The organism is Pseudomonadota bacterium (assembly GCA_018823135.1).
Taxonomy (GTDB): Bacteria; Desulfobacterota; Desulfobulbia; order Desulfobulbales; family CALZHT01; genus JAHJJF01.
Genome location: JAHJJF010000061.1, coordinates 1 through 45424, shown reverse-complemented (window position 1 = coordinate 45424; position 45424 = coordinate 1). Strand labels below are relative to the sequence as shown.

Annotated in this window: 31 protein-coding genes and 1 pseudogene; 12 read left to right on the top strand and 20 right to left on the bottom strand. The window is 45.0% G+C overall.

Annotated features, from left to right (window positions below; translation table 11 throughout):
* From KKE17_05920 to KKE17_05895, 6 genes and pseudogenes are all read left to right on the top strand, one after another.
* The coding region (locus KKE17_05920) for a nitrous oxide reductase accessory protein NosL (GenBank protein ID MBU1709524.1) at positions 1-520 on the top strand (520 nt) is incomplete at its 5' end.
* 276 nt (positions 521-796) lie between these two features.
* Positions 797-985, top strand: a pseudogene (locus KKE17_05915) (hypothetical protein).
* Positions 986-1000: 15 nt separating this feature from the next.
* On the top strand, positions 1001-2191 hold the full coding sequence (locus KKE17_05910) for an ABC transporter permease (GenBank protein MBU1709523.1): 1191 nt from the start codon (positions 1001-1003) through the stop codon (positions 2189-2191).
* Between the two features lie 4 nt (positions 2192-2195).
* Positions 2196-2873 carry an ABC transporter ATP-binding protein gene (locus KKE17_05905; protein ID MBU1709522.1) on the top strand — a complete coding sequence of 226 codons (678 nt, stop codon included), beginning with the start codon at positions 2196-2198 and terminating at the stop codon, positions 2871-2873.
* Positions 2863-3870 (top strand): hypothetical protein, encoded by a 1008-nt coding sequence (locus KKE17_05900; protein ID MBU1709521.1) that lies wholly within the window; start codon positions 2863-2865, stop codon positions 3868-3870. The genes KKE17_05905 and KKE17_05900 overlap by 11 nt, the downstream gene beginning before the upstream one ends.
* Before the next feature lie 206 nt (positions 3871-4076).
* Positions 4077-6281 carry a PAS domain S-box protein gene (locus KKE17_05895; GenBank protein ID MBU1709520.1) on the top strand — a complete coding sequence of 735 codons (2205 nt, stop codon included), beginning with the start codon at positions 4077-4079 and terminating at the stop codon, positions 6279-6281.
* Between the two features lie 170 nt (positions 6282-6451).
* Here KKE17_05895 and KKE17_05890 read toward each other — a convergent pair whose 3' ends face one another.
* Together KKE17_05890 and KKE17_05885 are read right to left on the bottom strand one after the other, a co-directional pair.
* The gene (locus tag KKE17_05890; GenBank protein ID MBU1709519.1) at positions 6452-6985 is read right to left on the bottom strand and encodes a response regulator; all 534 of its coding nucleotides are present in this window, start codon (positions 6983-6985) and stop codon (positions 6452-6454) included.
* Positions 6986-7177: 192 nt separating this feature from the next.
* The gene (locus KKE17_05885; GenBank protein ID MBU1709518.1) at positions 7178-8503 is read right to left on the bottom strand and encodes an ATP-binding protein; all 1326 of its coding nucleotides are present in this window, start codon (positions 8501-8503) and stop codon (positions 7178-7180) included.
* 565 nt (positions 8504-9068) lie between these two features.
* Here KKE17_05885 and KKE17_05880 point away from each other — a divergent pair.
* Positions 9069-9818: a C-GCAxxG-C-C family protein gene (locus KKE17_05880; GenBank protein ID MBU1709517.1), complete on the top strand. Its 750-nt coding sequence runs from the start codon at positions 9069-9071 to the stop codon at positions 9816-9818.
* A gap of 122 nt (positions 9819-9940) precedes the next feature.
* Here KKE17_05880 and KKE17_05875 read toward each other — a convergent pair whose 3' ends face one another.
* Positions 9941-11167, bottom strand: a complete 1227-nt coding sequence (locus tag KKE17_05875) for an HD-GYP domain-containing protein (GenBank protein MBU1709516.1) — start codon at positions 11165-11167, stop codon at positions 9941-9943.
* 184 nt (positions 11168-11351) lie between these two features.
* Here KKE17_05875 and KKE17_05870 point away from each other — a divergent pair, with 184 nt between their 5' ends.
* Both KKE17_05870 and KKE17_05865 read left to right on the top strand, forming a co-directional pair.
* Positions 11352-12296: a hypothetical protein gene (locus tag KKE17_05870; protein ID MBU1709515.1), complete on the top strand. Its 945-nt coding sequence runs from the start codon at positions 11352-11354 to the stop codon at positions 12294-12296.
* A gap of 192 nt (positions 12297-12488) precedes the next feature.
* Positions 12489-13136: an MBL fold metallo-hydrolase gene (locus KKE17_05865; protein ID MBU1709514.1), complete on the top strand. Its 648-nt coding sequence runs from the start codon at positions 12489-12491 to the stop codon at positions 13134-13136.
* A gap of 203 nt (positions 13137-13339) precedes the next feature.
* Here the strand turns inward: KKE17_05865 and KKE17_05860 are convergent, their stop codons facing one another.
* The 7 genes from KKE17_05860 to miaA all read right to left on the bottom strand — a co-directional run bounded on the left by KKE17_05860 (position 13340) and on the right by miaA (position 21022).
* Complete coding sequence (locus tag KKE17_05860) at positions 13340-13864, bottom strand: PilZ domain-containing protein (GenBank protein ID MBU1709513.1); 525 nt, start codon at positions 13862-13864, stop codon at positions 13340-13342.
* A gap of 364 nt (positions 13865-14228) precedes the next feature.
* Positions 14229-14873: a histidinol phosphate phosphatase domain-containing protein gene (locus KKE17_05855; protein ID MBU1709512.1), complete on the bottom strand. Its 645-nt coding sequence runs from the start codon at positions 14871-14873 to the stop codon at positions 14229-14231.
* Positions 14874-14977: 104 nt separating this feature from the next.
* Complete coding sequence (gene miaB, locus KKE17_05850) at positions 14978-16321, bottom strand: tRNA (N6-isopentenyl adenosine(37)-C2)-methylthiotransferase MiaB (GenBank protein MBU1709511.1); 1344 nt, start codon at positions 16319-16321, stop codon at positions 14978-14980.
* Positions 16322-16330: 9 nt separating this feature from the next.
* Positions 16331-16537 (bottom strand): DUF4911 domain-containing protein, encoded by a 207-nt coding sequence (locus KKE17_05845; GenBank protein MBU1709510.1) that lies wholly within the window; start codon positions 16535-16537, stop codon positions 16331-16333.
* A gap of 93 nt (positions 16538-16630) precedes the next feature.
* Positions 16631-18076: an adenylosuccinate lyase gene (locus KKE17_05840; protein ID MBU1709509.1), complete on the bottom strand. Its 1446-nt coding sequence runs from the start codon at positions 18074-18076 to the stop codon at positions 16631-16633.
* A gap of 219 nt (positions 18077-18295) precedes the next feature.
* Positions 18296-20062, bottom strand: coding sequence for a single-stranded-DNA-specific exonuclease RecJ (gene recJ, locus KKE17_05835; GenBank protein ID MBU1709508.1), 1767 nt, complete (start codon positions 20060-20062; stop codon positions 18296-18298).
* Positions 20063-20107: 45 nt separating this feature from the next.
* Complete coding sequence (gene miaA / locus KKE17_05830) at positions 20108-21022, bottom strand: tRNA (adenosine(37)-N6)-dimethylallyltransferase MiaA (protein ID MBU1709507.1); 915 nt, start codon at positions 21020-21022, stop codon at positions 20108-20110.
* Positions 21023-21324: 302 nt separating this feature from the next.
* On the opposite strand from miaA, the gene serC reads away from it, so the two are divergent.
* The 3 genes from serC to rlmN all read left to right on the top strand — a co-directional run bounded on the left by serC (position 21325) and on the right by rlmN (position 24560).
* Positions 21325-22404 carry a 3-phosphoserine/phosphohydroxythreonine transaminase gene (gene serC / locus KKE17_05825; protein ID MBU1709506.1) on the top strand — a complete coding sequence of 360 codons (1080 nt, stop codon included), beginning with the start codon at positions 21325-21327 and terminating at the stop codon, positions 22402-22404.
* Between the two features lie 219 nt (positions 22405-22623).
* Positions 22624-23493: a radical SAM protein gene (locus tag KKE17_05820; GenBank protein MBU1709505.1), complete on the top strand. Its 870-nt coding sequence runs from the start codon at positions 22624-22626 to the stop codon at positions 23491-23493.
* 11 nt (positions 23494-23504) lie between these two features.
* Positions 23505-24560 carry a 23S rRNA (adenine(2503)-C(2))-methyltransferase RlmN gene (gene rlmN / locus KKE17_05815; protein ID MBU1709504.1) on the top strand — a complete coding sequence of 352 codons (1056 nt, stop codon included), beginning with the start codon at positions 23505-23507 and terminating at the stop codon, positions 24558-24560.
* A 141-nt stretch (positions 24561-24701) separates the two neighbouring features.
* On the opposite strand, the gene KKE17_05810 is transcribed toward rlmN, so the two are convergent.
* The 10 genes from KKE17_05810 to pilB form a co-directional block, all read right to left on the bottom strand.
* Positions 24702-25067 (bottom strand): response regulator, encoded by a 366-nt coding sequence (locus KKE17_05810; protein ID MBU1709503.1) that lies wholly within the window; start codon positions 25065-25067, stop codon positions 24702-24704.
* Between the two features lie 87 nt (positions 25068-25154).
* Positions 25155-25925: a hydrogenase iron-sulfur subunit gene (locus tag KKE17_05805; GenBank protein ID MBU1709502.1), complete on the bottom strand. Its 771-nt coding sequence runs from the start codon at positions 25923-25925 to the stop codon at positions 25155-25157.
* Positions 25926-25928: 3 nt separating this feature from the next.
* Positions 25929-28994 carry an FAD-dependent oxidoreductase gene (locus KKE17_05800; GenBank protein MBU1709501.1) on the bottom strand — a complete coding sequence of 1022 codons (3066 nt, stop codon included), beginning with the start codon at positions 28992-28994 and terminating at the stop codon, positions 25929-25931.
* A 79-nt stretch (positions 28995-29073) separates the two neighbouring features.
* The gene (gene fdhF / locus KKE17_05795) at positions 29074-33174 is read right to left on the bottom strand and encodes a formate dehydrogenase subunit alpha (GenBank protein MBU1709500.1); all 4101 of its coding nucleotides are present in this window, start codon (positions 33172-33174) and stop codon (positions 29074-29076) included.
* A 98-nt stretch (positions 33175-33272) separates the two neighbouring features.
* Positions 33273-34628 carry an acetyl-CoA decarbonylase/synthase complex subunit gamma gene (locus KKE17_05790; protein MBU1709499.1) on the bottom strand — a complete coding sequence of 452 codons (1356 nt, stop codon included), beginning with the start codon at positions 34626-34628 and terminating at the stop codon, positions 33273-33275.
* A gap of 62 nt (positions 34629-34690) precedes the next feature.
* Positions 34691-36895, bottom strand: coding sequence for a CO dehydrogenase/CO-methylating acetyl-CoA synthase complex subunit beta (gene cdhC, locus KKE17_05785; GenBank protein MBU1709498.1), 2205 nt, complete (start codon positions 36893-36895; stop codon positions 34691-34693).
* A gap of 36 nt (positions 36896-36931) precedes the next feature.
* Positions 36932-39490: an acetyl-CoA decarbonylase/synthase complex subunit delta gene (locus KKE17_05780; GenBank protein ID MBU1709497.1), complete on the bottom strand. Its 2559-nt coding sequence runs from the start codon at positions 39488-39490 to the stop codon at positions 36932-36934.
* Positions 39491-39572: 82 nt separating this feature from the next.
* Positions 39573-41570, bottom strand: coding sequence for an anaerobic carbon-monoxide dehydrogenase catalytic subunit (gene cooS / locus KKE17_05775; GenBank protein MBU1709496.1), 1998 nt, complete (start codon positions 41568-41570; stop codon positions 39573-39575).
* A 78-nt stretch (positions 41571-41648) separates the two neighbouring features.
* Positions 41649-42536: a bifunctional 5,10-methylene-tetrahydrofolate dehydrogenase/5,10-methylene-tetrahydrofolate cyclohydrolase gene (locus KKE17_05770; GenBank protein ID MBU1709495.1), complete on the bottom strand. Its 888-nt coding sequence runs from the start codon at positions 42534-42536 to the stop codon at positions 41649-41651.
* A gap of 279 nt (positions 42537-42815) precedes the next feature.
* Positions 42816-45038: a type IV-A pilus assembly ATPase PilB gene (pilB, locus tag KKE17_05765; protein MBU1709494.1), complete on the bottom strand. Its 2223-nt coding sequence runs from the start codon at positions 45036-45038 to the stop codon at positions 42816-42818.
* Positions 45039-45424 lie beyond the last annotated feature (386 nt).

Here is a 45424-nt window from a genome sequence, read left to right as displayed (position 1 = left end):
GGTTGTGCTCATGAAGTCTTACACCAGAATACTCTTTCGAGTGATTGTATCTTCTCTACTAATCCTTACTTCCGTTGCAACCGGTTTGTATGCTGAGCCGGTTGACAAGATGAATATGCGGGAGCGTTGCCCTGTGTGTGGTATGTTTGTTGCTAAATTTGATAATTTTATTTCGCAGATTCACACGCAACAGGGGGTTGTTTTATTTTTTGACGGGGTCAAAGATCTGTTGGCCTATTATTTCCAGCCAGAGGCTTATGGGGGGCAGGCAAAAGATTCTTTTCCTGAAATCTGGGTCAAGGATTATTATTCATTGCACTGGCACAACGCCCGAGAGGCATTTTATGTGATTGGCAGTGATGTTTACGGGCCCATGGGGCATGAACTTATACCTTTTTCAACTCGCATGGCCGCAGAGTCTTTTCTTAAAGATCACAAAGGGGAACAAGTTTTTGCCTTTGATGAAATTACCCCCGATGTCGTTGAGACTCTTCGTTCAGGGCAGAAAATGAAACATTAAATGTTTGTCAGAATCGAACAACACTAATAATGGCCAATCACGCGAGTACTCCAAAACAAGAAGTTACCAGTGAATAGTGAATAGTGAATAGTGAAAACAACTCGTCACTATTTACTCATTACTTGTCACTTTTCTGCAAAGGAATAAGGCATGAGGCCTTCATTTATATTTTTATTTTGTCTTTTATCTCTTGCAGTGGTCGATCTCGGCCTGTATGCGCATTTCACCCATAGCCGCAAAAACCATACCCGGCAATTGGAATTTTCGACAACTGCCACATCCGCCTTGGGGCTCACCGATCTTTGTGTTTCAACAGAAGCCCGATACACCCGTCATCCTGCCGTCAGCGATCCCATGGCGCCATTCATGGACCATCCCGGCGCCATTGAACATTTTCCCACCGGGTCATACTGGGTGCCGGTCACAAGAACTATCAATAATCCGCCTATTCATCCTGTTGATTGAGAAAAGCCGTCAATGCTGAAAAAAATAATCGAAAAACAAATCAATCTGCTTGATTACTCACTGGCATCCCTGTGGCGGCGAAAATTGAAAAACATCAGTGTACTATTGGTTTTTGCCGCAGTTATATTTCTTCTTGGATCGTTGCAACTGGTCAATACCGGCCTTACCCGAGCTGCTGCGGAAAATCTTAAATATGCGCCAGAAATCACCATTCAACGAATGTCTGCCGGTCGTCAGGAAGCTATTCCCCTTTCATATATAGATGCGCTTTCAACAATTTTTGGGATCAGGACAATTGTTCCCAGGATCTGGGGCTATTATTTTGACGAATCAAAATTGGCAAACTATACGGTTATCGGCCTAGATGCTTCAAAGATGCCAATGGGTGACAAACTCGGTTTCACCCTGAAAAACGGTCGCTTTCCCGGTGCTGATGAAAGGGGAGGGGTGGTGGTCGGCAATTCGGCTCTGGATATAATGGCCCTCAAGGACAGAAAGGTGATCTCATTTTTCAGACCCGATCTGACCATAAAATCTTTGGCGATTGTCGGTGTTTTTAAAGATGAAACCGACATGCTCACCGCGGATCTCCTGGCGATGAACATTGAAGACGCCGCAGATCTGTTCAAAGTTCCTGGAGGAATGGTGACCGATTTATGCATCTATGTCTCGAATCCCAGAGAAATTAATACAATTGCCCAAAAAATTGCATCCCTGCTGCCGGATACCAGGGTAATCACCAAACCGCAGATCATGAAAACCTATCAGGTTGTTTTTGGCTGGCGGAGCGGTTTTGCGTCGGTGTGTCTGCTCACCGCCCTTGCCGCCTTTATTATTCTTGCCTGGGATAAAGCTTCAGGCCTTTCCCCGGAAGAACGGCGGGAAATCGGCATTTTGAAAATCCTTGGTTGGGAAACAAACGATATCCTGATTATCCGTTTCTGGGAAAGTTTCCTGGTTTCGATTCTCGCTTTTATTCTCGGCTGCACCATGGCATATGCCCATGTTGCTTTTTTCGATGCCGCCCTCTTCAGGCCGGTTCTTTTCGGCTGGTCGGTGATTTATCCTTCATTGAAAATACTCCCCAATGTAACTTTCAGTGATTTATTGTTGATTTTCAGCATATCCGTGCTGCCGTATCTGGCGGCAACGGTTATACCTGCCTGGCGGTGCGCGATTGTCCCCGCTGATTCAGCCATACGTTGATACGATGCTTATAGAACTTGATTCGGTAACAAAAATTTATAATCAGGGCCTGCTCAACGAGGTGAAGGCCTTAGAGAATGTCAGCCTTCGCATTGAGCCCAATACCATGACCTGTCTGCAAGGTGCGAGTGGTTCCGGCAAAAGCACCTTGCTTGCCATTATCGGCTGTGTTTTTCCGCCAACCAGCGGTAAGGCGGAAATTGCCGGCCAGGCGCTGTCCAGATTGCCGGACCGTTTCCTCACCATCCATCGTCGTCAGACCATCGGTTTCATATTTCAACAATTTAATATACTCCCCCAATTGACCGTTCTTGATAATATTACCCTGCCGCTTTTGCCTCTAGGAATATCACCTTCCGAAAGGAAAGCTCGCGCCCGAAGATTAATAGAACAGCTTTCTATTACGCATAGAGAGAATTTCCCGGCAGGCCAGATATCCGGCGGCGAACTCCAGCGAGTTGCCATTGCCCGTGCCCTTATTAATGATCCGCCGATAATTCTCGCTGATGAACCCACGGCTCATCTTGATACGAAATTGAGTGTGGAATTCATGGAAATCATGTCCGCACTGCGCGCTGCAGGCAAAACGATCATAATTGCCTCCCATGATTCTCTTATTACCGATCACCCTGATTTGAACCAAATAATTAAAATCAAGGACGGTCGTATCGATGTTTCTTAATTCCTGGAGCCTTACTCTTACATTTTGCAGTTTGATTGTTGTGTTTCTGCTGGTAATCGCCGCTGGAACCGCCATCCGGGTGATCAGATTCTGGGACCCGTCAAGTGATACTAATCGCCAGATTCGACTTGAGAGCGAAATCTGGCTGTCGTCAACCCTGGTCGCCTATGCCCTTGGTTTTCAGATTATCAGCCTGATGTTGTTTGTGCTGGCTGCCGATCATTTCTGCCAGGTGATTGTCGGCGCCATGTGTGCAACCGGTGCCTTGCTCGCCAATCCGTTCGGCATGCCTGCATTGCTGATCAAGTTGGCCGGGGTTTTTCTCTATGGATTCTGGATTGTCATCCACAAGCTCGATATTACCTCTGAAAAATATCCCCTGGTAAAGTTCAAGTATGTGTATCTTTTACTGCTCGTTCCATTTTTGTTTACCGACATCATTTTTCAAACACTGTATATCGCGGGGTTGAAGCCTGATATCATTACCTCCTGTTGCGCCGTCGTATTCAGTACTGCTGCCGATGCCGGCCCAAATCTTATGGAAAGTCTGCCCGTTGGAACGATGCTGGCGATTTTTTACGGCACTGCGGGAGTTCTGCTGGTTACCGGGGTGATGCTCAGGCGCGGTTGGCGGTTGGCGGCAGGAATATTTTACGCCGCAGGCTGGGTGTGGTTTTTCGGTTTTGCCCTGGTGATGATCATCACGGTATTTTCTTCCTACATTTATGCAATGCCATTTCATAACTGCCCATTCTGTATATTGAAGCCTGAGTTTCATTATATCGGATTTTTTATCTATGCATCGCTGATGACCGCAACATTTTTCGGCATTGTCCCGGCAATAGTGCAGATATTTTCCGGACAGCAGAGCCTGCATGATGCAATCAGTATTTTTAGAAAATATTCAATCGCAATTTCATTAGTATTCATGGCTGTTTTTTTAGTATTATCATCCTATCACTCCCTCATGTATATGATTGTCGGCGGAGAATTCTAGCCGGTATTTCTCATGAACTCTTCACAATCAATGAATAATGGCTTTAAAATGCACAAGTTTCAGATAGACTTGTCTGAGATTTGTAAAATTGGAGTGTAAAAATACAACAGCCGGCGCCTTTGGCTAATTGTTCGCCAAAGGCAAACAGATACAGCCGAATCAGTCATGACATTTGAGAATTATTTACGGATGAAAATCGAAACGGAATGAACAAGGAAGATTATATTACAAACCAGATGAATGCCTTGTTCCATATCTGGTGCAGCAGGGCCTGCTACATCGGGGCATTAATTTTCATGTCTCTGGCAATTCTTGATTATTTCAGCACGCCTGAAAATTTCACGATCTTTTTTTTCTATCGCACTGTTGTGGCTGTTTCTTTGATATCAATCGCATATGTAAATCGTACAAGCAAAAAAACGTTGGTCCATAAAATATCCGGTTTTGCCGCAATGCTGCTTGCCGCAATTGTTATCGAAATGATGATCCTTCGGTTCGGAGGTCATGTCTCACCATATTATGTCGGTCACATAATTTTATCCATGATTGTCATAGGTTTTTTCCCGGCGAGGTTATACTTCCATCTTTTGGCGCTCTTTTTGATCTATGTGATTTATCTGACGCCCCTGCTCCTGTTCGACCGCATAAATGATTATCAGACATTTGGTATTTCAAATGCCTTCATGCTGTCAACATTCATGACTTTATTGATTCTCAAATATTTTACCCAACAATCTCTCATGAGTGAGCTGAGCATGAGATTTGAGATGGAACAGTACAACGACCAGCTTGAACATCAGGTAAAAGACCGAACTGTAGAATATTCCGATATGATTCAGCTTCTGGAAGGAAACATCTCTAATCGAATCAAATCGGAACAGGCACTTAAAGAAAGCGAGATTCGCTTCAGGCGCCTTTTTGAGGACTCACTTGATTCGATAATTCTCTATGATTTTGATGGGAATATTCTTGACGCAAATCATGCGGCCCAGGAGTTGATCGGTCATCCCCATGAAACTTTGATCACCTTGAATATCAGAGACATTCTCCCGCAGCAGGCAATCTTAAAACGAATCACCGAAGTCCGGAAAAGTGTCGAAGATGGCAAGGTCCATATGGAAACAGTGGTTACGCAAGCTAACGGTGTCTTATTGACCGTAGACCTCCGAAGCAAAATAATTGAAGCAGAAAAAGGAATAATTCAGGCGATTATCCGGGATATTACCCAGAAAAAGCAAACCGAAGCCCAACTCCGACAAGTTCAGAAAATGGAGGCCATCGGGACTCTAGCCGGAGGAATTGCTCATGATTTCAATAACATTCTCGGGGCTATTCTGGGGTTTGGAGATCTTATTTGTGAAGATGTAGATGAAGACAGTCAGGTATACTCTGATGTCAATCAGATTATCGCAGCCGGCAACAGGGCCAAGGATCTCGTAAAACAAATTCTCACCTTCAGCAGACATGGAGATCAGAAAAAGCTCTCCGTTGAAGTCCATTTGATTATCGAAGAAGCGATTAAAATGCTTCGCGCAACTCTTCCCTCAACAATTTCCATAAAGCATGATATTGATCCTGCCTGTGGTAATATTTATGCCGATCCCACCCAAATTCACCAGATAATCATCAACCTGAGCACCAATGCATATCATGCGATGCGCGAGCACGGCGGCAAATTGTCGATCAAATTGTCCATTGTTGACAAAGTTGAGGAGGCAGGCGGAGTTGCACCCATATCAGATAGCGGTTTTGTTCTGCTTACGGTTCAGGATAATGGCGCCGGCATAGATCCTGTGATTCTGCCTCGTATTTTCGAGCCGTATTTCACCACCAAGGCACCGGGTTTGGGAACCGGCATGGGGCTTGCTGTTGTACATGGTATCGTGAAAAAACATGAAGGGGTTATCCACGTTGAAAGCAAATTTGGGCGAGGGACGTTAGTCAAGGTGTATCTGCCGCGCCTTCTTGATAAAGTTGATGAATCACTTGAGATTGACATTGAACCAATTAAAGGCAACGGCGAGCGAATACTCCTGGTGGATGATGAAATACCGCTTCTCGAGATGCGGAAAAGAGGGCTTGAAAGTCTGGGGTATGAAGTCAATATTTTTAATAACCCATTGGAAGCTTTGAATGAATTCAAACAGCGATCATTTTTTTATGATCTGGTAATTACCGACCAGACCATGCCGATTATTACCGGGGTTGAAATGGCTAACGCCATCAAGACGATGAGGCCGGGTCTGCCCGTCCTGCTTATTACCGGGAACGCGGAAATCCTGGATACTATTGTTCCCGAAGATTTCGGCATCAAGGAGGTTTTGATCAAACCCATTGATCTGAAGGACTTATCAATGGTAATCCGAAATATCCTTAATAACGGCAGGCGCACCCTGTCTTCTGTTTCCTAGCCTCCCGCATTGTATATGGCCATCTCAGTGTTTGAGCATCATTTGTTCCGCAGATTTATGTCGTTTTTCTGAAGTCGAATATCGGAGCTGGAAAGTTGGCAAAGATAAAACATATTCAGGTTGTTATTAAGTGGGAAAAGGGAAATAATTTGTTGCGGAGATTTTACAAATCAATCATTCGGCGCGTATTTATATAATTTGCGTTGAAGAGTTCTCCTGTGGAGTCCGAGTTTTTTGGCGGCGGCTGAGATATTACCATCACAGTCAGCCAGCACTCTGTTTATGTGTTCCCATTCGACACGGGCAAGGGAAGGGGGGGGAAAATCAGTGTTGCTTACATCCGGTGCAAGATCTGGGTCCTTGGTGAAAGCATGAAGGATATCATCAACATCAGCAGGTTTTGAAAGATAGTTGACAGCGCCAAGTTTAACGGCATCGGTTGCCGTTGAAATGCTGCCATATCCGGTGAGAACGACAATTTTTAAATCAGGGTGGATTTTCAGTCCATCCTTAATTACTTCAAGACCTGATTTTCCGGGCATCTTCAGGTCTATGACAGCCATTGCAGGTTTATGCACCTTAATGGCCACCAGCGCATCAACATAATCGGCAGCGGCATACACCGTGTAGCCGCGTTTGGTGAACGCCTGCTCAAGCCGTTCCCTGAAGAAATCTTCATCATCAACAAGTAGAATTGTTTCCATGACTGTACAAAATCCTGATTATTTTTTTAAACAGCACCACAAGTCAGATCCATTCTGTATTTTACCTCGGTGGTCTGCTTAACAGAGCTGCATCGGTGCTCCGGCAGTCTCACTTTGGTTCCTGACCTGAACAAGTGTCACGAATTCGTATCGCAATGTATATTTCTGACTTTAGGTTCTGAGCTATTACAATTATAAAGGGTCTAATTTATTCAAGGCAAGTTTTAATACCGCTTTTGTTCCTTTGTTTTTTTGCGAATAAATTTCAACGCTGCCGCCGAGACGTTCGGCCACAAGTTTTGTCAGGAAAAGTCCCAACCCCATCCCCTTGCCGGTTTCTTTGGTAGTAAAAAAAGGTTCTGTGGCTTTGGCAATAATCTCCTGATCCATGCCTACTCCTTGGTCTTCTACTTCAAAATAGAGATATACTGCATCCCGTCTGCTCGTAAGAATTATCGAAGAGTTGTCCTCTGCGGCATCAAGTGCGTTCTTCAGGAGCCCTTTAATGGTACGAATGAGGGTTCGTTGGGGGAAATGGAACAGGGCATTCATCGTCTGGTTATGATACACAATTCTCTCACGAATCTTGTCAGGGAATTGCATCAAAATGTTATTGATCAGTTTGTCGGTGGATGATTCTTCAAGGGCTTCTCCAAGGGGATTACCAGCATCCGCAGCCAGATGATAGAGTATTTCCTTACATCGATCAACCTGCGATCTGATAAGTTTTGTATCATCGATAAGTTCTTGATCCCCCTGATTATTCTTCAGATGATGAAGCATTTCTCCTGCAGCAACAGCTATGGTTGACAATGGAGTTGAAAACTCATGCGCTGCTCCTGCGGATAAAGTCGCCAGGGCCGCAAGTTTTTCATTCTTGTTTTTTTCTTCCCTCAGCCTGGCGATTGTTTCCTGATGTTCATCAAGGGCTTTTTGAGTCTTACCGACAAAAAAAACTATAAACAGGGCGGTTACCGCAAAGGCTACCCACATCCCCTGGAGATGCAGGGTCATATCATGGCTGACCAGAGCCGGATCATGGCATAATTCTCCGGTTACTTCCGGATTGTGTAGAAAATGGAGTGATGCGGGAATGTAAAATACACTTGCATAGCAAAGAATAGCAAAAACTGTGAGCGCCCATGACCAGCGTGCCTTCATGAGAATTGAGCCCAGAGCGACGTGCACCAGATAGAGAAACGTAAAAGGATTCATCGGGCCGCCGGTCTGGGAAAGCAAAACGGTCAAAAGGATTATGTCCAGAAACATCACAACGCCGGTGAGCCAATCGGAAATAACTGATTTTTTCTGTATCAAAAAATAAAAGAAAAGGTTGGATCCGGCGCCAAAAAGAATGAGTGCCGCAACAGTTGGAATCGGGATGTTGATTTCAAAGAATATATAAACGAGAAAAATGATCAGCGCCTGACCTGCTAAAGCTCCCCATCGAAGATGCAATAACCATGAAAATGCGATACGGGAGGGTGATTGTGATTCTGTCAGAAAGGATGTGGTCATGGTTTAAATATTCTCAAGGGGATAACTTCGTTGCTCGAAGCTTCAAATTCTTTGCAGGGAAGAATTTTTTCAACAAGTTTTTCAAGAAAAACATATTCATTTCCTGAATATGTAAATTGATACTGCCGCGGTAATAAGGGGTTGATCATGTAAAAAACAAGATTATTAATAGCCCGGAAGTCCCGTGTTATCAAACAAATTCTTATTATTTGAACATCCCTGCGACAATTTGCCACATTCACTGAATCGCCATGGATGTGATAGGTGATAGCTTACTTTCTTTTTTCCCACCTGCACCAGGTTTCTCTTCCCCGTTTAACTTGTTGCAGGCAAAGTCGGTGTTCTTCACCACTCCCTAAGTTCCTTCCCCCGGGGTGGTGAAGAACCCCCATACATGATAACTCGGAATATACGAGTTTTTTAACAAGACCAACGAGTCATCCCGGTAACTTGGAATCGAGGTGTGGAGATTTTCCTGACGCGGGGAACTTAATTGCCACTTAGGATTTCCGGGAATCATTATTTCGGAAAGAATATAAATTCATACTTTGGAGGTGAACCAGAAATGAGTGAAAAGCAATGCGATCTTTCCAGAAGGGAAGCACTGATTGGGGCGGGGAAGCTTGCGGTTGGTGCCGCAGTTCTGACTCTTGGAACTTCCGGAGTCGTCACGACTGTTTTAGCAAATAAGCCGGCGACTTTCCCGTGGGGATACAAAAAGATTGATCCGCAGGAAGCAGGCAATATCGCCTATGAAAACTGGTATAAAGGGTTTTGTTGTTTTGCCGTAGTCAGCGGGATTCTGCAACCGTTACAAAGGGAAATTGGTGAACCCTATTCCTCTCTGCCTTTAATGGCTTTTAAATGGGGACACGGCGGTGCTGTCGGCTGGGGAACTCTCTGCGGTTCATTAAATGGAGCAGGCATTGCTACAGGACTTATTGGCGGTCACGACACCGAACCGATATTAAATGACGTTATTGCATGGTATACGGAAACCCAGTTGCCGATTTATAAACCGAAACAGCCCAAAGCACAGTTTAAAAGCGTTAATGCCAGCGCCTCACCGCTTTGTCATATATCCGTGGGCAAATGGATGAAAAAAGAAGGCGTAAGCTTTGCCAGTCCTCAGAGAAAAGACAGATGCGCCAGGTTGTCGGCGGATATTGCAATGAAAACCGTCACTCTTCTTAATGACTGGAAGGATGGTAAGTATAAGCCAACACATGGCAGTAATGTCAAAGAATATGGCATTACTTCACAAGAAAACTGCATGGAATGCCACGGTGACGATGTGCCTTCACCAAAGATATGATGTTAATCTGAAAATTTGACTAAAAGGCAAACAGCCGGGGAGGAGAGAATTCTTCCCGGCTGTTTTTTTTGGTCAACATCAACAAACGGTGCACACAGGGCTTCAAGGAAAACTTGACTGAATTATCTTTCGAGCCCAAGCATTTTAAAGGGATCGATGTTAAAGCGTCTGGCGGATTCGTAACTGATTATTTTGTCAGCACCGCCTTTGCCGAAAGGTTTGTCAAGATTGATAGTTCGAGGTGAGACCGGCCAATTCTTCTTTTTGTTATAAACCACGGAAACAACCGGTTTGAGCAGGTGTTCGGTTGAGTCGATTACCACGCCGATCATGCCGCTTTCAAGTTCAACCACCGTGCCCACCGGATAGATGCCGATGTGTTTAATGAATCGATGCGCAAGCATTTCATCAAAATGATATTTGCTCCATTCATACAAGCGACGAAGGCCGTCAACAGGATCAAGACCGTTTCGATAGCAACGCCGCGAGGTGATTGCGTCAAAAACATCAACTATTGCCGCCATCTGACCGCCGAGACAAATGTCATCGCCTTTCAATCCCTGTGGGTAGCCGTTGCCGTCAATGCGTTCGTGGTGCTGGAGTGCAACGAGAGCAGCTCTCTTAGGGATTTTTTTTGTGCCGCTGAGAATATCTCCACAGAACTGAACATGTTTCTTTATTTCGGCAAATTCTAGGTCCGAGAGTTTGCCTGGCTTATTGAGTATTTGAACAGGGATCTTCATTTTGCCGATATCGTGCAGAAGCGACCCCAGACCTATTTCATGGGTGCGTTGTTTGCTCAAACCGAGATGTTTGCTAAAAGACATCATGAGAGCGCCGACTCCCACGGAATGATTAAAAGTGTAATTGTCCTTATTGCGCAGACGAAGAAGAAGGACAAGAGCGTCTTTATTGCGGGAAATTGATTCGTCGATTTTTCTTACAAGCACATGCGCTTGATCCGGTTCAAGGTTTTTACCCTGCCTGATTCGGGCCATTATGGTACGGACGACTTTCGTTGCTTCCCGTTTTATTGACGTTGCTTGGGTAATTTCTTCCTGCAATGGAATATGGTTGATGGCTTCCGAAACATCGTCATTTACCATTGTTCTGATTTCTTGATCTATCTGGCGTTTATGTTCGGCTTCCGATGGAGCATCTTCAATATCACGACCTTTTTCTGTATCAATGAATACCTCTCGAATCCCGAAGTAGCGAAGTTTTTCCAAGGCTTTTTCACTGGTGATAAGTTTGCTGTTAAACAGAAAGGGATGCCCCATCCATCCGCAGTCAAAGCCTTTTATAAAGACCCCGGGCGCAAGTTGTTCAACTTTGACTTTTTTTATCATAGTTTTTTGGATCCAGAATTATTACATTCATGGATAGAGTCAGGGTGAATACGGTATATTGCTGTTAATCCATTACAATATATATAAGCCTAGTAAGAAATAGTATTCTTTTCAAGAAGATAACCATTTATTCAGCCCAGAGCGTTCTTGCCCCGAAAGAGGAGCTGGGTTATTCTGATTACATATGAGTATTCTTGCTGATTTCAATACATTTTCCCTGTCACTGCTTATGAGCCTGCTGGTTATATTACAGATGACTTCAATAACCGCCGGAGCAGAAGAAGCGGAAAAGACTGAAACCGTATCTTTTGAGTATGAGCTTGACGCCTATTATTCAAATGTCGGCCTCTATGTCAGTCTGACCGATAAGCCCATAGCATTTGCCGGTGAGAAAAGTGAGTTCCAGATTTACCGGGATCTGTTTTACAGTTCCTATGTGCCAAGATTTGCAGTTGTTGAAGCAAGTGTCAATCCTTTGCCTTGCCTGGGGTTGTTTATCAAAAATAATTATGAGGATTTTTATGATGATGCTGAGGCATCAAGCGATATTAATCTGATCCAGGCAGTAACCGCAGGCTTTGAAGAACCGTATGCCTTTTCGATTTTTCTGGGGAATGTCATAAGTTTCCGCAAGCCGGGTGAGACAGGGCTTGTCCCTAATAAAGGATATATGGGCTATCTGATCAGCGCCGGCAATTACCATATCAAGGATAATGATGCAATCAGCGATAACTGGCTGGAGCTCGAGTGGAAAATCAAAGGGGATCGCAAGGTTGAGAAACAGCGTCTCAGCTGGAGTTTCCGGGTTGGCGGCAAGATGCACGGCAATCAATATATTACGGATGTTTTTTATGTATCCCTGCGCAGGAGCCGCATAGATTATGAGGCTTCATGGCTTTCACTGATGCAGAACAGCGGTTTTGAATTTACCCTGAAGTTTGATGCGGCAGAGATGAATCTTGTTCAGAATACCTTTTTTGTCAGCAAGAAATGGCCGATGCAAAAAGTTGCCGCACTCACTATCGACATCGGATATATATGGGAAGCAAATCGCAAATATTCAGGATATCTTCGTGATGATGAAAAAAACGATCTGTCCTTTATTATGCGTCCGAATATTGAATTTTGATGGTTTAGCAAAAAAAACACTGTTAAAAAAAACATAATAAATTCAAATAGATCCTTGAGTGATACCTGCCGGGCGAGTGTTTTCTGGGATCTCGCTGGGTTCGCTTTCCATGGGGTCTCGTGAATTTTGTACCCCGTTGCTTGCTCGATTATCAACAAGATCGAAACGTTAATTTTCTGGAACAGCCCTGAAATGTATAACAGACTCTCCGTTGGCAATTTAGAAATTTACTGGTTAAACGGCGGCGAATTCATGCTTGACGGTGGCACGATGTTCGGTGCAGTTCCCAAAGTGCTCTGGGAAAAGAAAATCCCCGCTGTTTCGGCAAATAATATTTTGATGCTCAACGCCGTTTTGCTCATCAAATCCCCTGATGCCTTGATCCTTGTCGATACCGGGCTCGGTAACAAACTTTCGGAAAAACAGAAAAATATTTATGAAGTGACCTGCGACTGGAATATCCCGGCAGAGCTTGAAAAACTTGGGCTTGACAGTACTGCGATTGATTATGTCGTACTCACCCACTGTGATTTTGACCATGCAGGAGGGGTGGAAATGTTTGATCCGGATGGCAGGCAGAGGCTTTCTTTTGCAAATGCCCGGTATCTGGTTCAAAAAGATGAATGGTATGATGTTCTGCACCCAAATAGCCGGGCATCGCACAGCTACTGGGATATTAATTTCAAGAATCTGGTCAACTCGGAAAACCTGCAGATTAAGGAAAAATATATTGCCGATTATCGAGATAAGAATTGCTGGTTTACTTTTTATCATGATCCGGATGTGCTGGCCTGCCGTTTTGATAAGGCGGGCAGGATTATCGAAAAAGTTACAACCTGATTAACAGGTGAAAACACGAAAGCCTGATAAGGGAACTTTGCATGACCATCGGTTTGATATCCTATAACCTTTTATCACTGGCACAGGGCAGGGTTGGAGAGAAGTCATGGCTGATTCCATTCCTGTTGGGCACTGCTTCTTCTGCGATAGTTTTTTCTGATGAATTGATAAAGTTTGCCGCTGCTAATGAAATATGCCGGGTCCTAGGAAAGGATATAGAAGGCAAGATCTTTATCCTGCAGGTCGTGGAGATATATTTCACAGCCCATATAATTATCTTCCACAGAGCGAACAGTGTAGATCTTTTCCATGATGGTTGCCGAAGAATTATCCAGGGTAAAAATGATTTCCAAGAGATCGCCGACTTTAATTGTATGGCTATAATTTGATGTAAGACCGATACCGTCAACGGAAAGATTCTTTATTTTACAGTTTGAATGCTGATTGGCGATGGAAGCCAGGTCCCAGCTGGTTTTACTCCTGCGTGATGAGTCCTGGGCCATAAGGGGATCGATTTTTTCAAAATGACCGTCCAGAGAGGCGTTCTTGCGGGTTTTCTTGCGGTACTCGAATTCCACGTCAAAAGCATGTTTGCAGGAACATATTATACGAATTTTATGTTCCCCTTTAATCTTTTCACCAGGAATAATCTTATGGTCCATGCAGTAAGGACAGCTCAACCGGATATCTCCGAGTTTGCGAATGAAAATTTTGAGCGTGTCACCCATTTTTGAACGTTTCCCTTTAACTTACTATTGATAGTATCAGGATTATTTCTTGAACCTCTTGATACGTTTTTTTATCTGATGGTTGGGAAAAAAAGAAATCCGGACTTAGCACATCAAATGCGTGATTTTATCGTAGCGGAGAAATAACCTGAGGTATATTTAAATTTTTCATGCAACGTCTTGTTTTAAATCTGGAAATTCATAGCAAAGCGTTTAGAGCCTTTAGATATATTTCCGTCGTTAGAAGTATTGCGTTTATCTGCCGTGGAAAGTTTCCAACTATGATGACTTCGTAAAAAGTCCAAGACTGAATTATCGCTCCTAATGATCTCAAGAAGTTAGAAGCGGTATACGCGTCCGACCGTTATAACGCCGCTACAAAAGCCGACATGTCCTTTCTGATTTTTTCATACATCTGAGGAGATAATCCGGCGCCGAGGGCGACGATGCGTGCTTTTTCATCCGTAAGAAAATCGCCGGGGCCGTGGGCGTCGGCATTGACCATGAGGGCTGCCCCGGCTTTAAGTGCTGTTTGAGCAACGTGCCCGTTGGTAATGGAATGACCTTTGCGGCCGCTGAGCTCAAGGTAAATCCCTTTTTTGGCGGCAAGGGTTGCTTCTTCAATGGTTATAAATCCTGGGTGGGCGAGGATATCAACCCCTGATTCAATTGCAGCCCTGTTGGTACCCGGTGTCACGGGTTCTACTGCGGTTTCTCCATGACCCACGACAATCAGCGCCCCGAGTTCTCTTGCCTTGCGAACAAGCTCCGCAAACATACCTGGTGGCACATGGGTGAGTTCAATTCCAGGAATAAGTCTGGTTGTTGAATACCTGTTAAGATCATTGGCCGCCCGGACGATTCGTGGAATGATGAAATCCATGTTGGATGAGTCGGCATGATCGGTAATGGCTATGGCTTCATAACCAAGAACCTCGACTCTTCTCAGGTGTTCGGCTGGAACAAGTTCACCGTCGCTAAAAAAAGTATGGGTATGAAGATCAATCATCGTATCGTCCTTTAATTCTGTTGATTTTTTTAATGAATTGATTATCTGCCGACAGGATCGGGCGTCATTTTGAATTTAGTAAATGTTAAACAGTTAACAAGGATTTATCCATTAAAATCATTTGTCTGTTTTCCCTGGAGAGAATTCTGGCAGGTTTCGGTAATAATCACAGTGATGATTTGTCCTGCCTGAAGATCAGGATTTCCGTCAAAGTTCACAATATGATTGGTCATGGTTCGGCCGGTCCATTGCCCATCTGAGGCTTTACTAGTTCCCTCGATCATGATCTTCATTTTTCTGCCGATGTATTGGCGATGTCGTTCCAGGTTGATTTCATCCTGGCGGGATTTAAGTCTTGCAAGCCGGGAAGTTTTCTCATTTTCAGGGACTTTCTCTGAAAAAGATGCGGATTTGGTATGAGGCCGGTCTGAATATTTAAAAGAAAAAGCCCCATGGTAGCGAACAGATTCAAGTAATTGCATGGTGGCTTCAAAATCTTCGTCTTTTTCACCCGGAAACCCAACAATGATATCCGTGGTTATGGCTATCTCCGGATTATATTTCCGAAGTTCAGAGACTTTATCAAGATATTTCTCAATGGTATATTTTCTGTTCATTTGTTTGAGGATTGTGTTTGACCCGGATTGAACAGGTAGATGCAGATGTGGGCAGAGTGTTTTAATTTCCTGAAAACAGCGCATAAGATCTTCTGAAAGGTCTTTGGGATGAGAGGTTGTAAAGCGGATACGTTCAAGCCCTTTTACTTCAGAAGCAGCTCGCAAGAGATCAGGAAAGGTTATGTCTTGCTCGTTGGGACGATCCAATCCATAGGAATTGACGTTTTGTCCGAGCAGGGTAATCTCTTTAATCCCGTTATCAATCAAATGTTTTATTTCATTAATTATATCATCTTTTTTGCGACTTACTTCACGGCCGCGGGTGAACGGCACTACGCAATAGGTGCAGAAATTATTGCAACCCTGCATGATGGTGACAAACCGTTTGAATGTTGACTGGTTCTTCATATTCGGCAGAAACGGCGGAATAACAAAAGAATTGGAAAGGTTGGTCGCAATTTGTTTTTTAGGGGTTTGATCGGATGCTTTTTCCAAAAGTTCCGGCAGCCGGTAAATGTTTTGAGGCCCGATAATCAGGTCAACATGGGGCATTCGTTTGAGCATACCGGCTCCGTCCTGCTGCGCAACGCATCCGGCAACTGCAACCAGCAGAGATGGTCGGGCCACCTTCATTTTTTTAAGGGTCCCGAGGAGACTGTAAGCCTTTTGTTCTGCTTTTTCCCGCACGCTGCAAGTGTTTACCAATACAAGGTCTGCATCCGTGATGGTAAAGGTTTCGATATAACCGGAGGAAACAAGAAGTTGCGACATGATTTCAGAATCACGTTCATTCATCTGGCAGCCAAAGGTTTCAATGTAAACTCGTTTCATGAAAAATTCTTACAGGTTGGGATTTCTTGATTGATTGAAAAGGGTAGGGGCGATGTCTTCCAGGAGTCCAAACAAAACTTGTGATGCGGATTCCGGAAATCGAATTTCGACGACGCCTGCATGTTGGTCCAGGGTTGAAAGTATGGCCAGGCCGTCATATCCTTCGAGTATAAACCGCAGAAAATATATTCTTTCCGGGGCTATTCGTAATGGAATTCGGTGCCAGACAGGAAGTGTTTTTGCCAATTGAAACCTGCTTCATTATTTTAAAAAGAACAAGAGATATCATGCGTCACAAGCAGGCGTGGTTCACACGGAGAGTTGAGAATCCAGCCCACCGAGAAGTTCTTTGTATTTATTCAGTCTCGGTTCCACCACCTCGTTGAGGAAATCTTCGGTTTGTTCCACGGCTCTACCCACAAAGCTGTTGGTATTAGAGACAATCATTTTATGTAAATCGTATTTATCAAAAGGAATAAGCGGGTCCTTGGCAAGACGGTTCAATAAATCATTATCAAGGCCTTTTTCCTTTACGGCTCTGCCGGCATCAATGGAATGTTTATTTATTACCTCATGCATTTCCTGTCTGCTCTTACCTGCCTCAACGCATGCCATGAGTATTTTTTCAGTTGCCATGAAAGGTAATTCCTGGGCGATGTAGCGTTCAATTTGTTTCGGAAAAACAACCATATCGCTTGTAATGTTAAGAAACAGCTTTAGTATGGCATCGGTGAGCAGGAAGCATTGTGGGATATCCATTCGTCGTATGGCGGAATCGTCTAATGTGCGTTCAAACCATTGATTGGAATAGGTTGCGTCAAAGTTTGCTACCAGGCCTGAAAGTTTACGGGAAAGGGCGGTCATCCTTTCGGATCGCATGGGGTTGCGTTTATATGCCATTGCCGAACTGCCGACCTGACCTTGTGCAAACGGTTCTTCCTGGACTTTAAGGTTTGAAAGCAGGCGAAGGTCAACGGCAAATTTATGGGCGGTGGCGCCAATGCCAGCAAGGGTTTCAGCGGTTTTCATGTCAAGCTTACGGGTATAGGTCTGGCCGGTCACGTCAAAGACCTTGTCGAATCCGAGTTTTTCTGCAACGAGATTGTCGAGTTTTCTGACTTTTTCATGGTCGCCCTTGAATAATTCTAGAAAAGAGGCCTGGGTGCCGACAGTTCCTTTGGCTCCACGGGCCTTAATCTGCTTTTCGAGATTTTCCAGATAATCAAGGTCTATAAGCAAGTCCTGGATATACAAAGTGTTTCTTTTGCCAACGGTAGTTGGTTGAGCTGGCTGGTAGTGGGTGTAGCCAAGGGTTGCCAAGGCCTTATGGGTTGCGGCAAAACGGCTGAGGTTGGCAATGACGTTTACCAGCATTTTTTTGATAATTGCCAGGGCTTTTTTCTGGAGAATGAGATCGGTGTTGCAGCCGACAAACTGAGAGGTTGCCCCCAGGTGAATTATGGGTTCGGCGAGTGGACATTTAACCCCGAAAGTATAAACATGGGCCATTACGTCATGGCGTATTTCTTTTTCCTTTTGCGATGCCAGCTCAAAATCGATGTCAGAAATGTTTGCCTTCATCTGCTGAACCATTTCAGGTGTGACCATGGAAAGCCCAAGTTCGCATTGAGCTTCAGCCAGGGCTATCCAGCATTTTCTCCATGTTTCAATTTTTGTCTGTTCGGAAAAAAGTCCCTGCATTTCAGGGCTGGTGTAGCGACTTACTAGTGGCTCTTGATAAATGGTTCGATTCATTCGCATTCTCCAGGGGCTTAATTCAGAAAATTAGTAATTGAATTGGAATTATCGCTTGCAGAAGTGGTTTACGATTTTGTGGATTTGCTATACCAAAAAAGCTCTGAAATTGCTCGGTTAAAGATTTACACAAAACCTGAGATTTCACCTCAATTGTTCGATCATTATCGTAATGTCGCATAATGTATATTATGTATAGTTAAATAAATATAAATAAAATCAAGGTGTTGAGTTGGTGATGATGTCGATTGCCCGTATCTCCCACTTGCGGATTCCTCGAAAAGTATTGGGCCGTAAACAATATGCCAACCGGGAAAACTTTTTTGGTAATGTTTCATTGAGACTGCCAATGCCAAAACCAAAGGCTTTATACTGTCGATTATTTTCGTTAATTGAAAATTGCAGACTGTCAGCGCCTACCTTCCGTGTATCGGCAATTGTTACATTCTTATTTGTCATAAACACCGGTTCTTCATTTCCCAGCCCAAACGGCTCAATTTTTTTATACAATTCAATAAAACCTGTGTGCATTACCTCTGCAATATCTACCTGGTTGTCAATCAAGAGCCTCGGGTTTTGTATTTCCTCATCATTTAAATGAGCAACTACTGCCTCTTCGAATAAATTTTCTAATAATAGTATATTGTTAGCTGAAACAGAAAGACCAACGGCTGATTCATGCCCCCCGAATTTATGCAATATTTCTGTGCAACCCAGGAGTGTTTTGTATAAGTTTAATCCCTCTATTGACCTTCCTGATCCCTTTATCATTCCACCGGAATCACTTAATACAATTGTCGGTCGATTGTATTTATTAACAATTTGTGATGCAACAATCCCCAAAACCCCGTTATGCCAGTCTGGATCATACAAAACCAGAGAACTGTGCCCTTTTGATATTTTTTTATCGGCCATTGCAATTGCTCTACTGGTTATCTCATTAACTATTGCCTTTCTTTCCGTGTTGATTTGGTCCAATTCTATTGCCAGAATTTCGGCCTCATAAATGTCATCACTGGTCAGCAGATCAAAAGCAATCTGAGCATTTTTAAGTCTGCCGGCTGCATTGATTCGGGGACAGACCTGAAAGGAAATATCCTCGGAAGTTATCTGGGTATTGGCGCCGCATGATTTTTCTAAGAGAATTTTAACTCCAACCCCTACGGGTTTTGCGAGTATTTCAAGCCCTGCTTTTGCAAGAATTCTATTGGTGCCGATGAGCGGAACCATATCCGCGATTGTTCCAATGGCGACCAGATCAAGGTATTTTTTAAGATTAGTGGCTTCTATTCGGTTTCCATTCCAGAAACCTTTTTCGTGGAGTCTGTTACGGACTCCCATTGCAAGATAAAATGCAATACCCACTCCGGCGAGATGTTTGAACGGAAACGTGCACCCCGCCTGCAATGGATTAATCACAACGTCTGCATCCGGGAGTTTTCCAGGCGGTTGATGGTGGTCGGTTATGATCACCGTAAATCCCATTTGTTTTGCGGCAAGAACCTCCTCGGAGTTTGCGATGCCGCAGTCAACTGAAATGAGAACCGGGCTGCTGCACCCTTTCTTGAGACTTTCATTATAGAGATTTTGTAGTGAATCTTTGTTGAGGCCGTATCCGTGTAAATTTCTGTCCGGGAGAAATGTTAAAACATCGAGATTGATTTCACGAAAAAAAAGAGACAAAACTGCTGTTGCAGTGACCCCGTCAGCATCATAATCGCCTGAAATGCAGACAATGCGTGCTTCTTCCAGGGCCTGTATGATGATTTCTGATGCTTCGGCCATGCCTTTCATTAAAAATGGCGAAGGGAGATGGGCGAGCTGCGGTTCGAGAAAGGATTCAATTTCTTCCGGAGTGGTCAATCCTCGATTAAAAAGAATAGCGAGTATGGTTTCCGGGATATTGGTATTTTCTGCAAGAATTCTGAATTTATCCAGATCGTATTCTTTTTGCTTCCATACTTTATTGAAAAAACTTGTTTTCATGTTATCTGTTACATTAAGTATTGTATTTATTTAGCTGTCTTTACGTTAATTAATATGATTATTAATTTGATTGATAATCATATCCTGCTGGTTGTTTTCATACCAGACGATTTCCGGGTCGGCATTGAACCAGGTAAATTGTCGCTTGGCATATCGTCTGGTATCTCTGGCCATGAGGTTCAGACTTTCATCCAGTGTCCATTTTTGCAGAATATGATTTACCATATGTCGGTAGCCAATAGACTGCATGGGCTTCAGGTCTGGAGAATAGCCCATTTCAAGAAGTGTATTAACCTCGTCGATCAGACCCAGCTTAATCATCATTTCTACGCGTTGGTTGATTCGATCATAAAGGGTTTGACGATTTATGCAGGTGAGTCCGATTTTTAATACGCGCTTGAATGGATTTTCATATTCCTGTTTTTCAAAATGTAGAGAACGAGGCGTTCCAGAAGTCTTAAAGACCTCAAGGGCACGAAGTATCCTGTAGTGATCGTTTGGATGGATTTTTTGCGCGGCTGCGGGGTCACAAGTAACAAGTTCCTGGTAAAGTACGGCGCTTCCTTTTTCCTGCAGTTCTTTTTTAAGATATGCCCTCAAGTCATGGTTAACAGGTTTTGTATCGAATATGCCTTTAAGAAGAGATTTAATATAAAGCCCGGTGCCGCCCACCAAAATGGGGATTTTGCCTTTCGCATGAATTTGTTTTGCTGCGATCAGGGCATCTCGGGTAAAATTTGCTGCATTGTACTCTTCATCCGGGTCGACAATGTCTATGAGATAGTGAGGAACTCTCGCCCTTTCAGCAAATGTTGCCTTGGCAGTACCGATATTCATGTGTCGATAAATCTGCATGGAATCAACACTGATTATTTCTCCTGCAAATTTTTCGGCAATTTCAAGTGATATATCGGTTTTTCCGACACCTGTCGGCCCGATGATGGCTATGGCCTGGGGTATTTGGGACATGATTCAAAAGATATATTTTATTATGGGAGAATAATGTTTCGAACTCGTAGTATATTTACGAAATCCTAAATGATATCAACTTAAATACCTTTGAATTTTTTTGAAAAAGACTTCTATTAAAGATGAATTAGATTGTCCAAACTTCTTTCATCCTGTAAATTAACATGTTTTATTAAGCATTGCTGATAATTCTGCAACCTGTAAACGCCCAAGACGAACATTTTAAAGGCGATACAAAACTAACGGCTTTTTTTACGACTTTATATATATTTCATCATTCAACGGAGGATATGATGCCAGATAGAATTTTCAACTTCAGTCCCGGTCCGGCAACCCTTCCACAGGAAGTGCTTGCTCAAGCTGCAAAAGATATTATCAATTATAATAACAAGGGAATCGGACTCATCGAAATGAGTCACCGCAGCAAAGACTTCATTGCCATAACAGATGAGACAGAGGCTAACCTTCGCCTTCTCTTATCCATCCCAGCCAACTATAAAGTTTTATTTTTGCAGGGCGGCGCCTCCACGCAGTTTGCCATGGTGCCGATGAATTTACTCACCAGTGACAAGACCGCCTGTTATCTGAATACAGGGGTCTGGTCCAAAAAAGCCATTAAAGAAGCAAAACTTTTCGGTAATGTGGATGTTGCCTATAGCAGCGAATCCAGTGTTTTTGATCATGTGCCGCAACAAGGCGATTACACTGTGCCTGCTGAGGCTCAATATCTCTACTTTGTTTCGAACAATACTATTTACGGAACGCAGTATCATTCTTTCCCGTCCCATGAAACACTGGTCTGCGATATGTCGTCAGATATTTTGTCCACTCCCATTGATATATCCAAATTTGGGATTATCTTTGCCGGTGCACAGAAAAACATGGGTCCTGCTGGTTGCGCAGTGGTTATCATCAGGGATGATCTCCTCGATCGCGTCCCTGAAAATATTCCGACTATGTTCAAATATAAAACCCACGCCGATTCAGGCTCGATGTATAACACCCCACCGTGTTTTGCGATTCATACCATTGGGCTGGTTTTAAAATGGCTCAAAGGTCTTGGCGGTATTTCGGTAATGGATGCGATGAACCAGGAAAAAGCAGATCTTCTCTATGCGGCAATTGATAAAACTGATTTTTATAAAGGACATGCTAAAGTTTCTTCCCGCTCGCGGATGAATGTCACCTTCAACCTGCCCACACCGGAGCTTGAAGCAAAATTCATCACCGAGGCGACGGCAATCGGTCTTGACGGATTAAAAGGCCATCGGTCCGTTGGCGGTGTGCGCGCTTCGATCTATAATGCTTTCCCGAAACAAGGAATCCAACAACTCGTTCAGTACATGGATGAATTTGAAAAGAAAAACGGTTGATATGACTCCTGGATATTTCACCAGTTAAGCTGAAGATATAAGGTTCAATGTAATCAGCTATACTGAAGTATGTTGATACATTGAACTCCAGTCGTTTTGGACTGATCAGCTCGCCCAGCTCAACTATTATTGTAAATTAAGAAATGTTTTACCTGTTCGGTCCACATCGACCATACAAAGCCCAACACATATCTCAAATATTATGAAATATCCAGGCTGATGCATTACGAAGGTACGATAATCAGGCCGCCAAGCGAAGCTGACAGCATTATTCTTCAGGTTACCGTTGGTTGTTCCCATAATAAATGTACCTTTTGCGGAACGTATAAGGACGAACCGTTTCGGATAAAAGATTCTCAAATTATTGATCTTGATATCGACTTTGCCGCCACCTACTGTAAACGTCAGAAAAGGGTTTTCCTTGCCGATGGCGATGTCCTCACCCTCCCCCACCATCGACTGGTAGAGTTGTTTGATAGAATCAAATCACGTCTTACATGGGTCAACAGAATCAGCCTTTATGGGAACACCCGAAGCATTCTTTCAAAGACCGATGATCAGCTGTCAGAACTCAAAAGTTTAGGTCTTGACCGGGTGTATATGGGCCTTGAAACCGGTCATGATCCAACCCTTGCCTTTATCCGCAAAGGATCTGATTCTGAAAAAATGATTCTAGCCGGGAATAAGGTCCGTCGAAGCGGACTTTTTCTATCGGTGACCGTGCTTCTTGGTATAGCAGGAGTGAAAAATTCCCATGCCCATGCACATGATACAGGATGTGTTTTGACCGCCATGAAACCCAATCAGATCGGAGTGCTTACCTTGATGCTGTTACCTAATACCCCTCTTTATCAACTTGCGAAGAAAGGAGAATTTTTTCTTCCCACGGAAATGGAATTATTACAGGAACTGCACGTCATGGTTGAAAATATCAATCTGGAGAAAGCTTTATTCCAAACAAATCACGCTTCCAATTATTTGCCGATAAACAGCAGGCTTTCCCGTGATAAACAAGCAGTTCTTGCAATGATTGAAAGTGCGATTGCCGGCCGTACACCATTAGTGCCGGAACGATTTCGTGCGCTCTGAGACGTTTACAAATGAACAAACCTGATCTCAAAAATTATACCTCAAAACAATTATCCTTTTTTGTTGAAAAACTTGGATTACCCAAATACCGGGCTGCCCAGATTTTTTCCTGGTTATATCGGCCCGGGTTTACTGATTTTTCCCAAATGACTGATATAACGAAGGAAGTTCGAGCCCTTCTTGCAGAAAACGCGGTTATTGGCAGTTTCTCAAATTATACCGAAGAATCTTCAAAAGACGGTACGGTCAAATATGGGTTTATCCTGGATGATGGAGCGGTTATTGAAAGTGTTCTGATCCCTGAAGACGATAGAAATACCCTCTGTGTTTCTTCTCAGGTGGGGTGCGCGATGAAATGTGCTTTCTGCCTCACCGGCACCTTGGGATTCACTCGAAACCTGACTCCTGCCGAGATTATCAACCAGGTCACTTCGGTAATTGATAAAATACGGGCCAATCAATCAGGACAAACGCTCAATTCTGAAAAAATGATAAACAATATTGTATTCATGGGCATGGGCGAACCCCTGCTCAATTTCGATAATCTTATTGCAGCAATTGAAATTCTCACAGATCAACGAGGTTTGGACTTTTCTCAACGGAAAATAACGGTTTCTACATGCGGAATTGTCCCAAAGATTCATGAGTTGGGTGATAAAACCAATATAAACCTTGCCGTTTCATTGCATGCTACTTCGGATTCTGTTAGAAATTTACTCATGCCGGTGAACAAGAAATATCCATTGAAGGACCTGATTGAAGCGTGCAGGAAATTTCCTCTTCCCAAAAGAAGGCGGATCATGTTCGAATATATCCTGCTCAAAGATGTGAATGATTCTGATGATGATGCGAGAAAACTTGCTCAAATGCTGAAGGGTATACCTTGTAAAATCAATCTGTTACCCTATAACGAGTCCGGCGAATTACCCTATAAACAACCTGCTCAGGAACGGGTCGATTCATTTCAACAAATATTGTGGGATGCGGAATATACGGTGATCGTCAGAAGCAGTAGAGGAAGTGATATTTCCGCTGCCTGCGGTCAGCTTGCCGGGAAATCAGCTTAAGGCATACTTACACATGCGCCGCATCTGAACGCAATAAAGGCAAACACCATTAGAAGATTATAGCTGAATCACCAAGTTCATGACCATCCATGCCACCTTTGATCGTTAAATTTTCAATAAAGGCACGTAAGTTAGTCAGGGTCAGGCAAGCAATCTGTTTAGAGTGCTTTTGAGCTCATCGAATTCAAAAGGTTTTAACAGTATCGCCGCTATGCCACGTTGTGAAAAGGTGTCGGTATCATCTTCCTTGAAATCCCCCCCGGTACACACGACAATCTTACATTTTGGGGCCTGATTCATGATAATTGGTATCATATCGGCGCCATTCATGTCCGGAAGTGATAAGTCAAGAAGGACTATATCAATTATCTGGGAATATTTTTTTAGAATATCAAGTGCTGTTTGGCCGTTATTGGCAGCAAAAACTTTATGCTTGAGAAATTCAAGGAGTTCCTGGGTAACTGCCAGTACCAGTTTATCATCATCGACTAGCAGAATAGTTGCCAATAATCATTTCCTCAAAGTATGTATGGAGGCTATTTTGCAACAGCCTCCATACTATATTTTCCAGTTAAAATCTTCTGCGTTGCTTGGTTATTTTTCGATAAGAGCCCATTTTTTGCCGCTCTGTTTTACTTTTTCCTGTTTTAACCAGGTTGTCAAAAGTTTTTCTATCTGTTCAGTTGAAGTGCCTGTTTGTTTTGCCAAGGCGCTCACCGCTACAGGTGATTTTGAGCCCTTTAAGGCGGTTATTAAACCCGCTTCGATAAGTCCCGATGAGATGGGATCTGTCATTTTTTCATCCACCAGATTACTGATGAATTCCTGGGTAAAAGCGCCTTCTTTGCGGGAGTTTTTTGTCAGATTGCCAAAACTCACACGTAATTTGCGGCTGCTTACCAGTTCAAGGGCATCTTCGAGCTTTTGTTTTATTTGACCAGGGTTAAATCCTTCTGCTTCACCTAGTGGTCCAATCTCTTGGATTTGCCGGGTGAAATCGGTTATAAGTTTTACGAAACGCGGCGCTTCTGCGGCAGAGGCCCATTGCAGATTGAAACGTTCTGGTTTGAAACCAACTTCCACAAGTACCTTTTTGACCAGAGCATTGACTCCCATTGCATCATAATTACCAACCTGGTAATGACATTCGCCGAGTTGTCAGCCGCCGGTGAAGATGCCATCCGCACCTTCAATAAAACCGCGTAAGATAAAAGCCGGATCAATGCGACCGGTACACATAACCCTGATCGTCCTCAGGTTTGGTGGGTACTGGTATCTTGATACGCCGGCTGAATCAGCAGCCGCATAACAACACCAATTGCAGAGAAAACCCAGAATTTTAGGTTTGAATACTTCCTGGCTCATATACTACTCCTCAGTAACCTCGCCAAAGGCTTTGATTTGAGAGTTAATCTGTTCATTGGTGAAGCCGCCCATAGATATAGCAAATGTTGGACAATGGGAGGCACAAATTCCACATGCTTTGCAGGAAGCCACAACGGTTTCCGCTTTACGTTTATTATCATCATCCTTAACAATGCGAATCGCCTGATAAGGACATAAGCTTTCACAAATTCCGCAGCCAATACACATATCTTTATCAACGTTTGACACTATCGGTTCCACTGAAACTAACCCTTTAACCAGTGGAATTGAAGCCTTGGCAGCAGCTGCCTGAGCCTGGACGATAACTTCATCCAGGGGCTTGGGTGAATGCGCCAGTCCGCAGACATAAACGCCATCCACTGCGAGTTCAACCGGACGAAGTTTCACATGCGCCTCAAGGTAGAAATCATTTGCATTGACCGGAATTTTCAGGAGTTTGCTCAGTTCTTTAGTACCTTCGGGAACGATGCCGACGCTTAAGGTAAGGAGATCCGGAGTGATGCTCACATCATCTTGCAGTATCGGATCAAAGAAAGAAACAGTGACTTTACTTCCCTTCGTCTCAATCACAGGTTTCTTATTCATGTCATAAGGAATGAAAATCACCCCTTTTTCCCGGGCCTCGCGATAGGCATCCTCGGCATAACCGTAAGTGCGCATATCACGATACAGTATGATGACCTGGGATTGAGGATTTATTTCCTTGATTTTCAATGCATTTTTCACTGCATTGGTGCAGCATATTTTGCTGCAATACCCAAGGTCATCCCCACGTGAACCGGCGCATTGAATCATCACGACTGATTTTGGGGCCCTGGTTTTAGATTTGCCGGCAAGAGTTGTTTCAAGTTCCTGCTGGGTGACGATTTTGTCGGAATAGGTGATTGTATTGCCGAGAACTTTCTTGGGGCGGTGTTCTTTGCCCCCGGTGGCAATAACAATGATTCCATGGTCCAGGGTGAACTCCTTGGCCTTTTTACCCTTGCCGGTTTTAAGAACCGAGGAAAAGTTGCCGACAAAGCCACTGGTAGATACAAGCTCAGTACTGGCCATGAGTTCAACGAGTTTGTTATTTTGTATCTCGACGGACATTTTCTTGAGAAGTCCGGGGATGTCATCATTGGTAATCGTATATTTCAACCTATTAAGATTACCGCCAATCACATCATTTTTATCAATCAAGGTACAGTGAAAGCCCTGATCTGCAATATTCAAAGCAGCCGTCATACCGGCGATTCCAGCACCGATGACCAGTGCTTTCTGGGTTACCGGCACCGTTTGTTCCTGGAGTGGTTTAATATGTCGTGCTTTGGCAATACCCATGCGGACCAGATCCATTGATTTCCGGGTTGCCTCTCCGGGTTCATTGGCATGCACCCAGGAACATTGATCGCGGATATTGACCATTTCGAAAAGAGATCTGTTCAGGCCCGCGTCTTTGAGGGTTTCCTGGAAAAGAGGTTCATGGGTTCTGGGCGAACAGGCGGCAATCACTATACGGTTGAGATTATGTTCTTTAATCTTTTGTTTGATGACTTCCTGAGCATCCTGAGAGCAGCTGTAAAGACTCTGGGTATGAAAGACAACACCTTCCATGTCTTTTACGTAATCATCAACCTTGGGGACATCGACGACACCGCTGATATTGATTCCGCAATGGCAGACAAAGACCCCGATTCTTGGTTCTTCTTCCATTGCGAGTTTATTTTCTTTCGGGTAACTCTTGACCACAACACCTTGGCCGCGCTGTTTTTTGAGGAGGCCTGAGGCAAGACCTGCAGCAGCACTTGACTGAGTGACGCTTTCAGGAATGTCTTTTGGTCCCTGAAATGCACCGGCGACAAAGATACCTTCCTTGCTTGTTGCAAGGGGCGCATCAAGTGAGGTTTTGCAGAAATCATATTCGTTGAGCTCGAATCCGCCGATTTTTGAAAGTTCTTGAGCGCTTTTAGGTGCATCAAGACCAACGGAAAGAACAACCATGTCAAAAGATTCGAAACTATGATCGCCTGCCATGGTTGAATAGGTGAGTTTAAGTTTTTCGTTCCAGGGCATGACATCTGCAACCTTGGCACGGACGAATTTGATGCCGAACTGATCTTTAGCCCTTTTCTGAGCAGCATCAAAATCCTTTCCCTGGGTGCGCATATCCATATAAAAAATGGTGATATCAAGTTCTGGATCATGCTCTTTGGCAACCATTGCTTCTTTGATTGCGTACATGCAGCAGACCGAAGAACAATAGCCATTATTGCACCCGAGATCCCTTGAACCGACACATTGAATGAATGCAATGCGTTTGGGGTGTTTTCGATCTGAAAGACGCAACACCTTCCCGGCAAATGGACCTGAAGGATTGAGCAATCGCTCGAATTCAAGACTGGTGACCACATCAGGATGCTGTCCGTAACTGTATTTTGTAAGTGCTTCATCCGGAATACGGCCGAATCCAGGCGACATGATAACCGCGCCGATTTCGAGTTTTTTCGTAACCGGTTTCTGGCTGAAATCAATGGCTTTGCTCTGACAGACAGGAACACATATCTGACAGGTGTCATGGGTGAGATGCAGGCATGCTTCAGGATCTATATAATAAGTTGCGGGTACAGCCTGTGGATAATCAATATGGATCGGTCTGGTCAGGGCCAGTCCTTCATTATATTCATCCACAAGATGTTTCGGGCAATACTGGGTACATAAACCGCATGCGGTGCAATCTTCTGCAATTATATAGCGGGGACGGATTTTGAGCGTTGCGGTGAATTTCCCAGGCTTGCCTGTCAGTTCAAGTAAATCAGTGTTGCTCAGAATTTCTATGTTTGGAGACCGACCGGCCTCTACCAGCTTAGGCGCCAGTATTCAAAGAGAGCAGTCGTTTGTCGGAAATGTCTTGTCCAGCTGTGCCATGGCGCCGCCGATGGCTGCGGATTTTTCAACAAGATAGACATAAAATCCGAGTTCAGTCAAATCAAGGGCCGTCTGGACGCCGGCAATACCACCGCCGACCACCATCACCGCACCTGATCTATTGTCTTTCGCTTTTCCCATAATACACTCCAGCTTTGTATGGGTTTAACTATCGATTATTGCAAACTTTTAGGTAAATCAGTTAAATACTATAATTTGTCTACAATACTTCAACCTTAACAGCACACAACTTATACTCAGGAGTTCTTGATAAACGATCAAGAGCATCAAAAGTTACATTATTTACAGGTGTTTCAACAAAATTATACGAGGCAAAAATTGTTCCTTCCTGGGAACGATCGGTTATTTTCACCCGAATATCCACTGACCCGCGCCGTGATGTGATGCGTATCAGATCTTTATCCTTGATTGTCATTTTCTTGGCGTCTTCAGGATTTATCTCAGCAAAGGCCTCAGGGCAGATGACATCTATCTCAGGGGTCTTACCGGTCATACTGCTGAAATTGTAACGGGCGAGTTCACGGCCGGTGGTAAACAGCATTGGATACTCTTTATCCGTAGGTTCACGAGGCGGCAAATAATCCTCAGGGATAAACAACCCTCTTCCCCGGGTAAATTCCTTGGTATGCAGTACCGCAGTCCCTGGATGATTTTCATCGGGAACCGGCCATTGCAACCCGACGGTTTCAAGGCGCTCGTAGGTTATCCCTGCATATTGCGGCATCAGCGTTCTGATTTCTTCAAAAATTTCTTCCGCAGAGTTGTAATCCATGGGATAGCCGATTTTTTTGGAAAGTTCGCAGAAAATTTTCCAGTCGGGCTTGGCTTCACCCGGAGGGTCAACCGCCTTACGAACTCTCTGTACCCTTCTCTCGGTGCTGGCAAAGGTGCCGTCTTTTTCTGCAAAGCATGCAGCCGGCAGCACAACGTCAGCGTATTTTGCCGTATCCGTAAGAAAAATATCCTGCACGACAAGAAAATCCAGCTCTTTGAGCGCTTTCTGGACATGACGGATGTTTGCATCGGCGATTGCCGGGTCTTCACCAAAAACATACAGGGAACGGATATTACCCTTAAAAATATTATCCCAGACCTCGGTTGCGGGTTTTCCCGGTCTGCGTGGCAGTTTTACCTTCCAGATTTTTTCAAATTTGTCGAACAGATCTTCATTGTCCAGCCCGCCGTAACCGGGAAGAGTGTTGAACAGCGCGCCCATGTCACATGCACCCTGGACATTGTTCTGGCCACGCAATGGGTTGCATCCGCCTCCTTCCACACCGACCTTGCCGCAGAGCATGGAGAGGTTTGCGATGCTTTTCACCCGGTCGGTGCCGGTTGTATAATGGGTAATTCCCATACCGTGATAAATGGCGTGCCTACCTTCAGCGGCAAACATTCTGGCAACTTTTTTAAGCTGGTCCGCAGGTATTGTGGTTATTTCCTCGACATATTTAGGGGTATATTTCTTGACGAGTTGGGCCAGTTCATCAAAATCTTCAGTACGATCATGAACAAATTTCTTGTTCAGCAAATCCTCTTTAATGATGATGTGCATTAGGCCGTTCAAAAAAGCGACATCGGTTCCCGGTTTGATTCGCAACCAGATATCTGCTCTTTCGGCAAGCTGTGTTTTTCGAGGATCAACAACAATAAGTTTTGCGCCCCGGTCAACGGCCTGATGAATTCTTAAACCGATAGTCGGATGACTTGTATCAGGATTGCTGCCGATCATCAAAAACAGATCAGTGTTTTTTGTGTCGGCAATGTTATTGGTCATTGCACCGCTTCCGAAGGTGAGGGCCAAACTGGCCACCGTGGGAGCGTGTCAGAGTCGTGCGCAGTGATCGATATTATTCGTTCCGATCGCTGTCCGCATGAATTTCTGCATCAGGTAATTTTCTTCATTGGTGGCCCTGGCACAGCTGAAACCAGCTATTGAATCTGCACCATACATTGCCTTGATATCGAGAAAGCGCTTCGCTACAAGAGAAAGTGCTTCTTCCCAGGATGTTTCAACCAGTTGCCCTCGTTGACGGATAAGGGGGGTTGTGAGCCGATCCTTATGTTGCACGAAATTAAAGCCGAATCTGCCCTTGACGCATAATGCGCCGTAATTTGGCGCCAGGTCGGGCTCGGCCGTCACTTCCATTATGGTATTGCCTTTGACTTTCAGAAGTATCTGGCAACCGGCGCCGCAATAGGGACAGGTGGTTCTTACATCCTTCATTTCTTCAGCAACAACCGGGACAAATGCGCTCTTTTTGTTGAGAGCGCCGGTGGAACAATTATCAACGCATTTTCCACAGTGTACACAGTTGTCTTTGAATGTAAGCTTCAGTCCGGATGGCCTGCCTTCTTCATTGACTTTTTCAGCGCTTATTTCCAGAGCATCGTATTCACAGCTGTTCATGCAGCGTTTGCAATAGATGCATTTATTTAAATCAACCCGGATCACCGCATTAGAGTTGTCGATAGCGTAGGTTGGTTTTGTCCCCATCCCGGTTTTGCTGGGATCAACACCATGGGCGATGCATTCACGTTTAAGGTCACAACGATGAAAGGCTGTACAACCGCAGGAAAGACATCTGGCGGCTTCACGCAAGGCCATTTTCTCACTGAAGCCCAGACGGGTTTCATCAAAGTCCTGAGTACTGATTTCAGCGGGACGTTCCGGCATTTTTTCCCGCAACTTAACGGATATACCTTCAAAGTTCCGCAAACTGACATCGTCAAAGGTTTTGCCCCGGGTAAAATTGAAACGCCCCTCCCCTGCGTCCTTAGGAAGATCATCGAGTTGTGAGTGAATATTTTCAGCCGCTCGCCTGGCAGAGACAACCGCCTGAATAACGGATCGGGGACCACTTACAGCATCGCCGGCTGCATAAATCCGGGGAATATTTGTAAGTGAGGTTCTGGGATTGGCTTTAATGGTATTCTTGGGAGTAATCTCGAGTTTCCCCTCAAGATCGGTATGCGTGAAAAAATCACTTATTGCCATCTGACCGAGAGAATTGATCACCGTGTCAACCTGGAGAATATTTGTGGAACCAGGGATGGCTTCAGGTTGACGAATGCCTCTGGCGTCAGGTTCTCCAAGCTTCATGCGGATAAGTTCCAGATTCAAACCTTCATCAACATGAGTAATCTGGACAGGTGAAGCCACGAGAAGGAATTGGACTCCATCACGTTCCGCTTCACGGATATTCCTTTGATTGGCAGACATTTCGGTCTGCGGCCGAGGGTAAATGATTGTCACTTCATTTACGCCCTTTCTGAGCAGTGAACGGGCGGCTTCCATTGCAATGTTATTGCCGCCGATAACCGCTGCACGTCTTCCGTAATTAAATTTATTTCCTTCGGCAATATCTCTCAGCAGCTTAACAGCAGGAATGACATTGGGGTTAACTGCCCCCGGGATGTCAAGGGTTTGTTCTATCCAGGTTCCTATGGTTATCAGAATCGCGTCAAATCCTTGATCTTTCAAATCCTGAAGGGTGAAATCTTTGCCCCATCGCTGGCTTAGACGAACGGAAATGCCCATTCGGAGAATGGTGTTAATCTCATAATCAAGGACATTTTTAGGAATTTTATATTCTGGAATACCGTAACGTAACATACCGCCAAGTTTGGGCATCCCTTCAATTACCGTAACGTCATGGCCTTTTTTTGCTAAATAAAATGCCGCGGTGAGACCGGAGGGGCCACCACCGATAACAGCAATTCTTTTACCGGTGTGCTTTGAAGCCCGATCAATTTTAAGGTCCACCTTGTTGGTCATGCACCAGTCGGCAACAAAGCGTTTAAGATGGTTTATTGAAACCGGTTCATCGACAAGTATACGCCTGCATCTGGTTTCACAGAACCGGGGACAGACGCGGCCCACGGAAAAAGGAAAAGGATTCCTTTCCATGATTAACCTTACTGATTCTTCATATTCCCCTTTCGCAATATGGGCGATATAGCCCTGGACATTAATCTGCCCCGGACAGGTCAGATTGCATGGAGCTTTGCAATCGCCGAAATGAGTTTCAGCAAAGAGCGCGAGGCGTGCTTTCCGGTGTTCAGTCAGATGCTCGGATTCAGTGACGATTGCCATATCTTTCTTGACTTTGGTCTTGCAGGATCGCACCGGCTTGTCTTCCCCGGCGACTTCTACAACACAAAGTTCGCAAGAACCATCCGCCCCGCCATCCTTAACATGACAAAGGGTTGGGATGTAAATATTCTCCTGGCGAGCGGCTTCAAGGATTGTGATGCCGGCTTTTACCGTAACTGATTGGCCATTAATGCTAATTTTCATTGTATATATGTATACTATTGGTCTGTAAAATTGGTTTTTGAGAATCTTACAGTTTTTAGTAATTCATTAAAGTTATTATTGACTGGCACGGCAGTGTTTTATACCGCAGGTTTCCATTCCTTCAGGAAAGCAGGAAGATGTCCGGCTTCACGAGGGCCTATGGTGAGGGTCCAACCCGGTAGTTCTTCTTCCAGTTCGCCTTTAATGGATGCAAGATATCCGGGAATTATGAGTTCACGGTGCTTAACTTTTCCTTCAATTCCTGATTTTTTAATGAACTGGGCGATCAAATCAGCGCCGAATTTGCCGGCAGCCCAGGCAGTAAGTACAGAAAGCCCTTCCGTGTCTTTAATCAACAACCATGAAGGAACCTTGCTTCCCTCGATTTCACCCGAAACGATGAAATATGTCAGCGAGAAGTTGCAGGTGATCAGTACCGGTGCGTTTTCAGCAGGGCCGTTGATTGGGTAGATGTCTTCCTTAACCACCATTGGCCGTTGAGGATCGGTGAAAAGATTCAATCTCTCGAGGAGCAATGGGAAAAGAATATCGCCTTGCAGATCTGAAAGAACAATGATTCCTGCGTATTTTGCAATCAATACCGAGGCGACCATCGCCTCCATCAGAGGATCATCAGTTATTTCACATGGAAAAGTTATAGTCGGGAAACCCAGGGGTTTGTATTTCTTATTGATTGCCGCCCTGCGGGCAACAACATTGTCATCGAGCGCGGCACGTAACGTTCTGGCGCCGGTATCAATCACCATGTCCTTGCAACCGTCTTTCATTAATTGTTCAGTCAGGGTGACCGTGTCGTCAAGGGTTTCGCCCTTGATACCCAGAGGACAGCCAAGTTCTTTGGCGACATCCGCCATTGCCTGGTAATTGTCCTTGTTTGCTCCGAAGAGCAGCGGTTTACGGGCGCCGCAAATTTTGCCTGCCGCAGACATATTCGATGGATTGTTGCTTATCAGGATGATGTTGGCATCATCTGCACCGTCAAGGACTTTCTGGGCCAAGGCGGAAAATGATGCTTCGTCATTTTTATTGTCAGCAATTGCAATGAGATCGGCTTTAAGAAGAACGCCAACCCTTTCATAACGAAGGGTCTTGAAACGTTCTATTCTGCCGCCCACTTCTTCGTCGTTCATCTCGGTTGTAACAAGAACCGCGATACCGGTGGGGTTTTCAAACCTTTTCTCATGCCTGAAAAGGCACGTCTCGCCCCCAACTGTAAAGGTGTTTGCTGCGGCACCAAATTTTATAGAACGAATCGGTGGCGCTGAAGCTTCGCCGATAGTTGCTTTTGCTTCCTCGCTCACATGGGGACAGGCGTTTATTTCAATCTGTCCGGCGGCAACTTTCATGCCAAATGCGAGACATGTTGGAATTCCACAATCACCGCAATTGGTTTTGGGGAGCATTTTGAGGATCTGTATACCCGTTAAAGCCATTTCTTTTCCTCCTCTATATTCAAAGGAACTTGTTATATTCTCTTAAAGATAAGTTTCCAGGGTTAAACCGCAGCTTCCATGGAAAGTGCGGGATGCCCTTTTTCTTTCAAAAATTTAAGAATTTCTTCTTCTGTGGTGCCCTGTACTTCGGTAGCAATCATATCGAAGAGTTCAGGCATTCCTTCTTCTTTGCATCGTTCTATAAGTTTGTCTTTAAGTTCGTCTTTCAAAATTTGCGGAATCCAGACAAGTCGTTTGAGACCACCCTCGGACTTGAAGAGTTTACGGCTTGTAAGATAATGCTTGCTCACTCCCATGAAACCCGGCGTCTGGGCCCCGCCGCCGGCCATACCGGCAAGGGTGGTGAATTTCATACCACTGGGGGTCATCCCCATATAATCGCGATTAACAACCATGATTCCATTACATTGAGGCAGCATGGCGGCAATGGCTTCGAAACAACCGCAGGCGGTCATCGGGCTGGTCATTAATGAATAGCAGCTGACATCTGCGACTGCACCCCGAGATGCTTGATTAACGAATTCATTTATACCTTGAAAGAAGCCAATCTCAGAATCAAGGCATTCGCCCTTTTCGATAGGCTGATTGGGACCGGTGGGGTTGATCTGGTATGAGGCCTTGCCGTCAAGCCAGTTATAAGCACCGCACATACCGACGCGTTCAGGGGTTATGACGCATACATGGCTTGGAGCAAAGGATTGACACAAGGTGCAGGAATAAAAAACTTCCTCGGTTTCGTCGGTCATGTTGCCGAGCCGAAGATCACGTTCTGCGTAGACCTTCTTGGCAAGTTTCACGACCTCTTCTACTTTATCCTGAACAGTATAAATTTTAACCTGGATCTTATCAAGGATGGCGCCGAACTCCTGATGCAGTTTGCCGTGCAGCACCTTGCCAATATGTTCAAAAGAGAAGCCTTTATCCACCGCGCCTTTGCCGATGCGGACCCACATGATATTTCTCTGGCCGATATGCATGATGCCCTGAACATAATTAATCAGATGATGAAATTGGCGTTCGAGAATGGGTTCGAAATCGGATTGCATTTCGCGGCCGGCAACTTCAACGAGAATTGCGATGGGCAGGTTCTGACCTTCCTTGATATCTTTGATGTCCGGACCTTCAACTATTACCAGTCCATCCTGCACCTCATCCATTTCCTTTGAAATCAGAACCTCAACTCCTGTTGTTCTACCACCGCCACATTCCATGAAAAGATCATCTTTTCTGATCCGCTCGCCTTCAAAGGCCGGACCGAATGACAAGGGGATATCGATTTTCGAAATGGTGACCTTGAGTCCCCGGACTTCAATGGCCCTCTGGACTATTTCATCGTGAGGCACCTGACTGACAACGTGTTCGTAGGTGCAGATTCCAGTGGGAAGAACTTCCGGAATATCGTAATCGGATATTGTCGGAAATCCCCAGTTGATCGCCCCTGCAGCATTTGCATACCATTCGTCACTGACCGGTCCGAAGGCCATGACAAAGGCGAATGTTCTATCTTTATTATAAATGAGATTGCCTTTGTAATCTCCAGGCTTGATGCCGCCAAAAGCCATGGCAACACGACAGGCAAAACCAATGGCAAAGACGGCGGAAGTATAGGTTGGTCCAAAAGGTACCAGCCGGGTATTCCAACCGACCTGTACACCATTGGCAACCAATTGTTCAGCCATTCGCATGCCGTTCGTATGGTCATGCATAAAGATGTAGAGATTCTTTTCCTGGAGTTCAAGTGCTATTTTGCTGGCGATTTCCTTGTTGGGCGGCGCACCCATGATCGCAGCAAAACCCGGAGCGGTACCATCAACAAATTCAACGCCGCGTTTACGGAATATCAGGTCATCGGCAGCGCCGAGCCAGAGGTTTTCCGGCAGGGGTTGTTCGCTCTTGGTATAAAATTCGGATTCGTTCAGATACCGAATGGTTTCATACATTTCTTCCGCAAAGAAGGTTGCCATTCCGGCATCAAGAGCCGGGGCAAGATATGGAAGCCAGACATTGTCGCTCACCATATTCGGAAGGAGTTTTCGACACTCAAGAAAAATATCTTTCATGTCTCCCAGCTTTTCAACTTTTGCGCCGAGCATACTGTAAATGACCGGCAAAAAATAGGCCGTGTTCGGAAGCGAAACTTCCTGTTCAGGTCCGTATTTTTTCAAGGCCTCTTCAAATTTCTCTTCGGCCATGTCCACTATTTTGTGGGCACCTCTGATGGCGGCTGAACATATTATTTTAGACATTGGGAAACTCCTCTAACATCATTTGATTATCAAAATTTATCCCATAAGACCATTTACAAGGGACTTAGCCAGCGCAATAGCCTGGGGATGGCGCATAATCATGACTTCGCCACCGGACATCAACATACAGGATGCGGTGATAGCCTCCATAAGTACGCCCCGTCGTTCCTGATCACCGATAAGCGCATCGGAAGGCAATCTGGTTTCTTTTGCTTTCCAGACCTCACGGCCAAGGTTACAGATGAATGGCACCTGAAGTTTTTCGTCCTTTTGGGTGAGTGCTGCCAGTCTGATTCTTTCCATTACTGAATAGGAATATTCGATTCCATAACCAAGGGCACCGATTGAAGGATCAATGAGAACACTCTCCAGTGAAACACCAAGGTTTTCAAGAAGAATATTGAGCTGCTTGGCAAGATTGACGTCAATGGGTGAAGAAGCCACCATGGGATGCTGAAAAGCCATGCCGGTTGCTCCCAAAGACCGATAATTCACATCGCCAAGGGGCGCCAGGCAAACTTTTTTATCGCCGATCATTGCGGTGACTTCGCGTAATGTTTCGGTGTCCTTATCAGCATTGCCGCAACCCCAGACAATAATCGGTACATCAATATTCTTGACAACATCCGCAGCAACTTTTGCTGCTTCGCTTGCCGGGCGATTCATGCCATTAGGATCGGTGCTGATAAGAGAGATACAGATGGCATCGGCATTATATTCATTCACGCATTTTTTTGCCCAGGCAACAGGATCATTCAGAACTCCATCAAAGTGGCGGGTAAGGGTTTTGGGCCATTCGTCAGGATTAATATCAAGTACATCCATGGCAAAAAGAGGTTTGCGGGGCATGGCACCCTCGAAAAGCTGGAAAGGCATTGTAGCTGTGCCGCCAACGGTAATGGTGTTGTCGCCGTTTCCTAATTTAATCTCACGGAGTTTACCGCTATAGGTAATTTTATAATTATCTTCAGGAATTCTGGAAGCCCGCTGGGCAAGGGTTGATGTTTCAACTTTTAACTCTGCAGCCGTAATGCTTCCGGCCGCGGCAGCTTTTGTTTTGGCAGCAGGAGCTTTTTTGCTTTCTTCTTTCGGTTTTGCTTCCTGAGTCTTCCTGGCCTGTTCAGCGGCTTTAGCATCAGCCGCCTTTTTATCTTCCTGGGCCTTCTTTTCTTCAGCAGCTTTTTGTGCTTCTTGAGCAGCTTTTGCTTCCTGGGCTTTCTTTTCCTCTTCGGCTTTTTTTGTTTCCTTGGCTGCCTGTTGGGCCTTATCTGAAGGAGGCGGAGTAGGGGTTGGTTTTACCGGTGGAGCTACAGGTGGAGTAGAAGGCGTTGAAACCACTGGCTGACGGGAAAGAATTGCTTCCGCTCCGGCAAATTTTGCCAGCGCCTCAAACTGATCATCCGACAGGCCAAAGGCCTTTTTAAGTGAATCGAGCCCGGTCTTTACGGATTCCAAAGCCATTTGACGCTCTTTTTCATTCATTGTATGTTCTCCTGCATCATCAATTTCTATCGTTCCTGACCCAGTTTGAGCCTGCTCTTTAGCGGCGGCAATTATTTTTGCTGCTTCGGCTTTTGCTGATGCCAAAATATCATCAGGTCGTTCCCCGGAAACTGCCGGGGTTGTTGCTATGGTTATTACTTCCCGTGGTAATGCGGCAGGTTTTGAATCATCATCAAGTACCGGGCGGGTTGCAAGCTTAGCCCGACTGACAATTTCAGGAACCGCGCTTTCCCATTCAATTGCCATGATATGAACGCCTGCAACCCCTTTGATTTCTTTAACCTGATTGATAACATCTACGCAGATATTGATGCCTTCATCTTCTTTATCTTTGGCATCTTTCATCCTTTGAATTACTTCATCGGTGACATCCATACCAGGAACAAACTTTTTCATGTACCTGGCCATGCCAAGGGATTTCGGAGGAGTAACACCTGCGAGAATATAGACTTTTTCATGAAGCCCCAGATCACGGACCATTTCCATGAATTTTGCAAATTTTTCAACGTTGTAGACGATCTGGGTCTGGATGAAATCAGCACCGTTGGCAACTTTTTTCCCAAGGCGCGGAGCACGGTATTCAAAGGGCTCGGCAAAAGGATTTGCTGCTGCCCCCAAAAAAAGCTTCGGTTCGTTATTTTTTATGACTTCGCCGCATTGGAATTTTTTATCATCGCGCATGTCTTTTACCATTCCGAGCAACTGAATGGAATCCATGTCAAAGACACCCTTTGCGCCGGGATGATTGCCGAATTTCTGATGATCGCCGGTAAGACAAAGCAGGTTTTTCAAGCCAAGGGCTGCGGCACCGAGAATATCACTTTGCATGCCGATACGATTGCGATCGCGGCATGTCATCTGAATAACCGGCTCAACACCTTCCGAAAGGACAATCAACCCTGCGGCGATGCTTGACATCCTGACAATGGCGGTCTGGCAGTCCGTAATATTGACTGCATCGACGTGCCCTTTCAGAATCCGCGCTTTTTCCCGGACTATTGCAGGATCGGCATTTTTGGGTGGTCCAAGCTCCCCGGTAACGGCAAATTTCCCGGCAGTTAATATTCGTTCTAAACGGCTTCCCGATTTCATCGGTTATTTTTCCCTTGTTTATATTTTGTTAAATGGAAGTCTGGTCGAGAGAATTCCATATAATTGGTTGAAAAGATTCCAACTAGGCGTTGCTAGCCGGTCCGGTACAGCCGACGTCACCGATGGCACCGGTGCTGAGATCTCGACGCATCGCCATGTCAAACAGGGTCCTTTCTTTCTTTTTATTAATACCCAGGGCTTCACGTTTCTCTTCAATTTTTTCGATCATGATCCGGGCAATTTCCAGTGGTTCACTTGCGACATTCCAGTGAGCGCCGAAAGTTTTCATGATACCATCTAAAAGGTAATTATTGAACTTCTTGGCGCCGGTGGTGGCCAGATTCTGAAATACAACCTGAGCGCCGCTGGCTACGAAATACTGGCCGATCGCAACTGCTTTTTCACTCATCCACAGGGGCGCTGTTCCAATGGCTGGGAGATCGGAAATATCATCTCCAAGGCCGCCCTCGCGCACCATTTCGGTTGCGGCGATGAGGATGCGGCTGTTATCGACGCATGATCCCATGTGAAGCACCGGAGGCATACCAACCGTTTCGCAGACTTCAGCAAGGCTTGATCCGCAGAATTTGATTGCTTCCGGGCTGCAAAGTCCGGCTTTACCAAGAGATGTGGCGGCACAACCGGTAGCGAGAACCAGAATATTGTTCTTTATGAGTTCCCGGGCTATTGTCTCATGAGCATCATCAGCAAGTTTGAAGTTGTCGCAGCCGACTATTGCTGCAACTCCGCGAATACGGCCGTTAATGATGTTATCGTTCAACGGACGATAACTGGAACGAAAACGTCCACCCAGCATATAATTTATTGTTTCGTGGCTGAACCCGACAACCACATCGACTTTTTCAAGTTTTGGGATGAAATGTTTGCCGCGTTTTTTGTAATTGGCAATGGCATGTTTCAAAATTCTTTTCGCAGATTCCAGAGCATCATGTTCTTCGAACTGCAGATGAATCGCTCCAGGCATTTTAGCACGGTAATTGGTTGTAATAATATCTGTGTGGAAATTACTTGCCACCTGGGCTACCGATTGCATGACGCATTGAACATCCACCACCATGGCTTCAATTGCACCGGTTGCAAGAGCCATCTCCTGCTGGATGAAACCGGCAGCAACAGGAATGCCTCGGCGCATGAGGATTTCATTGCCCGTACAGCAGACACCGGCAAGATTTACGCCCTTGGCGCCGGCTTTTTTGGCAAGCGCGAGAATTTCCGGGTCGCCTGCGGCGATGCAGAGAGACTCAGCAAGAAGCGGTTCATGACCGTGAACCGTCACATTGACCTGGTCCCCTTTGAGTACACCGAGATCAACGATTGCACGGCGGGGAACCGGGGTGCCGAACATGATGTCGGTGAGTTCGGTTGAAAGCATTGAGGAACCCCAGCCGTCAGACAAAGCGCAGCGTGATGCCTGAAGCATGATGTTTTCATATTCCTGGTCAACTCCCATATGGGTCCGATGCATCATCTCAACGACTTCGCGATCAATGCCTCGGGGTTCGACGCCGAGTTTTTTCCAGATCGCCTGTCTTTTTTCAGGTGCTCTCTTGAGCATTGACAGTGGCGTGTTGTCCTGGCTGCCGAATTCGGCAAGGGCTCTTTGGCCAAGCTCAAGGGCAATGTCGTTGACTTCTCGACCTTCGGTCTCAATATCAAAGGTCTTGGCAAGTTTCATGAGTTTATCGACATCTTGTATCTTGTGTGGGCCATTACCTTTTGCGGTTTCAATGAATCCGCGAACCATTTCCCGTGCATGATCTGTATGAGCAGCGGTGCCTGCTGCAACAGTCCGCGCAAAATTTCTTGCTGCCACCGTATCGGCAGTGGCTCCGCAAATGCCGATCATATTATCAACGCCGTCGATGATCTGGCAGGGGCCCATATTGCAATTCCTGCAGCATGTACCACCGGAACCGAAAAGGCAGGCCGACATGCCGCGGGCTTTAACTCTGTCGAAAGCTGTAACGACGTTTTTGGCGATATCCTGCTGGAGTACCTGTTTTGTGGATGTACAGGTTATTTCCGTACAGCCTTCGCATCCGTTTCTTTTAATAGCCATTTAAACACCTCAATAAGACTTTATTGTTGCCGGAATATTTTCGAAGCCGACAGTCTCTGCTTTGCTTGTTGATCTTAATTAAATAAGGCCGGCAGATTGCTTGGCAGCCTGAACAGTATTTTTCATAAGCATGGTGATGGTCATCGGACCAACTCCGCCGGGAACCGGGGTGATGAAAGACGCTTTTTCTTTAACCGCGTCAAAATCGACATCACCGGCAAGGATAGCCTTTCCTGAATCAGACATGCCGATCCTGTTTACACCAACGTCAATTATAACTACACCGTCTTTCACCATATCTGCAGTAACCAGATTGGGAACACCTACTGCTGCGATAATGATATCGGCTCGCCGGCAATGTGCTGCCATGTCTTTTGTTCGAGTGTGGCACAGAGTGATGGTGGCATTTCCGGCAGCACGTTTTTGCAGCATGAGATTTGCAATTGGTTTGCCGACAATATTTGAACGACCGAGTATAACAACTTCAGCGCCGCTGGTCTCAACCCCTGATCGTACGAGCAGTTCCAGTATCCCGTGTGGGGTGCACGGAAGGAAACATTTTTCACCCAGGACCATTTTTCCGACGTTGACCGGATGAAATCCATCGACGTCTTTATCAGGGTTAATCGCATATAACACCCTTCCCTCATTGATATGCTTGGGCAGTGGTAATTGAACAAGTATGCCATGAACTTTTTCATCATTATTAAATTGTTCAATTAATGAAAGAAGCTCTTCTTCAGATATGTCAGCAGGTTTGGTTACCTGTTGTGAATAAATGCCTAGATTTTTTGCCGTTTTATTTTTTGCAGTGACGTAGGACTGGGAAGCAGGGTCAACGCCAACGAGAATTGTGGCAAGGCCCGGCACAATATTATGTTTTTCTTTCAGCTCGGCAATTTCAACTGCCAGTTCTTCACGAATAGCTTTAGCGGTTTCGGTTCCGCTGATTATAGTGGCGCTCATTCTTTTTCTCCTTATTTTAAATATCGAAATATATTCAGTCTGTTATAAATGGTAAAAAAATATTCATCCTAATTCATTTTGAACATAATCAGGATAAAGTTCCCCCTCGGTTTCAAGAAATCCAAAACAAATCAGCTATTTGCATCGGAGAGGGAAATAATTTAAAAGGTTAAAACAGTCGAATATAATGAATCCCAGAGCAGTTTTCAAGAGGATTATAGATTTTTGTAAGAAAAAATACTACGACTTGTATCATCTCGACGTCTAATTGAGTTGACTTCAGCTTGCCTTTCTCATTCTTTCATTTGCCAGCTTGACAATTATACTGTTTGCCTGTTCCAGGCGCGAGACCAGAGAGTTAAAGAGATGCGTGCCGACTTGTGGTACGGTTTCTATAAGTTCAAGGAGTTTGTCCCCTGGGAATCTCTTGACCTTGCTTCTGCCCTTTGAAATAATTGAAGCTGAACGGGCTTCCCCTGATATTGCAGACATTTCCCCGAAATATTCGCCGGGCTGGGTGATTTCAGCAATTTTCTTGCCATCCTTGACAACTATGACCGCTCCGGTAAGAAGTTTGAAAAAGTCTTTATCACTATTCCCCTGACGGATAATAGCGTCACCGTCATCATAATTTTCGACATCCGGATTCACCAGATACGCGGGAAGGCTTTCTTCGGTTACAACGGTTCTGCGTGTTACTTCCTGGGGACTGGTAATACCCTGACGGGCCTTTTCCAGAGCAGCCTCTCTCAGGGTATACATGCCTTCGTGGATTGCAACTTTGCGCAGCTGGTCTTCCGGGACTTCGGCGCTGATCGCTTTGGCAACTTCATCGGTTATTTCCATGAGTTCAAAGAAACCGACCCGACCCTTATATCCTCCGCCCCTGCAGGTTCCACAACCGGTGGGCATATAGAGTTTAAGAGTGTCCACTTCTTTTTCCTTGAAACCCATGGCCAGCAGTTCTTCGCGGGATAAATCATCCGGGGTCATTTCTCTCCGGCATGCCGGGCAGAGTTTTCTTCCGAGACGCTGGGATTGAATCATGGTGACCGCCGATGCAACCATAAACGGCGGAATGCCGATGTCAACAAGACGTGCTACTGTTGCGGGGCAGTCATTTGTGTGAAGGGTACTGAATACAAGATGGCCGGTCATCGCCGCCTTGATGGCGATTTCAGCAGTTTCAATATCACGGATCTCACCAACCATGATGATATCGGGATCTTGGCGCAGGAAAGCCTTGAGAGCTGCCGGAAAGGTCATGCCTATTTCTTTGTGAACATTAACCTGGTTGATGCCTTTAAAGTTGAACTCAACAGGATCTTCAGCCGTCAGTATTTTGGTGTCTTCTTTGTTTAAGGTGTTTAAGGCGGAGTATAATGTAACTGTTTTACCGCTACCGGTGGGACCTGTAACCAGAAGCAGGCCCTGCGGTCGGTCGAGACAACCCTGAAGTCTCTTATATACTGCAGGTTCAAAGCCCAGCTTGGTAAGATCTACATTCAAACTGCTCTTATCAAGGATACGGAGAACAATACTTTCACCGAACAGGGTCGGAAGCGAGGAAACACGAAAATCAACCGACTTTTTACCAACACGCATTTTGATACGGCCATCCTGGGGAACACGTCTCTCGGTGATATCAAGGCTAGCGAGGATCTTGATGCGTGAGTTCAGGGCATTTTTGATGTTCAACGGCAGGTTCATGGATTTGTAAAGCGAACCGTCGAGACGATATCGAACCTGGAGAGATTTTTCAAAAGGTTCGATATGAACATCACTGACCCCGTCAATTACCGCCTGAGAAAGTATACCGTTTACCAGTTTGATGATCGGCGCATCATCAGCCGACATGGCCTGGGAAACTTCATCATAGGTATCGACACCCATCTCGTCCGCAACCTGGTCGGCAAGGTCACCGAAAGAATCAATCTGGGTTATTTCATCATCTTCTTCATCCTCCGGTTTCTCATCCTCACCGGAAAGGGTATTGAATTCTTCCTCACTGATTTTGTAGTGAGTTTTATAGGCCTCGAAAATATCCTTTTCCGTTGAAACACAAATACTCAAACCCATCTTCAATTCCATCTGCAGATTTTCGATTGCAGAGGTATCAGTGGGTTCGGCCATGGTGACCTGAAGGGATTTACCTATTACCCTCAGAGGAAATGCCGTATAGCGCGCAGCAACTTCAAAGGACATTTTGGAAAGGGCTTCTTCGGTGGGTGGTTCGCGGCTGATATTAATCGCCGGGAAATTATGAAGCCTGGTAAGCGTATTAAGGATATCATCGTCGGACACAAAGCCCATTTTGACAAGGATGCTGCCAAGACGCATTTTGTGTTTTTTCTGGAAAGCTAAAGCCTTTTCAAGATCCGAGGCCGTAATCAAACCCTGCCTCTTGAGCATATCCCCAATTCTGACTTTGCCGGCGCCTGACTGGTCCTTAATCGTCGACTTCAGGTGTGACTTGTCCTGGTTTCTTGGTGGGGCTGCCATATTAAATGCCTGAGCATCTCCTGGGTGATGATAGTGACCGTGAAACGAATTTCACATATGCTTAAAGTTGTTTTCTATCAGAATTTGTAATCTTACCATGAAAAGCTGTTTGTCTTAAACCAAATTTTGATGAAATCGCAAAAAGACTGATTTCATCGAGTTATTACTTGATAACCAGTTAATTTTATGTGGTGGACCTTTTGATACCGCGACTTTTCTACGTCTCGTTACTCTGGCTTATCAGCGGGTTCATCACATTTTGATGAAATCGCAAAAAGACTGATTTCATCGAGTTATTACTTGATAACCAGTTAATTTTATGTGGTGGACCTTTTGATACCGCGACTTTTCTACGTCTCGTTACTCTGGCTTATCAGCGGGTTCAT

Coding starts and splice junctions, on each gene's coding strand:
- KKE17_05905 (MBU1709522.1), top strand. CDS start 2,196: ATGCTTATAGAACTTGATTCGGTAACAAAAATTTATAATCAGGGCCTG.
- KKE17_05900 (MBU1709521.1), top strand. CDS start 2,863: ATGTTTCTTAATTCCTGGAGCCTTACTCTTACATTTTGCAGTTTGATT.
- KKE17_05895 (MBU1709520.1), top strand. CDS start 4,077: ATGAACAAGGAAGATTATATTACAAACCAGATGAATGCCTTGTTCCAT.
- KKE17_05890 (MBU1709519.1), bottom strand. CDS start 6,985: ATGGAAACAATTCTACTTGTTGATGATGAAGATTTCTTCAGGGAACGG.
- KKE17_05885 (MBU1709518.1), bottom strand. CDS start 8,503: ATGACCACATCCTTTCTGACAGAATCACAATCACCCTCCCGTATCGCA.
- KKE17_05880 (MBU1709517.1), top strand. CDS start 9,069: ATGAGTGAAAAGCAATGCGATCTTTCCAGAAGGGAAGCACTGATTGGG.
- KKE17_05875 (MBU1709516.1), bottom strand. CDS start 11,167: ATGATAAAAAAAGTCAAAGTTGAACAACTTGCGCCCGGGGTCTTTATA.
- KKE17_05870 (MBU1709515.1), top strand. CDS start 11,352: ATGAGTATTCTTGCTGATTTCAATACATTTTCCCTGTCACTGCTTATG.
- KKE17_05865 (MBU1709514.1), top strand. CDS start 12,489: ATGTATAACAGACTCTCCGTTGGCAATTTAGAAATTTACTGGTTAAAC.
- KKE17_05860 (MBU1709513.1), bottom strand. CDS start 13,864: ATGGGTGACACGCTCAAAATTTTCATTCGCAAACTCGGAGATATCCGG.
- KKE17_05855 (MBU1709512.1), bottom strand. CDS start 14,873: ATGATTGATCTTCATACCCATACTTTTTTTAGCGACGGTGAACTTGTT.
- miaB (MBU1709511.1), bottom strand. CDS start 16,321: ATGAAACGAGTTTACATTGAAACCTTTGGCTGCCAGATGAATGAACGT.
- KKE17_05840 (MBU1709509.1), bottom strand. CDS start 18,076: ATGAATCGAACCATTTATCAAGAGCCACTAGTAAGTCGCTACACCAGC.
- recJ (MBU1709508.1), bottom strand. CDS start 20,062: ATGAAAACAAGTTTTTTCAATAAAGTATGGAAGCAAAAAGAATACGAT.
- serC (MBU1709506.1), top strand. CDS start 21,325: ATGCCAGATAGAATTTTCAACTTCAGTCCCGGTCCGGCAACCCTTCCA.
- KKE17_05820 (MBU1709505.1), top strand. CDS start 22,624: ATGCATTACGAAGGTACGATAATCAGGCCGCCAAGCGAAGCTGACAGC.
- rlmN (MBU1709504.1), top strand. CDS start 23,505: ATGAACAAACCTGATCTCAAAAATTATACCTCAAAACAATTATCCTTT.
- KKE17_05790 (MBU1709499.1), bottom strand. CDS start 34,628: ATGGCTTTAACGGGTATACAGATCCTCAAAATGCTCCCCAAAACCAAT.
- cdhC (MBU1709498.1), bottom strand. CDS start 36,895: ATGTCTAAAATAATATGTTCAGCCGCCATCAGAGGTGCCCACAAAATA.
- KKE17_05780 (MBU1709497.1), bottom strand. CDS start 39,490: ATGAAATCGGGAAGCCGTTTAGAACGAATATTAACTGCCGGGAAATTT.
- cooS (MBU1709496.1), bottom strand. CDS start 41,570: ATGGCTATTAAAAGAAACGGATGCGAAGGCTGTACGGAAATAACCTGT.
- KKE17_05770 (MBU1709495.1), bottom strand. CDS start 42,536: ATGAGCGCCACTATAATCAGCGGAACCGAAACCGCTAAAGCTATTCGT.
- pilB (MBU1709494.1), bottom strand. CDS start 45,038: ATGGCAGCCCCACCAAGAAACCAGGACAAGTCACACCTGAAGTCGACG.